The organism is Sphingobacterium sp. LRF_L2, from assembly GCF_965644235.1.
Classification (GTDB): Bacteria; Bacteroidota; Bacteroidia; order Sphingobacteriales; family Sphingobacteriaceae; genus Sphingobacterium.
This window is the reverse complement of the sequence record NZ_CBFFRI010000013.1, coordinates 115,343-159,410: the sequence shown is the minus strand read 5'-3', so window position 1 is coordinate 159,410 and position 44,068 is coordinate 115,343. Positions and strand designations below refer to the sequence as shown.

The 44,068-nt window shown below is 38.9% G+C and carries 40 protein-coding genes (1 of these 40 only partly in view); 20 read left to right on the top strand and 20 right to left on the bottom strand.

Going from position 1 to position 44,068, the window contains the following annotated elements; genetic code table 11:
- Positions 1-427 precede the first annotated feature (427 nt).
- The 7 genes from ACSZOX_RS21945 to ACSZOX_RS21915 all read left to right on the top strand — a co-directional run bounded on the left by ACSZOX_RS21945 (position 428) and on the right by ACSZOX_RS21915 (position 6,382).
- Positions 428-1,276 carry a transketolase gene (locus ACSZOX_RS21945; protein WP_437922359.1) on the top strand — a complete coding sequence of 283 codons (849 nt, stop codon included), beginning with the start codon at positions 428-430 and terminating at the stop codon, positions 1,274-1,276.
- An 82-nt stretch (positions 1,277-1,358) separates the two neighbouring features.
- Positions 1,359-2,312: a transketolase family protein gene (locus tag ACSZOX_RS21940; protein ID WP_437922358.1), complete on the top strand. Its 954-nt coding sequence runs from the start codon at positions 1,359-1,361 to the stop codon at positions 2,310-2,312.
- Between the two features lie 18 nt (positions 2,313-2,330).
- A complete protein-coding gene (locus ACSZOX_RS21935) occupies positions 2,331-2,876 on the top strand; it encodes an RNA polymerase sigma factor (RefSeq protein WP_437922374.1) in 546 nt (181 codons plus the stop codon).
- 34 nt (positions 2,877-2,910) lie between these two features.
- The gene (locus ACSZOX_RS21930) at positions 2,911-3,843 is read left to right on the top strand and encodes a hypothetical protein (protein ID WP_437922357.1); all 933 of its coding nucleotides are present in this window, start codon (positions 2,911-2,913) and stop codon (positions 3,841-3,843) included.
- Entirely contained in the window at positions 3,843-4,283 is a 441-nt protein-coding gene (locus ACSZOX_RS21925) for a hypothetical protein (RefSeq protein ID WP_437922356.1), read from the top strand. The genes ACSZOX_RS21930 and ACSZOX_RS21925 overlap by 1 nt, the downstream gene beginning before the upstream one ends.
- Before the next feature lie 120 nt (positions 4,284-4,403).
- Positions 4,404-5,591 carry an aspartate aminotransferase family protein gene (locus ACSZOX_RS21920; RefSeq protein WP_437922355.1) on the top strand — a complete coding sequence of 396 codons (1,188 nt, stop codon included), beginning with the start codon at positions 4,404-4,406 and terminating at the stop codon, positions 5,589-5,591.
- A gap of 38 nt (positions 5,592-5,629) precedes the next feature.
- Positions 5,630-6,382, top strand: coding sequence for an SGNH/GDSL hydrolase family protein (locus ACSZOX_RS21915; protein ID WP_437922354.1), 753 nt, complete (start codon positions 5,630-5,632; stop codon positions 6,380-6,382).
- 18 nt (positions 6,383-6,400) lie between these two features.
- Here ACSZOX_RS21915 and ACSZOX_RS21910 read toward each other — a convergent pair whose 3' ends face one another.
- On the bottom strand, positions 6,401-7,585 hold the full coding sequence (locus ACSZOX_RS21910; RefSeq protein ID WP_437922353.1) for a class I SAM-dependent rRNA methyltransferase: 1,185 nt from the start codon (positions 7,583-7,585) through the stop codon (positions 6,401-6,403).
- 140 nt (positions 7,586-7,725) lie between these two features.
- Between ACSZOX_RS21910 and ACSZOX_RS21905 the strand changes: the two genes are divergently transcribed.
- Entirely contained in the window at positions 7,726-8,256 is a 531-nt protein-coding gene (locus tag ACSZOX_RS21905) for a YceI family protein (RefSeq protein WP_437922352.1), read from the top strand.
- 66 nt (positions 8,257-8,322) lie between these two features.
- Here the strand turns inward: ACSZOX_RS21905 and thrC are convergent, their stop codons facing one another.
- From thrC to thrA, 3 genes are read right to left on the bottom strand one after another with little or no spacing between them, the layout of a single operon-like run.
- On the bottom strand, positions 8,323-9,630 hold the full coding sequence (gene thrC, locus ACSZOX_RS21900; RefSeq protein WP_437922351.1) for a threonine synthase: 1,308 nt from the start codon (positions 9,628-9,630) through the stop codon (positions 8,323-8,325).
- A gap of 43 nt (positions 9,631-9,673) precedes the next feature.
- Entirely contained in the window at positions 9,674-10,657 is a 984-nt protein-coding gene (locus ACSZOX_RS21895) for a homoserine kinase (protein WP_437922373.1), read from the bottom strand.
- A 10-nt stretch (positions 10,658-10,667) separates the two neighbouring features.
- Positions 10,668-13,115, bottom strand: a complete 2,448-nt coding sequence (gene thrA, locus ACSZOX_RS21890; protein WP_437922350.1) for a bifunctional aspartate kinase/homoserine dehydrogenase I — start codon at positions 13,113-13,115, stop codon at positions 10,668-10,670.
- 459 nt (positions 13,116-13,574) lie between these two features.
- On the opposite strand from thrA, the gene ACSZOX_RS21885 reads away from it, so the two are divergent.
- Together ACSZOX_RS21885 and ACSZOX_RS21880 are read left to right on the top strand one after the other, a co-directional pair.
- Positions 13,575-14,159, top strand: a complete 585-nt coding sequence (locus tag ACSZOX_RS21885) for a C40 family peptidase (protein WP_437922349.1) — start codon at positions 13,575-13,577, stop codon at positions 14,157-14,159.
- A 215-nt stretch (positions 14,160-14,374) separates the two neighbouring features.
- Complete coding sequence (locus tag ACSZOX_RS21880; RefSeq protein ID WP_437922348.1) at positions 14,375-14,890, top strand: phosphoribosyltransferase family protein; 516 nt, start codon at positions 14,375-14,377, stop codon at positions 14,888-14,890.
- A gap of 59 nt (positions 14,891-14,949) precedes the next feature.
- Here ACSZOX_RS21880 and ACSZOX_RS21875 read toward each other — a convergent pair whose 3' ends face one another.
- The 5 genes from ACSZOX_RS21875 to ACSZOX_RS21855 form a co-directional block, all read right to left on the bottom strand.
- Positions 14,950-16,377, bottom strand: coding sequence for a LysM peptidoglycan-binding domain-containing protein (locus ACSZOX_RS21875; RefSeq protein WP_437922347.1), 1,428 nt, complete (start codon positions 16,375-16,377; stop codon positions 14,950-14,952).
- Positions 16,378-16,544: 167 nt separating this feature from the next.
- Positions 16,545-16,748 (bottom strand): twin-arginine translocase TatA/TatE family subunit, encoded by a 204-nt coding sequence (tatA, locus tag ACSZOX_RS21870; RefSeq protein WP_437922346.1) that lies wholly within the window; start codon positions 16,746-16,748, stop codon positions 16,545-16,547.
- 75 nt (positions 16,749-16,823) lie between these two features.
- Positions 16,824-18,095 (bottom strand): murein hydrolase activator EnvC family protein, encoded by a 1,272-nt coding sequence (locus tag ACSZOX_RS21865; protein ID WP_437922345.1) that lies wholly within the window; start codon positions 18,093-18,095, stop codon positions 16,824-16,826.
- A gap of 98 nt (positions 18,096-18,193) precedes the next feature.
- Positions 18,194-18,973 (bottom strand): DUF4292 domain-containing protein, encoded by a 780-nt coding sequence (locus ACSZOX_RS21860; RefSeq protein ID WP_437922344.1) that lies wholly within the window; start codon positions 18,971-18,973, stop codon positions 18,194-18,196.
- Positions 18,963-20,678 carry a tetratricopeptide repeat protein gene (locus tag ACSZOX_RS21855; protein WP_437922343.1) on the bottom strand — a complete coding sequence of 572 codons (1,716 nt, stop codon included), beginning with the start codon at positions 20,676-20,678 and terminating at the stop codon, positions 18,963-18,965. Before ACSZOX_RS21855 ends, ACSZOX_RS21860 begins: the two co-directional genes overlap by 11 nt.
- A gap of 337 nt (positions 20,679-21,015) precedes the next feature.
- On the opposite strand from ACSZOX_RS21855, the gene rplM reads away from it, so the two are divergent.
- The 4 genes from rplM (at position 21,016) to tsf (ending at position 23,693) form a co-directional block, all read left to right on the top strand.
- On the top strand, positions 21,016-21,459 hold the full coding sequence (gene rplM / locus ACSZOX_RS21850) for a 50S ribosomal protein L13 (protein WP_437922342.1): 444 nt from the start codon (positions 21,016-21,018) through the stop codon (positions 21,457-21,459).
- A gap of 11 nt (positions 21,460-21,470) precedes the next feature.
- Entirely contained in the window at positions 21,471-21,857 is a 387-nt protein-coding gene (gene rpsI / locus ACSZOX_RS21845) for a 30S ribosomal protein S9 (RefSeq protein ID WP_437922341.1), read from the top strand.
- A gap of 18 nt (positions 21,858-21,875) precedes the next feature.
- A complete protein-coding gene (rpsB, locus tag ACSZOX_RS21840; protein ID WP_437922340.1) occupies positions 21,876-22,682 on the top strand; it encodes a 30S ribosomal protein S2 in 807 nt (268 codons plus the stop codon).
- Between the two features lie 174 nt (positions 22,683-22,856).
- Positions 22,857-23,693: a translation elongation factor Ts gene (gene tsf, locus ACSZOX_RS21835; protein ID WP_437922339.1), complete on the top strand. Its 837-nt coding sequence runs from the start codon at positions 22,857-22,859 to the stop codon at positions 23,691-23,693.
- A gap of 129 nt (positions 23,694-23,822) precedes the next feature.
- Here the strand turns inward: tsf and ACSZOX_RS21830 are convergent, their stop codons facing one another.
- Positions 23,823-25,649, bottom strand: a complete 1,827-nt coding sequence (locus ACSZOX_RS21830; protein WP_437922338.1) for a YfbK domain-containing protein — start codon at positions 25,647-25,649, stop codon at positions 23,823-23,825.
- 80 nt (positions 25,650-25,729) lie between these two features.
- Between ACSZOX_RS21830 and ACSZOX_RS21825 the strand changes: the two genes are divergently transcribed.
- The 6 genes from ACSZOX_RS21825 to ACSZOX_RS21800 all read left to right on the top strand — a co-directional run bounded on the left by ACSZOX_RS21825 (position 25,730) and on the right by ACSZOX_RS21800 (position 31,392).
- Complete coding sequence (locus tag ACSZOX_RS21825; RefSeq protein ID WP_437922337.1) at positions 25,730-26,299, top strand: RNA polymerase sigma factor; 570 nt, start codon at positions 25,730-25,732, stop codon at positions 26,297-26,299.
- Positions 26,289-27,548, top strand: coding sequence for a carboxypeptidase-like regulatory domain-containing protein (locus tag ACSZOX_RS21820; protein WP_437922336.1), 1,260 nt, complete (start codon positions 26,289-26,291; stop codon positions 27,546-27,548). The genes ACSZOX_RS21825 and ACSZOX_RS21820 overlap by 11 nt, the downstream gene beginning before the upstream one ends.
- Before the next feature lie 62 nt (positions 27,549-27,610).
- A complete protein-coding gene (locus ACSZOX_RS21815; RefSeq protein ID WP_437922335.1) occupies positions 27,611-28,690 on the top strand; it encodes an AI-2E family transporter in 1,080 nt (359 codons plus the stop codon).
- 189 nt (positions 28,691-28,879) lie between these two features.
- Positions 28,880-29,743 carry a bifunctional transcriptional activator/DNA repair enzyme AdaA gene (locus tag ACSZOX_RS21810; RefSeq protein ID WP_437922334.1) on the top strand — a complete coding sequence of 288 codons (864 nt, stop codon included), beginning with the start codon at positions 28,880-28,882 and terminating at the stop codon, positions 29,741-29,743.
- Positions 29,730-30,341, top strand: a complete 612-nt coding sequence (locus ACSZOX_RS21805; protein ID WP_437922333.1) for an alpha-ketoglutarate-dependent dioxygenase AlkB family protein — start codon at positions 29,730-29,732, stop codon at positions 30,339-30,341. Before ACSZOX_RS21810 ends, ACSZOX_RS21805 begins: the two co-directional genes overlap by 14 nt.
- Positions 30,342-30,648: 307 nt before the next feature.
- Complete coding sequence (locus ACSZOX_RS21800; RefSeq protein WP_437922332.1) at positions 30,649-31,392, top strand: SDR family NAD(P)-dependent oxidoreductase; 744 nt, start codon at positions 30,649-30,651, stop codon at positions 31,390-31,392.
- 50 nt (positions 31,393-31,442) lie between these two features.
- Here ACSZOX_RS21800 and ACSZOX_RS21795 read toward each other — a convergent pair whose 3' ends face one another.
- The 10 genes from ACSZOX_RS21795 to ACSZOX_RS21750 form a co-directional block, all read right to left on the bottom strand.
- Positions 31,443-32,747 (bottom strand): bifunctional folylpolyglutamate synthase/dihydrofolate synthase, encoded by a 1,305-nt coding sequence (locus ACSZOX_RS21795; RefSeq protein ID WP_437922331.1) that lies wholly within the window; start codon positions 32,745-32,747, stop codon positions 31,443-31,445.
- Positions 32,748-32,757: 10 nt separating this feature from the next.
- Positions 32,758-33,579 carry an energy transducer TonB gene (locus tag ACSZOX_RS21790; RefSeq protein WP_437922330.1) on the bottom strand — a complete coding sequence of 274 codons (822 nt, stop codon included), beginning with the start codon at positions 33,577-33,579 and terminating at the stop codon, positions 32,758-32,760.
- A gap of 38 nt (positions 33,580-33,617) precedes the next feature.
- Complete coding sequence (locus ACSZOX_RS21785; protein ID WP_437922329.1) at positions 33,618-34,025, bottom strand: ExbD/TolR family protein; 408 nt, start codon at positions 34,023-34,025, stop codon at positions 33,618-33,620.
- Positions 34,026-34,089: 64 nt separating this feature from the next.
- Positions 34,090-34,779, bottom strand: coding sequence for a MotA/TolQ/ExbB proton channel family protein (locus tag ACSZOX_RS21780; RefSeq protein ID WP_437922328.1), 690 nt, complete (start codon positions 34,777-34,779; stop codon positions 34,090-34,092).
- A 43-nt stretch (positions 34,780-34,822) separates the two neighbouring features.
- The gene (locus tag ACSZOX_RS21775; RefSeq protein WP_437922327.1) at positions 34,823-35,902 is read right to left on the bottom strand and encodes a hypothetical protein; all 1,080 of its coding nucleotides are present in this window, start codon (positions 35,900-35,902) and stop codon (positions 34,823-34,825) included.
- Between the two features lie 39 nt (positions 35,903-35,941).
- Positions 35,942-37,672, bottom strand: coding sequence for a hypothetical protein (locus tag ACSZOX_RS21770; protein ID WP_437922326.1), 1,731 nt, complete (start codon positions 37,670-37,672; stop codon positions 35,942-35,944).
- Positions 37,673-37,687: 15 nt separating this feature from the next.
- Positions 37,688-40,714, bottom strand: coding sequence for a tetratricopeptide repeat protein (locus ACSZOX_RS21765; protein WP_437922325.1), 3,027 nt, complete (start codon positions 40,712-40,714; stop codon positions 37,688-37,690).
- A 224-nt stretch (positions 40,715-40,938) separates the two neighbouring features.
- Complete coding sequence (locus tag ACSZOX_RS21760) at positions 40,939-41,880, bottom strand: aspartate carbamoyltransferase catalytic subunit (RefSeq protein WP_437922324.1); 942 nt, start codon at positions 41,878-41,880, stop codon at positions 40,939-40,941.
- 22 nt (positions 41,881-41,902) lie between these two features.
- Positions 41,903-42,448, bottom strand: coding sequence for a bifunctional pyr operon transcriptional regulator/uracil phosphoribosyltransferase PyrR (gene pyrR, locus ACSZOX_RS21755; protein ID WP_437922323.1), 546 nt, complete (start codon positions 42,446-42,448; stop codon positions 41,903-41,905).
- 169 nt (positions 42,449-42,617) lie between these two features.
- A protein-coding gene (locus ACSZOX_RS21750; RefSeq protein ID WP_437922322.1) for a glycosyltransferase family 117 protein crosses the window boundary here: on the bottom strand, positions 42,618-44,068 show its end. The gene runs 1,579 nt beyond the window's last position; the window shows 1,451 of its 3,030 coding nt (coding positions 1,580-3,030); the start codon falls outside the window, past its right edge — the gene reads right to left on this strand; the stop codon is at positions 42,618-42,620.

The following is a 44,068-nucleotide window of genomic DNA, read 5'->3' as shown; positions in this document are numbered from 1 at the left end:
ATACCGGTTGGCATCGCAACAAAGACAACTGTCATCGAACCAATACCGGTTGGCATCGCAACAAAGACAACTGTCATTGTCACTTAAAAACACTTCCTATCATATTCCAGCTCCCAATGGATGCCCCTGTATTCGGCTAACCCATTCAACTGTAATGGCGTGTTTGGTACTTCCCCCCTAGCAGTATGGCCCATATTGGGCACAACATAAAATAGGTGAAAAACGATGTTGTTTTTCACCTATTTCAAACAACTAATACGATTAAGCAGTCTTTAGAACTTTTATCTGCTAAAGAAACCCTCAAAATGGCAGATAAACCAGATGTTAACAATTGTTGTTTTTCGGAATTTAGTCCAGCTTTTTAGGCAGTAGTAGATTAAAAATCATTAACTTTACGCATACAATAATCGAAATTTTATATTTAAAAATGAGTGCAGATATCAACAATCTTGAACAGATCGCTTCTCAAGTAAGACGTGACATTGTTCGCATGGTACATGCTTGTCAATCCGGCCACCCAGGTGGTTCACTTGGATGTACAGACTATTTTGTAGCGTTATACTTCCATGCGATGAAACATGACCCAACATTTAATATGAATGGTGTTGGAGAAGATTTATTTTTCCTTTCAAACGGTCATATCTCCCCTGTTTTTTACAGTACCTTAGCACGTGCCGGTTATTTTCCAGTAAGTGAATTGGGCACTTTTAGAAAAATCGAATCACGTCTTCAAGGACATCCTACAACTCATGAGCACCTTCCAGGTATACGCATTGCTTCAGGTTCTTTAGGACAAGGTTTATCCGTTGCTATTGGTGCGGCTCAAGCAAAAAAATTGAATAAAGATAATAATCTAGTATATGTCTTGATGGGTGACGGTGAGCTTCAAGAGGGGCAAGTTTGGGAAGCTGCATTATATGCACCACATAACAAAGTTGACAATCTTATTGCTGCGATAGATTATAATGGAGCACAAATTGACGGTTCGACAGAACAGGTTTTGTCTTTAGGAAACTTACGCGCAAAATGGGAAGCTTTTGGATGGGAAGTTTTGGACGTAGAAAAAGGAAACGACATGTCTTCTATCGTAGAAGGACTAGAAATTGCCAAATCAAAAACCGGACAAGGTAAACCTGTTATCATATTACTTCATACCGAAATGGGAAATGGGGTTGACTTTATGATGGGATCCCATAAATGGCATGGTGTAGCTCCAAATGATGAGCAATTAGAATTAGCATTAAATCAACTTCCGCGCACTATCGGTGATTATTAATCTATAGATAGTAGAAATTAAATCGTAAAAATTTAATTTCTATGGATTATCTGAAGATTAACATCTAAATAAGAATACAAAAATGAAGAAATATACATATACTGAATCCAAAGATACACGTTCAGGTTTCGGCGCCGGTTTATTAGAGGCTGGAAAACAAAACGAAAATGTTGTTGCACTATGTGCTGACCTTATCGGGTCATTAAAAATGAACGATTTCATCAAAGAATTTCCTGAGCGATTTTTCCAGATAGGAATTGCTGAAGCGAATATGATGGGGATTGCTGCTGGTCTAACTATCGGAGGAAAAATACCTTTTACAGGAACTTTTGCAAACTTTTCTACTGGCCGCGTATACGATCAAATTCGTCAATCTATCGCTTATTCGGATAAAAATGTAAAAATTTGTGCGTCGCATGCTGGTCTTACCTTGGGAGAGGATGGTGCAACACACCAAATTTTAGAAGATATCGGCTTGATGAAAATGTTACCTGGTATGACGGTAATCAATCCTTGTGATTTTAACCAAACAAAAGCAGCTACCATTGCTATTGCAAATTACGAAGGACCTGTCTATCTACGCTTTGGTCGTCCGGTAGTTCCTAACTTCACACCTGCTGATCAAACTTTTGAAATCGGTAAAGCTGTATTGTTAAACGAAGGTACAGATGTCACAATTATTGCAACCGGACACTTAGTGTGGGAAGTTATCCAAGCTGGAGAAGAATTAGAGAAATTAGGAATCAATGCCGAAATCATAAATATTCATACGATAAAACCTTTAGACGAAGAGGCTGTTCTAAAATCTGTTACGAAAACAGGTTGCGTAGTTACGGCAGAAGAACACAACCGCTTAGGGGGTCTTGGTGATAGTGTGGCACAATTGTTGGCTACAAAAATGCCAACACCTCAAGAGTTTGTCGCTGTAAATGATAGTTTCGGCGAATCGGGAACACCAGCGCAGCTAATGGAAAAATATGGATTAAATGCAAGTTCCATTGTTGCGGCAGCTCGTAAGGTAATCGCACGAAAATAAACAATAGGTATGGAACAAATGGAGGACGCTCTAATCATTTCAAAATTTTCAGATGAACGCACACGCGAGGAAGCGTTTGGCTATTTGCTAAAAAAATACCAACAAAAAATATACTGGCACATTCGTCGTATGGTGATTGATCACGATGATGCCGACGATGTAGTGCAGGATGTATTTATCAAAGTGTGGCGGAATCTCGATAAGTTTAGAGAAGACTCTCAATTATATACTTGGTTGTATCGCATTGCGACAAATGAGTGTATTACATTTTTAAACAAGAAAAAACAAAAGCAGAACCTGTCGTTGGATGACGACAGTTCTGCCTACTTGGCTGATACCCTAGCTGAAGGAAGTTACTTTAATGGCGATAAAGCTCAAATGAAACTTCAGCAAGCATTACTAACTTTGCCAGAAAAACAACGCCTCGTGTTTAACATGAAGTATTTTGAAGATTTAAAGTACGACGAAATCTCTGAAATACTAGGAACAAGTGTCGGAGCACTAAAAGCTTCCTACCATTTAGCGGTAAAAAAAATAGAGAACTTTTTTGCGGTGAACGATTAAACCTTTGCGTGCTTAGCAACTCTAAATAGAGACTATGAAGGAAAATAACACATATCATGAGGAATGGGACGATTTAAATCTACCGGAATCTTTTCGTGTGAATCCTTTTTTAGTGCCTAATCAATATTTCGAAGTGCTAGAAAATGAAATATTAGCACAAATACGTCTAGAAAATTCTGTAGTACCGACTACCTCATCTTTTTCTGTTCCTGACAATTATTTTGAGTCCTTAGATCAAAACATAATTGCACAGATACATTTAGAAAACTTGTCTTCCGCAGCTGAGCTTCCTTTTACAGTTCCTGATCAGTATTTTTCCAACTTGACCACGCAACTGAAATCACACATGCAGCTTGACAAACAGATGGGTGATCAAAAGTTTGGAAGTATTCCTCTAGGCTATTTCGAAGATATGACAGAAAAAATTCAGTCTGCTGTAAAAATCGAAACATACGCTTCAAGAGAGGAGGGCCTAGTCGTTCCTTCGGATTATTTTGAAGATATGTCCAGCAGGATCAACGCAAAAATATTTGAAGACAATTTAAAAGAAACGTTGTCTACAGACGGTTTTACAGCGCCTGCACATTATTTTGAGAATCTATCCGATCAAATAAAAGGTAGGATCCTTGCGTCTGATGCGACGATTCAACAACCGAAAACTGAACCTGCAACAATTCGTAGATTGAACCTAAGGACTTGGGTTCGCTATGTCGCTGCAGCTTGTGTAGCTACAGTTCTAGGTACTGTTTCTTATAACGTCGTAACAGAACAAAAAGATACAAATACTACGGCATCTCATTTACAGGAGATACCAGAGCAAGAAATTATCAACTACTTAGCATCTTCCCACAATAGTGATGACATGCTATACATTATGGAGTATATATACGAACCGGAAGAATCTGAGGGTGTAGGCAGTCAGGTTAAGAAAGATGATATTGAAGATTATTTAAATTACATGCTATAATGTTACGTTTTAGACATCTGTTATTCACGGTTTTTGCTGTAACCTTTGGAATATTAAGTGTTGCGGGTCAATCTCGAGATTCTAAAAGATTCGCCGCTATTGAAAATGAAAAAATAGCGTACATAACGAAAGAATTGAACCTTTCACAATCCGAAGCACAACGTTTCTTTCCTATATATAATCAATATAATAGAGAAATGTGGAATATCAAATCAGAAAAAAACAACAGTTCTACATCCGCTCCTTATGGAGGGAACTCATTTAATGGTTCTGCAAAGAGAGATATTTTATCATATGACGCTAAGGAACTAGAGGTTAAAAAAAATTATCGGAAGAAATTTGCTGAAGTTATTGGCAATTCCCGCGCATCTCAATTTTTTGAAATCGAACAAAATTTCAGAGAACTACTATACAAAGAATTACAGCGAAGAAATCAGTAATAGAAGCTAAACAAGCTTCTATTTTTTTTATATAATATTCTTTGCAGAAAAAACTCCCCCTGGCAAATTTTCATTTGCCCTTATATTATCCGTAATTTTGCATTCTGAATTTCATGTAACATGATTAGTAATAGAGAACTATTTCTTAAAAATACCGCCCAAACGTCATCTTCACCACGTTTATTTGAAATTGAAAAGGCTGAAGGAGTATATCTTTACGGGCCGAACGGAGAATCCTATATAGACCTCGTATCAGGTTTTAACGTGAGCAACATCGGCCATCGACATCCAAAAGTAATTGAAGCAATACAGCAGCAACTTGAAAAATATTTACATGTGACTGTATACGGTGAGTTTGTACAAGCACCACAAGTTCAATTCGCTACGGAGTTGCTAGCATTACTCCCCGACTCTTTCCAATCCGTATATTTCACAAACAGCGGGGCTGAGGCTGTTGAAGGGTCGATGAAAATTGCAAAAAAATTCACCGGCCGGAAGGAAATTATAGCCGCAGAAAAAGCATATCATGGAAGTACACAAGGAGCGCTAAGTTTGATAGGAAATGAAGCTTATCGCGATGCTTACGGCCCTTTATTACCCTCCATCCAATTTATACGATTCAACGATATATCATCATTAGAAAATATTACGACAGCAACTGCTGCTGTGGTATTAGAAGCGATTCAAGGCGAAGCTGGTGTACGCGTACCGACCTTAGCTTTTATGAAAGCTTTACGTGAGCGCTGCGATAATACAGGAGCCTTACTCATTTTTGATGAAATTCAAACCGGATTTGGAAGGACTGGAAAACTATTCGCTTTTGAACATTTTGAGATTGTCCCCGACATTCTTATGTTAGCTAAAGGTATAGGAGGAGGAATGCCTTTAGGTGCATTTATTGCGCGAAAGGAAATTATGGATGTCATTAAGGAGAATCCGATGTTAGGTCATATCACCACATTCGGAGGGCATCCTGTGAGCTGTGCTGCCGCCAGGGCATCATTAAAAGTAATACAACAAGAACAACTCTTGGCGTCCGTCGATGGTAAAGTAGCTTTGTTTCGTGAACTTCTTCATACTCCAAAAATAAAAGAAATCCGAGGCTTAGGTTTAATGATGTGCTTACAATTGGATTCTTTCGATCAGGTATATGCTGTAAGCAGCTACTGTGCGGAAAATGGGGTAATGATTGATTGGTATCTGCATTGCGAAACAGCTCTTCGAATAGCTCCTCCATTAACTATTTCTGAAGAAGAGATCAGAATTGCCTGTAAAATTATTAGAGAAGGCATTGAAAAATTCTGTTAAAAAGACTAACTTACGTTAAATATAAGCCTATTTAATACATGGAATCAAGAAGAAAATTTTTAACAAAAAGCCTACTGACCTTGGGTGCTACCGCCGTTGCTTCTAAAGGTATTTTCGCCGCAGAAGCGATGCAGAAACCTGCAGGAAAAATTAGCATCAAACAAAATGATATTATCCTCTTTCAAGGAGATTCTATTACGGATGCGGGACGCAAGAAAGAGAATTTACAAGCAAACGATACAGCAGCCTTTGGGAATGGTTATACTATGATGGCAGCAGGCTGTCTATTAAATAAATATGCAGACAAAAATATCCAAATCTACAATAGAGGAATTAGTGGTAATCGCGTACCTGATCTAATCTCCCGCTGGAATAATGATACATTGGAACTTCGTCCAACAATCTTGAGCATACTGATCGGTGTAAATGATTTTTGGAGAACAAAAGATCGTGGTGCTCAAAATACGCCCGCTCAATACAAAGAACAATATAAACAACTGCTGGAAACGACTTTAAAATCATTACCCAATGTTAAACTAATCATAGGAGAACCCTTTGGTGTTAAGAACGTTAAACACGTAACCGATGATTGGTATCCAGATTTTCTAGGTTACCAGCAAGCAGCAAAAGAGATAGCGAACGAATTTAATGCTATATTTCTCCCCTATCAAAGTATATTCGATAAGGCAGCAAGCCGAGGTGCAGGTAGTTACTGGACGACTGACGGTGTACACACATCCTTAGCCGGTGCTAATTTGATGGCACAGTCATGGCTTGAACTTATTAAGTAAGCAGTGTCAGGGTCGTCATTAGACGACTCTGACCAACAAACCTTTTAGATACTCTCCTTCCGGAAAGGAAGCTCGAACCGGATGATCCTCGGGTTGACTAAATTGTCTAATAAATTGAATTTCACGTCCTGCGTCCAGAGCCGCCCATGAAACTACTTGCTTAAAGGTATCGATATCCATTGCCCCTGAGCAAGAAAAAGTAGCTAATAAACCTCCGCTGGATAACAACATAAGCCCCCGACGATTCAGATCTTTGTAAGCACGTGAAGCTTTTTCTAACGAAGAACGAGAGGGAGCATATTTTGGAGGATCAAGTACGATGAGATCAAATTTTTCCCCCTCTTCCCCCAACTGTCTCAAGTACTTATTCACATCGGATTGAACAGCTCGGCTCTTAACCGCATCAAAACCATTGCTGATTAAATTCCGTTTTAACGTATCAACTGCCAAGGCTGAACTGTCGACAGAAACAACTTCCGAAGCACCTTGTTTAAATGCATTTAATGTAAATCCACCGGAATAACAAAAACAATCCAAGACTCTTTTATCGGCAACATATTGAGCTGTCAACCATCTGTTTTCCCGTTGATCACAATAGAACCCTGACTTTTGTCCTTCTACAATATTAATCTGATAACGAATTCCATTCTCCATGACCTCCACAAATTCAGGAGGAGTTTCTCCGTACAATAATCCATTGCTGTTAGGCAAACCTTCATGTTCCCTAGATTTCAAATCACTGCGTTCGTAGATTCCCCGAGGGGCAAGTAAAGTCACAAGCTCATCCACAACAACAGACTTAACCAACTCAATACCCGAAGAATGAACTTGAATAGAGATAAAATCACCATATTTATCCACAATCAAACCAGGTAAGAAATCGGCTTCTGCAAAAACTAAACGAACAGTATTATTTTCTGCAGTTAATAAATGCTTACGCAGCTCAACAGACCTCCTTATTCGATCACGCCACCACGATTCATCAACAACACGATTGGGATCCCATTCCAATAGGCGCACAGCCACTCTAGATTGTGCATTATATACGCCGAAGGCAATAAACTCATCATCAGCATTAAAAACTTGTACCAGACTCCCATTAAGAGGCGCCCCCTTCACTTTATTTATTGCTCCCGAAAATATCCACGGGTGAAGCTGCCAAGCAGCTTTATCTTTTCCTCGATTAAGAACTATCGTATTCATCTGTACAAAAATAAAGCTTAGTTTCTGTAGTTAATAGTAGAAAAGAAACTTAAATTGCAGATAGAAAAAATGAAATGATAACAAGTGATCCGAATAAGCTAAAAACAACTCCTGCCACAACAAGACTAAAAAAAATATAAATGAAAAAGACAATTAGTATCCTCGTATTAAGCCTTGTATTAATTTTAAGTTCTTTTACCATAAGTTGGTACACCCTTTGGAAAATTCAAGAGAATGACTATGTGATTAAATTTGAGACTTCCAAAGCCAGTGGAACCATAAAAGGACTAGAAGGCAAAATTTTGTTCGACAAACAGCAACTTTCTACAGCAGATATCGATGTGAGCGTCGATGTGAATACTATTGCTACAGGAATTTGGTTAAAGAACAATCATGCAAAAGCAGAAGATTTTTTAAATGCAGAAAAGTTTCCTAAAATCCATTTTAAATCTAAAAGTTTCAAAAAGACAAGCGCAGGATTTGAAGTTGACGGCACTTTACGCATAAAAGATGTGGCTAAACAAGTTCAAATACCCTTCTCTTTCGACGAAAACAGCAACAAGGCTGTCTTTAAAGGAGATTTTGAAATCAACAGAAAAGACTATAACCTAGACAAAAGCGGTATAGGAGAAATTATAAAAATACAAATCAAGCTTCCGGTAAGCCATTAAAAAATAAGGGGCTATATCCAACCGATATAGTCCCTTATTTACACACTATTTTAAAATTAAGCTTTTCTATTTGTTTGCTAACAAGTAAGCTTTAAATGTATCGTAATCCACAGGAAGTTCTGTCGTAAGCTTTGCTCTGTCAGCTAATGCTTCTGCTCCTGCAGGTAACGTTACCTTTTCAAAAATTGAAGGTGAAATGGCATCAGGGAATTTACAAGGATGGGCAGTCGATAGGAAAACAGACGCATAAGTCCCTGCTTGATCTTTCTTATATTGCTCCGCTGCCAGATATGCTATCGCTGTATGAGGACAAGCAACATAACCATACTTAGCAAACAATTCGTCCATTGCAATCTTCGTTTCTTCATCAGTATAAGTATAAGAAGAGATCGTTGCACGTAGTTCCTCAATATTCTGCGCAAATAGATCTTGGATTCGTACCCAATTACTTGGATCACCAACATCCATTGCATTAGCCAATGTCTGAATAGAAGGTCGAGGTTCATACAAGCCATCTTTCAGAAAACGAGGAACGGTATCATTAACATTAGTACCTGCGACAAAATGTTTCACGGGAAGACCTAACTTATATGCTAATAGCCCTGCCCCTATATTTCCGAAATTACCGCTCGGTACGGTAAAGACCACCTCGTCGATACCTTGTGACTTCAGCTGTGCGTAGGCCCAAAAATAATAGAAAGTCTGCGGAATCAACCGAGCTATATTAATCGAATTCGCAGAGGTCAAACGGAGTTCTCCAGCTAAAGAAGGATCATTAAATGCAGTTTTCACAAGCGCTTGACAATCGTCAAATGTTCCATCGATCTCTAAAGCACGGATATTTTGACCATTTGTGGTAAGCTGCTCTTCTTGAACTTTCGATACTTTTCCTTTTGGGTAAAGTATAGTAACCCGTGTTCCTTCAACACCTAAAAATCCTAAAGCAACAGCTCCTCCTGTATCTCCCGATGTCGCTACCAATACATCCAATAAGCTATCGCCCTCTTTGGAGAAATAAGCCATTACCCGACTCATAAAACGAGCACCGAAATCTTTAAACGCATAAGAAGGTCCATGAAATAGCTCTAGCACAGCCAAATCTTTGTCAAGAAACTTAACCGGTGCATCAAAATTAATAGCATCTTTCACCAAAGCTTTCAAGTCATCCGAAGGAATATCTTCTCCGATTAACGCATGCGCAATATGAAAAGCGATGTCCTGTAAAGAGTATTGTTGAATATTACGGATGAATGCAGGATCAAGTGTAGGAATCACTTCAGGCATGTAAAGTCCCTTATCTTCAGGCAAAGAGTTAAATACAGCTTCTTGAAACGAAACACGCAGGTCTTTATTATTAGTACTATATAGTCTCATTTTTATTTTCTGTTTGTCTATTTATAAAAAATTGAAAAATAATTTAGTTCAGTATTTTTGGTCCGTTCACATTAACCGAAGAGACATATTTTAAGCTTTCAATGTCACAATCTGTTAGATGTTGTTGAATTCGGGAAGCCGCACGTTCAGCAGCCTCTTTTCCCCGTGCAATAGCAACTACAGAGGGACCTGATCCAGAAATACCAAAGCTTAGCGCTCCAGCCTCTAAAGCGAGGCGTTTCATTTCATAAAACTCAGGAATTAGAATTGCCCGAGTTGGTTCAATGAGGACATCCTGCATACTTCGACCGATCAATGCATAATCACCTTCATACAAACCAGCGATCAGACCTGCAATATTTCCCCACTGGGTAACAGCATCCTTTAACCATACTTTTTCTTTAATCAGTTGCCTAGCGTCACGGGTAGGCACGTCCACCTGCGGAAAAACCACTCCAGCATAAAGTTCATTCGGAACTGGTAATCGCACAATGTCTAACGGATCATAGCCTCGGATCAACGTAACTCCCCCCATCAATGCAGGAGCAACGTTATCAGCATGACCATGACCGCATGCCAATCGCTCTCCTTCTACACAAAAAGGCATCAGCTCTTCCTTCGAAAGCGGATTTCCTAAAAGACTGTTTATTGCGAAAAGTCCAGCTACTGTGCTAGCAGAACTAGACCCTAACCCACTGCCTATAGGCATATGTTTTGTAAGCTCAATTTCAACGCCCAACTCATCCGCAATTCCGAGATGTTCCAGTAACATCTTCACACAAGCGCTCACCGTATTTTTGTCGGCATCGAGAGGCAATCGACCATCATCGCCATGTATAGCCCGAATACGTACCCCAGGCTCTGCGACCCGATACATCTTCACTTCGTCGCCCGGATAATCTAACGCAAAGCCTAACACATCAAAACCACAGATCATATTCGCTACTGTTGCGGGAGCAAATACGTGCACCTGTTCACGCAGATTACCAAAATCTATCGCATATTCTTTCTTCTCCATTGATTCCATCATATAAGCATTAAGCACCAACATTCACTAAATCTGCAAAAACTCCTGCAGCGGTTACTTCCCCTCCAGCTCCTGGACCCTTCACAACAAGTGGACGATCCTTATACCGTTCTGTCGTAAATGATATAATATTATCACTTCCAGATAGCGAGAAGAAAGGATGCGTTTGGTCTACCATCTCCAAAGCAATAGTTACCTTACCATTTTCCAATTTACCGATATAACGAATTACCTTCCCTTCGTTTTCCGCTTTTTGCTTCAATTCGTTAAAATATAAGTCCGCTTTCAATAACTCGGTGTAAAAATCATCTACTGACGTCGCTTTCAGGCAATTTTCAGGTAGTATAGCCCCTAAATCGACATCCGATGCTTCCAAAGCATAACCTGCATCACGAGCTAAAATTAACATCTTACGCATAAAATCCACACCACCTAAGTCATCGCGAGGATCCGGTTCGGTATAACCGAGCTCCTGCGCTTTTTTAACCGTTTCGTAGAAAGAAGCATCGCCAACAAAATTATTAAAGATGTAAGAAATAGTACCGGATAGTATTGCTTCGATCTTCACAATACGATCACCGCTCATCATCAAATCTTTCAATACCCGTACAATTGGAAGTCCTGCCCCCACATTCGTCTCGTAAAAAAAGTCTACCCCATGCTTACGAGCTGTCTCATGCAAAAGTTTATATTGTGCATAATCTCCGGAATTTGCGATCTTATTACAAGTAACAATGGATATGTTGGCCTTAAATATATCTTCATAATACGTACTAGGAAGTTTACTAGCGGTATTATCCACAAACACACAATTAGGAAGATTCATCGCCTTCATACGGTCAATGAAAGACGACAAGTCAGACAACTCTCCTGCAGCATCCAACAATGTAGACCAATTTTCCAGATCAACACCATTAGCGTCGAAAAGCATCTTGCGGGAATTTGCAATTCCTACGACCTTTATCTCTATATCGTTATTCTCCAAGAGAAAATTATGCTGTTCGTGTATTTGTTTAAACAGCGTCGAACCGATATTACCCGTTCCTAAATTAAAAACATATAACGTCTTTTTTAGCTGTGCAAAGAACGCATCATGAACCGCATTTAATGCTTTTCCTAGGTTTTCTTTGCCTATAATCACCGAAATATTCAATTCTGATGATCCTTGAGCTATCGCCCTAACGTTAATTCCGTTTCTTCCTAAAGCATAAAATAAACGCCCTGACATGCCAGGTGTACGCTTCATATTTTCACCAACTATTGCCAATACCGATAGGTTATCTTCTACCGTTGGCAATTGGAGTTTATTCGCTTCCAATTCTAACTCAAACTCAATTTCAATCAATTTAACGGCCTTCGTCGCATCATCCGGATTAACGGCAAACGTAATACTATGTTCCGACGACGATTGAGTAATCAATACTACGTTGATCTGCTCCCTCGCTAATAGCGTAAACAAACGTCCGCTAAAACCCGATTTACCAATCATACCGCTTCCCGACAAGTTGATAACGGAGATATCCGATATAGAAGATATACCCTTAATTGGAAAAATAGACTTACCACTTTCAAACTGAATAATAGTTCCGGGAAATTCAGGTTCGAACGTATTCCTTATTACAATAGGGATTTTCTTTAAAAAAGCGGGAATCATGGTTGGCGGGTAAATCACTTTCGCACCAAAATAAGATAATTCCATCGCTTCAGTATAGGACAAAACCGGCTGGGAAAATGCTTTCTTCACGATACGTGGATCAGCAGTAAGCATTCCATTCACATCCGTCCATATCTCAATTGTTGATGCTTGAAGAATAGCGCCAAAAATTGCTGCCGTATAATCCGAACCTCCTCTTCCTAATGTCGTCACCCGTCCTTTCTCGTTTGATCCAATAAAACCTGTAACAAACAACAATTTATCAGCATGCGTATGAGCCAACGACTGAATCAATTGCTCTGTTAGCACCTCATTAACATGCGCATGACCAAAGTTAGTATCTGTTTTCACGTAATGCGAAGCGTCTAAATATTCGGCCTCAACAACATATTGTTCCATCACTTTGGATACCATGTAATTGGAAAGGCGTTCTCCAAAAGAGATAATCAAATCTTTACTCTGCGGACTCAATTCTTTCAAAGAACTAACACCTTGGAGAATTTCCTCCAAGTCGTTCAACATCAGCTTTAGCTTTGTAAAAACGGGATTCTGAAATTTAACAGCTATTAATTTTTTCACGACATCAAAATGGCGCTCCTCTAGAAATTTCAGATCATCGTCAAAGGGAACTCTTTCAGCTGCGTTTTCTGCCATTTTTGTAAGCAAATTTGTAACGCCTGACATCGCAGACAAAACAACCAAAGGCTTTTCTCCAGCATCGTGCGATTTTTTTACGATGTCTAGTACAGCACTGATACTTTCTACCGTACCTACCGACGTTCCCCCAAACTTTAATACTTTCATTTTAGCTTATTTTTATATTTTTTAAATAGTGTGTTTCAATAAAAAAAGCCTTCCCGTTGGAGGAAGGCTCTATATGTCGTGTACACTTTCTTATACAATAGAATTACTTCCTCCGCTGAAAATCGCCGGTGGTAATAATAATCGTTGTAATAATTCCGTGTTTACTTCTCATGTTTGAAATTTGGTTTAAATATAAGAGATAATATTTAAAACTATCAAATAAATTTTAAATTTATTACAATTTTGTCAAAAGAGATCCCATAAGAACCTTTTCTAGCGAGAGCTTATATTCCGCAGTTATATGCCATAAGTGGATTTGAGAAATTGTTAAAAATAGTTAAAGTTGTGTTAAATAATCTGAAATATGTTTGGATGCATAGACATAATGTATTAGATTTGCTTCAGTCTGTGTAGAAAATACAAGACAAGAATAAACAAGTTGTATATTAAAGCGAACAAATGAATACAAAGAAACTAGTAGCAGGAATGCTCTTCATAGGCTTATGTCTAGTGTCGCAGGCACAAACAACAAAACCAAAAACAACCTCATCCGATCCCGATAACCTAGCAAAAGAATATTTTTCACAAATAATGGGCGTAGCATCAAATGCGATGGCGAATACCAAGCTCTATCAATTTGTATACGAATGGTTAGGAACGCCCTACAGATTAGGGGGAGATTCAAAAAAGGGAATTGATTGCTCTAAATTTTCGCTTGCTGTCTATGAGAATGTATTCAATACAACCATAGGATATAACAGTCGGAATCAGTATGCGAACGTTAAGCCTATACGCAAAAACGATTTGCAACCTGGCGATTTAGTATTTTTTAAAATCCGTAGCCGAAGCATAACACATGTTGGTGTATTTTTGGGTGATGACAAATTCGCACACGCTTCATCGAGTCGTGGGGTAATGGTAAGTGATTTAAACGACGCTTATTGGAAACGTTATTACTACAACGGAGGAAGACCTTACGAGGAGTCAGGCACTATGACAGCCAATTCGATGACTTCCGAAGATGAAAACAAGAATTTAAACTAGTTTCTATTATTCAAAATAAAAAAAGGGTCTGCATACTATTTGCAGGCCCTTTTTTATAAAACACATCGTACCCTATACTTTTATTATTCTCCATCGATAATAGCGCGCAATCCCGAAGAAAATTATAGACCGCTATTCTTGCTGATTCCATCGAATCATGAGCGTTTTATTAAAAGATTTAGTACTTTTACCTCAAAGAAATCAAAGAAAAGAACATGTCTAATAAGAGAACGCTTATCTTAGATAAAGAGCAAATACGACAAAAATCAATCCGTATTGCTTATCAAATTTTAGAAGATAATTTTGAAGAGGAATCCATTGTATTGGTAGGTATTGCCGATAGAGGCTATATCTTTGCAACGAGATTACAGAAAATTCTACAAAGTATTGCTCCAGATAAAAAATTTGAGTTATTAAAAGTAACCATTTCAAAAACGAAGCGAAGCTTAGAGGCACGTACAGATCACGCGATTGACGTAGCTACCAATAAGGTCATTATCTTGATAGATGATGTACTTAACAGCGGGCGGACACTCGCTTATGGGTTAGGTATGTTTCTAGATATTCCGTTAAAAAAGATGCGCACAGCTGTCCTAATCGATAGATCGCACCATCAATTCCCTTTGTTTAGCGATTACTATGGATTGAAGCTTTCAACAATTTTAAAAGAACATGTTGAAGTTGTATTGGAAGAATTTGACAATGAAGAGGATGCGGCTTGGCTATCTTAGCCGCATCTGATATACCCAAACAAACATGCTATGCTGCAATACAACAAAAGGCACGCTTACTAAGATTTTTTGATTCTCAATTTCTGTCCAATTTTCAAAGCACTTCCTTTTAGATTATTATCAGCTCTAATAGCAGATACAGTACTTCCCTTAAAACGTTCTGCAATATGCGATAATGTATCACCTTTTCTCACAGTATAGGTTACATACGTTATCGTTTTCTTTTTTTCCGTGGAAGATACCTTAGCCAATAGTGTAGATTCCTCTTTCTTCACGAGTAACGTTCGCCCAGCAATTTGGCTTTGAGCAGACAATCCATTCCAAGCTTTCAAATCCTGTACACTGACACCGAATTTACGAGACAAGGAAGTGAGCGTTTCGCCTTTTTTCACGCGGTAAGCCAAGGATGACGCTGTGTTTTCCTGACTTTCAAATTGTCTCAGCTTATCCACAGGAACATTCCCTCCTGTATTCAATGCGATATAAAGTAAACTATCATTCAATTGCACTGTCTCCGGTAAAATTAAACGTCTTGGTCTTTCTACACTAGCGACCACCACGGTACGTTTGAGAGAAGGATTAAACTTCTTTAAGGTTTCTAACGGCAAATTAATGGCCTCAGCCACTGCGTTTAAATTCACATTATTTTCTACCATCACAGGTTTCGCCTTCAACGCAAAATCCGTGCTAGCAGCTTCAATTCCATATTCGTTCGAATGCTTTAACACATAGGTCATCGCAATGAATTTAGGAATATAATTTCGAGTTTCTTGAGGTAGAAATGGAGATAATTGCCAAAAGTCTGGATGATCAATCCCAGAACGTTGAATAGCTCGACGGACAGCGCCCCTTCCACAGTTATACGACGCTAGCGCTAACAACCAATCGTCAAATTCTTCAAAGGCTTCCTGAAAATAACGACCGGCAGCAAAACAAGCTGCATAGGGATCTTTTCGTTCATCAATATCCCCATTCATCGCCAGATCATAAATTTTCGCTGTACCATACATAAATTGCCAAGGACCAACAGCCCCAGAGCGAGAGACCAAATGAGGGTCAAGGGAAGATTCTACCACCGATAAGTATTTAATTTCATCGGGAAGATTACTTGCCCGCAAAATCTCCTCATAGATAGGAAAATAGTATTGAGCTAATCCCTGCAGCTTGCACATATAAGGATGATAGTTCGCAGAGACATATTTATCAATAAAGAACTTGATTTGTTCGTTGAAGGCCAAGGGAACAGTCTTCTGTATTTTACGCATCCTATTAAACACCAAGGAATCCTCAGCAGAATGAAGCGGATCCGAGTAAGAAAGCCGCTTTAATGAATCAATGCCGGAAAAAATGGCTTCACGTTGACTCGTTACAAGTTCCTTTAAATGCAACGGGTATTCCGATTCTATTATAGCCATATCTTGCGCATGTACTTTAAGCTGAGAACAGCACGCGCAAATAATGGCTACCCATAAATGTTTTTTTATCATAAGGTTTTATTTTATGAAAAATTCACTGTCTAGGTATTACGATTTAGATATTGTTAACATTAATTTTTTAAACGTCAGTATTATAATATTAGTATAAAACTTCCTGAAAAATTAAAGAGTTTCATAGTATTCACTATGAAACTCTTTATGTCTTTTTTAAACCCTATTTATTGGTTATTCTGGTTGTTGTTGGTATTATTGTTTTTAGTCTCATTGGGGTCTTCACGTTGCCCATCCTTAAACTCTTTAACACCACGTCCCAGCCCACGCATCAATTCCGGAATCTTCTTACCTCCAAAAAGTAGTAAAACTAAAACCACTATGACGATAATCTCCTGAGTCCCGATAAATAATAATCCCGATGTATACATAGTCTTAAATTCTTAACGTTGCTTTCATTATCAACGTTTTACAAATATATAATTAAATTTTTTAAATCCTTGTAACTATTTTGCTAACCACGAAGATGGATTCATAGCCGTCTGTCCTTGAAAAACACCAAAATTAACGACAGAGTAACCCGCATCAGTATCCTCATCAGCTACACCAATCTGCTGGCCTCTACCAATTTTTTGCCCTTTCCTAACCGACACACTCTTCAGATTGGAATAAGAAGTAAAATACTCCCCGTGTTTAATAACCACAAAACTTCCAATAACCTGCACAACCTCTCCCTCGAACACAGCTTTAACAGAAGCATTTGTTGCTGTTCGTATCGCAATATCAGAGTTATCTATACGGACATTTCGCTCTACAGTTTCAAATCCAAAGTTACGAACGATATTTCCTTGCGAAACAGGCCATGGCAACCGCCCCCTATTAGATTTAAAGTCTGCAGAAAGTTTAGCAGCTTCCGGTGTCGAGCGTAAAATCTCACTATCCGATTTTCTAGGGGTCTTCTTCTCTACTTCTTCAACCGTCTTACCCGTACGCTTCGCTTCCGCCTCAGCAGCTTTACGCCTAGCTTCTTCCGCTCGACGACGCTCTTCCTCAATTTCTCGACGAATAGCAGCCTGAATCATCGCATCTATCCTTTTCTTCTCTTGCTGTTTCTTTGTCAACTGCCCCTTGAAACTTGATTCCTCTCTCTTCAGCTGACTGAGTTCCTTAGCATGCTCAGCTCTATCTTTTGCAATAATAGACCGCTCTTGCTGTTGTTCTTTTAACAATTGATTCTGAGTCTGTCTATCTCTCTCTAATTGTGCAATCTTTAATTCGATTTCCTTTTTAGTTCCCTCTATTTCGGCAGCTTTTATTTTCCGCGCATCATTAAACTGTTGGAGATACTTCACCCGCTTAAAAGCCTGATTGAAATCTTTCGACGCGAATATAAACATCAGCTTATTATATCCATTCTTGTTACGAAAAGCAAAAAGAATCATTTTCTCATAATCCTTTCTCAGCTTCTCCAGTTCAGCTTTCAACTGTTCTACTTTCTTTGTATTTAACTGTATATTACCGTTTATGATACGTAATTCCGCATTAATCGTCCCTATCTTATCCTCACGTAAATCAAGCTGACGACTTAATGCATTAACCTCTTTCTGAGATAATAACTTTTCTTGAGTCTTTGCCCGCAACACTTTCGTCAGCTCCGCAATTTCAACATCTATTTTTTCACGTTGCTTTTTTAATTCCGCACTACTTTGCGCGGAAACAAGCCCTAACCCCAACCCGCACAATAACAAGACACTAACTATTATTCTCTTTAAATCCATGAACTGTTTCTCTCTAAATATCAGTTAAAACAAGCCTACAAAAATAATGATATACATTTTATACGCGTAATTATTTTAGTATTTCATCCAAATATCGATTAATTTATCACCTTATAACGTGCTGAAACAGAAAAGGGCATATCGACAGCCTCATTAAAAGACACCTTATTATAACTTAACTGTGCTTTAATGGCTATATTTTCACCACGAATATCTAACGCCATATTCTGGGGGAAATTATATCCGCTGATTTTCGAGTAGTCTGCATAAAAAGCCTCCAGATTTTGAGTTCCCCCAACCTCCTGCAGCATAAAATTGAATGGTCTATTTTCTTTATTAATACGATATTGATAAGAAAGTTGATCTTTTATACCCACAAGGATAAATTCATCCGTAGCACTTGCCACTTGCACATTATCGGTACGCAATAAATTAGAAGATACATTTGCCAAGAAAAGATCTTGCAATGTACTGAAAGTAACCCCATTATTTGTGTAATGGTAAATATAATCAAACGGTTTCGCCAAATATTCCCCTTGTAGTTTATTCAGAATCTTCACACTATCAGGGGTGATCAAAACGCGGGCAACTTCCACGCCCAAGATTGCCGTGACAGAAAACCAAATCGCTTTATCTCGTTGGACACGTACATTGACTGTAACATCCTGTGTTTGCTTATTCATTTCAATCTTCGTTTTCGCTCTACCCGAAAATGTATGAAAATCTAAATTATTCAACTCGAACGTCTTTATCACGGCAGAATGAGCCGTACTCAATTCATTAGGCTTTTCGGTTGAGGGTAGATTAACCCGTTGCCTTGTTTTACAAGATACGAATACACAAACAACTAAACTTAAAACAATGAATTTATTCCACATAACTCTTTTTTTCAATTTTGGATTTCAACTTCTCCTTATCAACACCTACTCCATCTCCCATCGATAAAGCTTTCTCCCACTGTTTTAATGCCTCTTTCGTATGACCAGATTTGTACAATATATCGCCATAATGTTCAAACAGCACTGCCGAAGGTGATGATCCGCGCAATGCTTTCTCCATCCACTTTAACGATTCCTTATATTTTTCTTGCTTAAAAAGCACCCATGCATACGTATCTTGAAAGGTTGCAGATCCTGGATCCAGCTCATTTGATTGACGTGATAGCTTTTCTGCTAGATCTAATTTCTCGTTTCTTTCTGATAGATAGTAAGCGTAGTTATTCATCGCCGTAACATTTGTACTATCGAGCTTAATAGCCTCCTCATAGGCTACATCGGAGACATCGCTCATTTTCAATTTATGATAAAGATCACCAAGTCCCGCATAAATAAGAGATTGCAGGTACGTATTTTCTTCTGTGCTATTATCTAAAGCTGTTTCTAGCATACGGCGAGCATTGGTAGCATCATCTTTAACCAAATAAGCCAACCCTGTAAAGTAAAGCAACATGGGATTGTTAGGATTTGCTTCCAACGCTTCAAAGCCATGCTTGATAGCTTGATCGGACTCATTCAACGCCATTTCTACATTCATCAACATGCGCCAAGCATCAATATGATTCGGATTGATACCCACTGCTGTCAAGAAAAGAGAGCGGGCTTCCTGAGCTTGACCTTTTCGCCAAAGCACGTCTCCTTTGGCGACATGGCTATCGGCAACCCGAGGATGTTTAAGAACCAACAGGTTGGCTAACTGCTGAATCTGGTCTAGGGTAAATTTTGATTTGCCACTTAGAAGGGTAAACATAACCCGATGTTTATCTACGTAATTGATAGCATTCGATTCAAAAGCCTTCTTCAATGCATCAAATGCCAGTTTATCTTTTTGATTCGCATCATAAGCGTCAGCCAAGTCAAGATAAAGTAAATCGTCCTTTGTATTAAGAATACCGCGATCAAGGACTTGTACAGCAGCTTTTGGTTGGTTTTTATCCAAATAAATATAACCCAAAGTACTATAAACCTGGCGGATTCCGGAGTTTTTAGCGGCCCAAGGCGTTAAAATTTTCTCTGCTTCCGCTTTACGATCCATATCGACCAAGATTTCTGCCTTGATAACGTCTAATGTATCCGAAGCTCCAAATTTAGACGACGCGTCGTCATAACTTAAAAGTGCTGCTTCAGATTGCTTATTGGCATGCATGAGCATAATCTTTTCTCTATACAACGCCGCATTCTTCGGATAAACCGTGATAACGCTATTCAAAACCCCAATTGCTGCATCTAAATTCCCGCTACCTTTAAATAGCTCCATCAAATAATTCGCAAAAAGCAAATTACTTGGTTCCAACTCAAACGCTTTTTGCGCAAGTGGAATGGCAACCTCTAAATTACGAGCCTGCCCAAATAGCAAGGCCTTAGCATAGTAAACTTCCGCCGCATCAGGATACTTAGCAATGACTGCATCCAATGTTTCAACAGCCCCGCTTACATCTCCAGAACGTAGCTTACCTTCTACTAAAGCCAGTTCTTGCTTATAAGGTTTGTCTGGCCCTTGGAATTGCTGAGCATTTAGTCTGACACTTCCTATTAATCCCGCAATCGTTAATACACCTATGCAAGCAATCGTTTTATAAATCTTCATTAATTTTCCTTCTTCGTTTACAACACTTTATTATAAAGATGGCAAAAAAAAGCAAAAGTTTACTTATTTCGTCTTAAAACATGTTAAATCTTCGCCGTTGCCTCAATTTTTGACACAAAAAAAAATTGAGGCAAACAGATATCAAGTTGGCTATCTGCAAATCCTAAACGCATATAATTGGAGCAAACGATAAATTAAAGGATCAATGTTTAATAGACATAGTAGACAAAAATAAATTTCACTTTTATATTTCAGAATAATTATCGTACCTTTGCAGACCTCATTGTAGGGATTACAGGAGGATATAAATATTTATTAATTAATTAAATAAAAGCAAGTGAATACGTTAAGTTACAAAACTGTCTCTTCTAACAAAAACACCGTTAACAAAGAGTGGATTGTTATTGATGCGGAAGGAGAGATTTTGGGGCGCTTGGCAAGTGAGATTGCGAAAGTAATCCGTGGAAAGCACAAGCCTACATTTACCCCACACGTAGACTGTGGAGATAACGTAATTGTTATCAATGCAGACAAAATTAGATTGACAGGAAACAAACTAGGCGACAAAGTTTATGTTCGCTACACAGGCTATCCAGGTGGTCAGCGTTTTGTTTCTCCAAAAGAGTTATTGGCAAAACACCCTGAGCGCATCATCGAGAAAGCTGTTCGTGGTATGCTTCCTAAAAACCGTTTAGGTCGTCAATTATTCAAAAACCTTTATGTTTATGCTGGAACAGAGCACAAGCATGAAGCACAAAGTCCAAAACCAGTTAAATTTTAAGGAGAGCAAACATGTTAACAACTAACACTTCAGGTAGAAGAAAAACTGCTGTTGCCCGCATTTACTTAACTGCTGGTAGCGGAAACATTACCGTAAATGGTAAAGATTATAAAGAATATTTCCCAACATTGCCTTTGCAATACATCATTACTCAGTCTACTGAAGTAGCGGGTGTTGCAGGAAATTTTGATGTGAAAGTTAACGTTCAAGGTGGTGGTGTCAAAGGACAAGCTGAAGCAGTACGTTTAGCAATTGCTAAAGCTTTAGTAGAACTTGACCCAGAAGTAAAACCAGCTTTACGTGCAAAAGGTTTAATGACGCGTGATGACCGTATGGTTGAACGTAAGAAACCAGGACGCCGCAAAGCACGTAGAAGATTCCAATTCAGTAAACGTTAATCAAAGGAGGATCAAAAAATGGCAAGAACAACTTATCAAGAATTATTGGATGCAGGTGTGCACTTTGGTCACCTTACACGTAAATGGGATCCGAAAATGGCTAAATACATTTTCATGGAACGCAACGGTATCCACATCATTGACTTGAACAAAACTCTTACGAAATTAGAAGAGGCTGCTTCAGCAATCAAACAAATCGTAAAGTCAGGTCGTAAAGTACTATTCGTAGCTACTAAAAAACAAGCAAAAGAAATCATCGCTCAACAAGCGAAAGACGTGAACATGCCTTTCGTAACAGAAAGATGGTTAGGTGGTATGCTTACAAACTTTGCAACAGTTCGTAAGTCTATCAAAAAGATGTCTAACATCGATAAAATGCAAAAAGACGGTACTTACGATGTACTATCTAAAAAAGAGAAATTAATGATTCAACGTGAGCGTATCAAGTTAGAAAACCTCTTAGGCGGTATTGCTGATTTGAACCGTTTGCCAGCAGCTTTATTCATCATTGATGTTAAAAAAGAACACATTGCTGTTGCTGAGGCAATCAAATTGAACATTCCTACTTTTGCAATGGTCGATACAAACTCTGACCCTTCAAATATCGATTTCCCTATTCCTGCAAATGATGACGCTACAAAGTCTATCAGTTTAATCGCTGGAATTATCGGAAAAGCTATCCAAGAAGGTTTGGAAGAACGTAAACGCGACAAAGAAGAGGATGCAGAAAAAGAAGCTGCGGCTGCTAAAGCTGCTGTAGATAGCGGTGAAGCTGTTGACGCTAACGCTGGAAAACGCCCTCGTAAAGCGAAAGACGGAGAATAATATTTTATATTAAGCCGGATAAACGAGTGTTAGCCAATTTGAAGCCTAGCTTCAGAGCGTCTACATATGTTTGTCCGGTTTTTTGTTATTTAACAAAAGTTTAATGCCCACGTAGCATGTTAATGTTATACTTGAAGGGCTTTTAGATTGTAAAATTTTTTAAAGAAATAAAACATGTCAGTACAAATTTCTGCATCAGATGTAAACAAATTGCGTCAACAAACTGGCGCTGGTATGATGGATTGTAAAAAAGCATTAGTAGAAGCGAATGGTGATTTCGAAGCAGCTGTTGACTACTTACGTAAAAAAGGTGCTAAAGTAGCAGCTAGCCGTCAAGACCGTGATTCAAACGAAGGTGTAATTATTGCGAAAGCTACAGCAGATGCTAAATCAGGCGTTGTTGTAGAAGTAAACTGTGAAACTGACTTCGTAGCTAAAAATGCTGATTTCATCGCTTTTGCGGAGAAAATCGCAGAGATAGCTTTGTCTAATCAACCGGCTTCTCTTGATGAATTGAAAGCTTTGGAAATCGACGGTAAGAAAATTGCTGACGCTTTGATCGAGCAGACAGGTGTTATCGGTGAAAAAATCGATGTATCTAAATACGAAACTATCTCTGCAGAGAAAGTAGTAGCTTATATCCATGGTAACTACCGTTTAGGCGTATTAGTTGGTCTTTCGGCAGATGCTGAAGGTGCTGAAGATGCGGGTAAAGATGTTGCAATGCAAATTGCGGCAATGAATCCAGTAGCAATCGATAAAGATGGTGTTGATTCTCATACGATCGAGCGTGAGCTTGAAATTGCAAAAGAGCAAATTCGTGCAGAAGGTAAACCAGAAGAAATGGTTGAGAAAATTGCAGCTGGTAAATTGAATAAATTCTACAAAGAATCTACGTTGTTGAACCAAGAATTCGTAAAAGATTCTTCTAAAAACATCGCTCAGTTTTTAGATTCAGTAGCAAAAGGCTTAACTGTAACTGCATTCAAACGCGTACAATTAGGTGCTTAATTTTAAGCAACTATAAATAGAGCGTATTGCTCCTTTAATAAGGTCCATTTCTTTCCGGAGAAATGGACCTTATTTTTTTCAAAGTATCGGCCTATACAATTTGCACTAAAAAGATCATAATTATACCTGCTATTTCTGGGTCTCCATCAAAGCAGATGCATCCTCCGCCATGCGAATAAACTCCATACGGTAGCCTTCCTCGTCAAGCCCCTTGGCCTCCCTGGCTCGAGTTATCAATGAAGAGAAATTCGAAGACTGTCTGAACGGAGAATTTCGCAACAACATACCGAATTCTGCTACGGCAGAAGCGAAACGAAAATCTGCCGATACTTTTTCTAAAGCCACGACATTATTCGAAACAGTCTTTTGTTGCAATTTTGACTTTTCACTCTGCGGCTCTTTATATCGAAATTTAACGGTAGCAATTTCTGTTGTCGTGCTTTCATTGACCGCCTCGTTTGTCTTTTGGTATTTCAATTTATCTACTGTACCGACCATTGCTGAGTTAATGCCTTTTGGAATCAACTCATAAAGAGCTGTCACGGTATGGCCTACCCCCATATCTCCACCGATCTTAGCATCATTATTAAAATCTTCAGCTTCCAAAAGACGGTTTTCATAACCAACCAAACGATATGCTTGCAGGTATGCAGGATTAAATTCAACCTGTATTTTTACATCTTTTGCTACCGTAAATAATGTTGCTCCAAATTCATGAACTATAGCTTTTCTAGCTTCCGAAATATTATCGATATAAGCGTAATTCCCCCTACCCTTATCCGCTAAAATCTCCATTTTACTATCTTTATAATTTCCCATGCCATACCCCAATATCGAAATATTAATACCACTTTCGCGCTCCTGTTCAATCAAACGTTCCATATCCTCATCCGTTGAAGCGCCTACATTAAAATCACCATCAGTAGCCATAATAATCCGGTTGTTGCCGTTCTTTATAAAATTTGTTCGAGCAATTTGGTAAGCCTTCTTAATTCCGGCCGAACCGGCTGTTGAACCAGCGGCCTCTAAATCATCTATAGCTTCCTTGATCTTCATTTTCTGATCACCAGTAGTACTCTCTAACTTCACACCTGCTGCCCCAGCGTAGGTCACAATTGCCACACGGTCCGTTGGACGCAACTGATCCACCAACATCTTTAAAGACGATTTAACTAAAGGTAACTTATTGTCGGTATACATCGATCCTGAAACATCAATTAGAAAAACGAAATTTGAAGCGGCTAAACTTTCCTTTTCTATATCCTTAGCTTTCAAAGATATACGCAACAATTGATGCTCAGGGTTCCACGGCGCACGAGTCAATTCTGTAAAAATCCGTACAGGCTCATCATTTTGAGGACCTTGCAAATCGTATTGAAAATAGTTTATCATCTCCTCTACCCTTACGGCATCTTGAGGAGGCAGAGTTCCCATTTTTAGCATACGGCGGACATTTGAATAAGAAGCGGCATCCACGTCAGCGGCAAAAGTGGAAAGCGGTTCTTTAAGCGGATTTAAGAACTTGTTTTCTTTTACGGCGGCGTAACTCTCCGTATTGTTAACCACAGGATGAATGGTGGACATTCCCCGAATCATCACCGAATTATTTTTCGCTGATCTAACGCGTGGACTGCCAACCCCCGACACCACCACTTCATCCAATTCCAAGACTTCCGCTTCCAGCAATATTGTTAACTTTTCTTGCTTATTGATCTTTACAGACATTGATTGAAAGCCAACCATTCTAATTAACAATTCATCTCCTTTTTCTACATCGATCACAAACTTTCCTTGACCATCCGTATACACGGAGCTAGCCGTTCTTTGATTAGTAACCAATGCCCCCACTACTACTGTCCGATCAGTGCGATAATAGACTGCACCACCAATTTGCCTTCCGAAGGTTGTACCTACACCCAAAAGCAACATACAAAATAACCATACTATCTTTTTCATAACTTTCTATTTTTGAAAACGGATGCACAGAAATATTAATTTCCATAAACAAGAAAAAAAAATTATTTTGCCAGCGAAATATGAAGCTTTCTACACCGTCTAAAACGAATCAAGAAGATAATATACTATTGACGAATTTTCGTTCAACAGGCGATTTAGAGGTGCTTGGTAAACTTTTCGCTAAACATAGCGAAATGGTATATTATGTCTGCTTGCGTTACTTCAAAGAGCAAGAAAAAAGCAAAGACGCCGTGATGCACATATTCGAAGAGTTAGTTTACAAAATAAACAAACAAGATATACTTGATTTCCCAAAATGGCTGTACGTTGTAAGCAAAAACCATTGTCTTATGGCCCTTCGCCGGGAGAAAAGTAATAATATCATTATTGTGGACGACTTTGTGGAATTTTCAAGCAACTTGCATCAAGACGATACTTATCAGGAGAAAGAGGAACGATTATCGCTATTGGAACGTTGTATAGAAAAGCTTCCTGAGAAACAAAAGCGCAGTGTCAACCTCTTTTTCATCAATGAGAAATGTTATAAAGAGGTGTCTGAGATAACGGGATACAGCCTAAATGAGGTAAAAAGCTATATCCAAAACGGAAAACGTAATCTGAAACATTGTATGGATAAAAATGGGAATTAAGCATTTTGACATAACTTATATCCGTAAATATGTTAACGGAGAACTATCTTCAAGTGAGATGTATGAAATTGAACGTGCCGCACACGAAGACGAGATGTTAATGGATCTGATACAGGGGCTAGAAATAGAAAAAGAGAGTAGAGGCACATTTCCTAAACAAGATCTTCAAGAAGCATTACTAAAAAGAACAACTAAAGATAGTCGACGTACAATATCCCTTTTGCAAAAATTTTCTATTGCAGCTTCTATCCTCATTATCTCCGGAATTGTTTGGTTTTTTGCGCAACAATATCTTCCATCTAAAATGGATAATCAACATGCTAATGTAGCCAATGACTCGATACAAAAAGAACATCCCCATACCACAACAGATCTCAACATTGACACATCCACTTCAAAAGAAAAAGATCATGCTGTGGATTCACGATTGGCCACCCTTCCGCCTAATAAAGCAAATGGCGTTAGCAAAAACAATAAATTGCGAAAAAGAGACAGCGAAGCAATACAGCAATCCATACCGAGATTAGACTCAATTGCATCTCAACAGGTCGCATCCACGGAAAAGATAATGCCACCTATTTTCGCAGATAGTGTAGATGGGACAAAAGTAGCGTTCATACCTCAAAAACCCACGGAAAAGAGTTCATCTTCTTCGCCACAAATTAGGATTCGAGGAGTGAGCACGGTGACTAATAAATCCACCAATACAGCTGTAGTTTTCGGAAAAGTTATTGACGATGAGACCAACGAAGCATTACAGAATGTACAATTAAGAGATCGAAAAACAGGTAAAACATTTCATACGGATAGTTCCGGAAATTTTGTCGCTTACTCGGATTCGTCGAAGGTTAATTTAGATATCAGCTACATTGGCTATGAGACACAAAATCTAATTGCCAGTACATCCGAACAAAAGATTAGACTACGTCAAGACAACGCCACATTGGAAGAAGTTGTAGTGGCTGGGTATAAACGTTCCAAACTGCCAAAAGCATCAGAACCTGCTGAAGGTTGGAAAGCTTTCAATCACTATGTCGAAATACAAACAAAAGCCATTACATTAGGAAAAGGAACAGTCACGCTTCTTTTTGACTTGGATGAAAACAATCATCCTTACAACATACGAGTTAAGAAAACGACGAATACCATGTTAAATAACAAGGCAATCGAAATTTTACACAATGGCCCTACATGGAAGAGGGGAAGTAAGTCTTCTGACATCGTTCTTAAAATTGTTTTTGACAATTAATTGAAAAAGCAGATTTCTTTTAGAAGTCCAAATTCTTTATTTTGTTGCTGTTTAACAAACGTATGAAGTATAAGCAAATCAACAACAACTCGATCAATCAAGTGATGCTGATTATCATCATCATCTTAATTAGTATCCTCGTCTTTCAAAATCTCTTATATTATCTACCAGGCTTTCTAGGTGCAATAACCCTTTACATTGTATTTAGAAATTGGTATTTTAATATCACAGAAGTAAGACGATGGAACCGGCATTTAACGAGCATGTTATTCATTGTGCTTTCTATTATTTTCATCGTCCTTCCCATTTGGGCATTAATTGACTATCTGGCACCACAGATTAATCACTTTCTGGAAAATAAAGAAGAACTTATTCAAAAATTCAACACCTTAAAGCTGTACATGCGTGACAAGCCATTTCTGAAAGATATCGATATGTCAGATACGGCGCTATTAGGTGTGATGCAACGACTAACGCGATATGTTCCTAATATTCTCAATTCAGTAGCTGAAGTAGCGATAAACATTATTGTTACGTTCTTCGTGCTGTACTTTATGCAGGTTAATGCAAAGAAGATGGAAGCAACCCTATACCGTGCTATACCATTCAGCAAAGAAAGTAAAAGAGAAATATGGACAGAGGTCAATCTTATGGTACGTTCCAATGCCATTGGTATACCAATTTTAGGATTTTGTCAAGGCGTGGTCGCCATGATTGGATACTGGATTTTTGGCATTGACAATTTTGTACTGTTAGGACTTTTGACGGGTATTTCTTCTATAGTTCCCATTTTAGGCACTATGACCATCTATATACCTCTCTGTGCCATCACCTTAGCCACAGGACAAACAGCCAATGCTATCGGACTTTTTATTTATTGTTTTATCCTTGTTGGAGGAATAGACAATATATTGCGCTTTACTATTCTAAAGACAATCGGCAACGTTCCACCCATGATCACTGTATTTGGCGTTCTTTTGGGTTTAAATATGTTTGGTATGCTTGGACTTATTTTTGGTCCTCTAATCCTCTCTTCTATCGGCGTACTAATTAAAGTCTACAGCCATGAATATGGAAAAGGTATTGTCAGAGATGTAATAGAACATCCCGAAGATGATACCGATGATATAAATAAAAAATGAGTGGTCCGAAAATCCTTTTTACCGTAAAGATGAACTTGGAATTCTACGCGTAAACTCCTATTCTGCCGGAGCAAACCAGGTCCCGATGATGGCGGCTTTTTATCAAACATGAGCGATACACCGTTGGAAGAAGTCGAACCTTAACAAGAATCGGATTTTTTCTTATCAAAAAAGATTAGAAATTTGAATATGGAAAAGTCACAAGAACTGATAAATTACGAACGTATTGCCTCAGCAATTACTTTTGTGCAACAAAATTTTAAGAGTCAACCTTCGCTATCACAAATTGCAGAACATGTCCATCTAAGTCCAGAACACTTCCAACGATTATTTCAAGAATGGGCTGGAACAAGTCCGAAGAAGTTTCTGCAATACACGAGTATTCAATATGCGAAGTCACTCCTCTCGAAAACAGAACAGACCTTATTTCAGGCCACTTTTCAAACAGGATTATCAAGTACCAGTCGTCTACATGATCTTTTTGTAAAAATAGAAGGAATGAGTCCTGCTGAATATAAAAACGGAGGAAGAAACCTAAAGATCTGCTATGCTCATTATTCTACCTTTTTAGGCCAGATCGTGATTGCATCCACCGAAAAAGGCATATGCTATGTCGCCTTCGACAATGAAGAGCAGGGGAGTTTACAAGAACTTATTAAAAAATTTCCAAATGCACTTTTCTCGGAAGAAGAGCGCCAAGAGCACCGCAGTGTCCTCTCCTTTTTTGAAAAAAATTGGTCAAATATCCAAGAAGTTAAATTGCATCTGCGAGGCACAGATTTCCAACTAAAGGTATGGGAAGCATTGTTAAAAATCCCAACAGGTCAATTAAACAGCTACCAACAAATAGCAACGCAAATAGGTCAAGAGAAAGCGTCACGTGCTGTAGGAACTGCCATAGGGAGTAACCCTATTGCTTTTCTTATTCCCTGCCATCGTGTTATTCAAACCTCCGGCCTGCTCGGTGGTTATCGTTGGGGCATGATAAGAAAATCCGTACTGATCGCTCTAGAGAGCGCACAACTAAACAAGGCCGCTGATGAAATTATTTGAAAATGAAGTCGATTCGACGAAGAACTTCCTGCCTTACGATGGGACAGTAAATTACTACGGTCCTCTATTTACGAAAGAACAAGCAGATGAATTAGAGCATCAGTTGTTCAACCAATTGGCCTGGGAAAATGACAAAGCGGTTATCTTTGGAAAACTCATTACTACAAAACGAAAAGTTGCCTGGTATGGCGATAGCGAATACAGATACACCTATTCTGGCATTCTTAAAGAGGCCTTAACGTGGCATCCATTACTTTTGGCTATTAAGCAAAAAGTAGAAGCATATATCGGTGAATCTTTCAATTCGTGCCTCTGCAATTTATATCATAATGGAGCAGAAGGTATGGCTTGGCACAGTGATGGCGAAAAAGATTTAAAAAAGCACGGGGCTATCGCCTCGCTAACATTTGGTGCTGAACGTAAGTTTGGTTTTAAACACAAGGAAACTAAAGAATCTCGTTATTTAGTTCTTGAACATGGAAGTCTTCTCGTTATGAAAGATGAAACACAAGATCATTGGCTACATCGCCTGCCCCCAACAACTAAAATAAACAAACCAAGGGTAAACTTAACCTTTCGACACATTGATAATTACTGATTATCAGCTAAATGTCAAGAGCCGCCGCATTTGTTAATTTACAATCATCTTCCACATTTCCTGATGCTTAATCAAAGTTTAACCTATTTTTTTCCTTAAATTGTCTATACAAAGATCGTATTAAAGTCAGCTAGATATGAACGGTCACTAGTTGCAAAACAAACAACAGGAATGCATAAAAGTAGAAATCCATCGCTAATTAGCATGAATTATTGAAAGCAGATATCGTCATGATATACATAGGGCAGAAAACAGTCAATTAGCTCATGGATATAGATGAAAGTAGACACAAACAAATAATATACATATGAAGAAGCTAGAAAATAAAGTCGCCATCGTTACTGGTGGAGCATCAGGAATAGGAAAAGCAATTGTGGACATTTTTGCTAAAGCCGGTGCAAAGGTAATCGCAGCAGATCTGAATGAAAAACTTGGACACGAGCTTGTTAATAGTCATGGTGAAGGAAATGTGGTATTTATCAAAGCCGATTCCTCTTCTCCTGAGGACAATAAAAAAATTGTCGACGCCGCAATAGAGAATTTTGGAGCTTTGCATATAGCGGTTAACAATGCCGGCGTAGGTGGAGCCTCAGCTACTGTTGGCGACTATCCCATAGATTCTTGGAACAAAGTCATCGATATCAATCTGAACGGTGTTTTTTATGGCATGCATTACCAATTACCTGAAATTGAAAAAGTAGGAGGCTCAATTATAAATATGGCTTCTATTTTAGGTAGCGTCGGCTTCGCGCAATCTTCCGCTTATGTTGCAGCGAAACACGGAGTTGTCGGACTTACAAAATCCGCCGCTTGGGAGTATGGAACAAAAGGAGTTCGAATCAATGCAATTGGTCCTGGTTTTATTGCTACGCCTCTTATAGAAGAGCATTTAGACCAAGAAACGCAAAAATATTTGGCGTCTCAGCACGCGATGCAACGATTGGGAACCCCTGAAGAAGTTGCGGAATTAGCGCTCTGGTTGGCCTCTGATAAATCTAGCTTTGTAACAGGATCTTACTATCCTGTCGATGGCGGATATTTAGCAAAATAAAAAGAATTTGTTGGCACTTTCGGTATATCACAAGTGCCAACAAATTACCTCTATTTATCGCTATATTTTAGTACTTCGGCAACAACAAAAGTGCTACCTCCGACAAAAATAAGATCTCCTTCCTCAAACGCTAACTTGGCAGCCTGCAATCCCTCCCATACGGAAGAAAAAGCACGACCTACTAACCCATATTTTTGAGCCTCATTAAACAAGTCAACGGATGACATCGAACGCGGCATATCCGGACTCGTGAAATAATAGTTTGCATCCGTCGGCAATTGTGGCAACATATGGCTCAAGTCTTTATCTCGCATCGCTCCGATAACGACATGAAGCTTACGATAAGATGTGTGGTTAAGATTATTGACAACCTCTCGAATTCCGTCTTCATTATGTCCTGTATCACAAATAATCCATGGAGACGTAGATAATGTTTGCCACCTACCCCTTAATCCGGTATTTGTCGACACATGGAGCAGACCATTTTGCACGCTGGTGTCATCAATATCCCAGCCCTGTTTCCGAAGTTCGTCAACGGCTGTCAAAACTCCAAGCAGGTTCTTTCGTTGGTAAAGGCCTGTCAATTCCATTGTCCACGTTTTCTTCTGATGTGCGTCTACCACACCGACACAAACTTCTAGGCCATGCGCTGAACGTTTGCTATCGATAATTTCTAGCCTGTCAGAAGCAAAACAGAGTGGAGATTCCATTTCAGCCGCCTTATTTTGAAAAACTTGGGCAACACTGTTGTCACGTTCAGAAACGATAACAGGAATATTTGACTTGATAATACCAGCTTTCTCAAATGCAATTTCCTGAACTGTATCTCCCAGCAAATTCATGTGATCCATTCCAATATTGGTAATCAACGAAAGTTCAGGACGGATAATATTAGTACTATCTAAACGACCTCCCAATCCCACTTCAATAATCGCAATATCAACATGCTCTTTCGCAAAATAGTCAAAAGCAAGCGCAACCGTAACTTCAAAGAAAGAAGGTTTAATTTCCTCAATCAATGGCTGATATTGTTGCACAAAACGAACAACCCGTTCTTCTTCGATCATATGACCATTGATGCGGATACGTTCCCTAAAATCGACGAGATGTGGAGATGTATATAGACCTGTCTTATATCCTGCAGAAGCAAGAATAGACGCTAACATATGAGAGGTAGAGCCTTTGCCATTCGTGCCCCCCACATGTAAAGATTTAAATTTTGTTTGGGGATTACCCAAGTGCGAGCAGAAACGTAGCGTATTATCCACATCCTTTTTTATTGCTGTCGCACCATCACGTGTAAACATGGTCAAACGAGCATAAAGATACTCGATTACCGCATCGTATGTGTTCATTTAAAAAGAACTATCTTAATTTGAAGTTGAAAACAATAACTCCTGTTTGGGAATCCGGTGCGTTAGGAAGTTGATTTAGACGAGCTCCCATAACAGCACGTTCACATTTTTCCAATAATGTACGACTTGAAATTGTCGTTCCTCTAACACCAGCCCTAGCATAAGTAATTATGCCTGATTTATTCACCTTAAACTCTACTGCCACCCGTCCAGCTTGTTGCCCATCATCCTGAATACTAGGACGCACTTCAAACCTTCTATTAGCAATAGTTAACATCATATTGCCATCACCAGAACCACCCTCACCATAATTACTTGCCAAAGGATCTCCTAGCGTACTGCCTTGGTTGCCTGCCGTAGTTCCGGTACCGTCTCCTGTTCCCTGTGCATTATTCTTTTTCCCTTTGTATAGCGCATTTGGGTTCACTGCAGGTTTTGCATCTTTCTTTTCTACCGTAGCAACATCCGCATTCGCTTTCACTGGCTTTTCATTTTTTGGTATTGCAGGTGCATCTTCAACATCCTGCGTAGCGACAACCTTGTCAGCCACCTGTTGAGAAGGTGTAGGAACCGGCGTTGTTGTAGGGTCTATCTTATCGGGTTTCACATTGTTCGCGTTTTCATCCATCGAAGGCTCATCCACACTCATATAATCATCTCCCATACCTTCGGGGGAGGTCCCATAATTAACAATAATCCCTCCCATACCGTATTGAGGGATGTCGCCACCAAATACAATAAAAAAACCTATCAATAAAAGAATTCCCATTACCGCCGTCGATAATCCAAGGGCCTTAGGTAAATTATTTTCCTCCTGTGATTGGTAATACATATTTATTAAATTAAAAACGCTAACTCACTAATCTATCCCTAATCTTTCTTCGGCTCCGTTGCCAAAACTAGTTTCACTTTATTCTTGTTTGCGACATCCATCACCGAAATGACATTTTGAATAGGCACTGAACTATCCGCATAAAGCATAATAGTTAATTCCTCACCATTCACGATCTGGCTCTGGATAAGTGGCTCAAGTTGCTCTAAACTAACGATCTGTTTATCGACATGATAAGCAAGATCGGCCGTAATAGAGACAGTCATTGTTTTTTTCGCGACAGATTGTTCACCAGCACTTGATTTTGGCAATAACAATTTGACTACTTGCGGATTAGACACTGCCGAAGCCAATAAGAAAAAAAGCATAAGGAAAAACATGATATCATTCAATGCTGCCGTATGTACTTCTGCCGTGGGCTTGTGTCGTCTATTTCTTAAATTCATTTTCCAACTAAAAAGTTAAAAGTAAAAACCTTTCAATTCCATAATTTCAAATTGAAGACGTCGTCTAGACGCCTGGTTCGTCCAATAAATCGATAAATTCTACAGAATCAGTTTCCATGCGAAGGATTAAACGCTCCACCATCATGTTAAGAACATGATAACCAATGTAAGCTAAAATACCTACTGTTAAACCACTCGCTGAAGCAATCATTTTTACATACAATCCTCCAGATACAGAACCAATATCAATTCCACCGGCCATTTCAACATCACGAAATATTTGGATAACCCCAAAGATAGTACCCACGAAACCTAGCATCGGAGCAATTCCGGCTACAATTCCCAAAATATTAATATTTTTCTCAAGCTTAGAAACTTCAAGCTTTCCAGCGTTCTCGATAGCTCCTTCTATATCTTTGATAGGTCTTCCTACACGAGCTAATCCCTTTTGCAACATTCTCGCTAAAGCCGAATTACTAGACCGACAGACTGCAATAGCAGCGTCCAAACGTCCCGACATAACATTACTCTTGATCTGAGACAACAGACCTGAATCTGATCTAGACGCTTTTCGTATGGTTATATAGCGTTCAAAAAAGATAACCAAAGCTAAAAATAAAAGGAAAACAATTGGAATCATAATCCAACCACCCTTCATCAACAACTGTATCAGATTTAGATTTTCATCTGTTGCCAACTGTACCGCTTGTTGTTGAACCGCGTTCACAGAATCCACCGTTAAATTCTCTTGCATCAATGACATACTCTTTAAATATATTTTTTATCAGGTTTTTAATTTAATTAATTTTATCAGGCCAAGCATCCTTAATTATGTGCTTTTGTACATATAATATAGCAGAATCTACTTGTTGCTTTGTCTCGTAAGAATCCCAAATAACTTTCTTTCTATTCTTAGCCATATTACTTGGTATAACACGAACCCTAGGATATCCCTTTTTGTGATAAGAATGCGCTTGTTGATAGGCCTGTTCTAATGTTTTATGAGAGCCTATAACAATTTGCCAGGTATGATGTTTAGGAACAAGAGCTTCATGCCCCTCATCAACCGATACTTTATCCTCTTGTATTGCTGTTGAATCCCCCAAGAAATCCTCCATCGACGTATCTTGTCCAGCCAAACTATCGGGAAAGAAGTCATCGACAAGGCTGTCCAATTTTTCCTCAGAAGAATCCACCAAGACCAACGGCTTTAAAGGTTCAACCTGCTTTCTATTGTAATAGTAGATTACAGCAAGAATACCCAAGGCCATTAGCGCAGTCAACAAGTACCATATTGTTTTGCTACGTCCTGTAGATTCAGCCGATGCTCCAATAGTTTCCGAAAATGGTTCGAAAGCCTCCGCTGCTACCGAAGGTGCCACCTCTGTTGTTAACGTAGGTTCTACAGCGGTATTGATTACATTTACTTCCTCTACTTGTTCAGGAACAGGTACTGGAGCAGGTATCTCTTCTTTAGAAGGCACTACCTTTAGACCTTCAACAGGTTCATAATTAAATCCAGAGAGATCCAATGCCTTAAAGACAAAGGCATCCCCGTAACTAACCAAATACCCAAGGTCATCTAACTTTGCTTGGCCATCTTCACGGATTTTTTGCAATAACTCCCTAACTGAAGCTACGACGAGTTTATCCGCTTCCAAACGATCTACAAGTTCTAGCTGAGTAACATATTGAACAAAATCATATCCTCTGTCACTCTTACTATCAAAATCAATATAACTGATAGGAGGAAGATAAACATTACGCTTAGCATCATATGTAGCAGGCGTATGATTACGCTTAAAAGATCCCAATCCAATGACATAGACTTCAGATTGCCTCTTTAAGAGATTATATACGTTTTTACCTAAATTCATCCACTGTTAAATTAACTGCAAAGTTATGATCTTCTATCTTTAAAATGAAAAATTTAAACCACCTAGTATATTAAATCCTAATTTTGGATAATAAAGATAGGTCTGATATTCTGTATTAAAGATATTATTTGCCTTTACAAATAGTCCCAATTGCTGCGTAGCTTTATACTCTGCTCCCGCACTCAAATCGAAAAATGAAGGTACTTGTTGTTTACTATACGGTACAGTAGTGTCTAACTCCCCGCTAGGAGTGTACGAATATGCTTTTGCATAAGAAATTCCATGGAATAGCGCTTCTGCGTCGATGTACAATTTCTCGGAAATATTAAACCTTGCATTAGCAGCCAACCGCATTTTCGGCGTATGCCAAACTTCTTGCTCTTGAGCCGCACTATATTGGTCTATGTTTAATCGTCCTCCCAAGTTCACGATTTTAGACAAACGAACATTAATCTCCCCTTCTAAACCAACGTGCTTGACCGCTTTATCACCATTACCATCGTAAACTACATCAAATCGGAAAGGCGTTTCTTCATTGTTGACGAACAACGGCATTCCCTCCAACTGACGGTAAATAGCCTTAATTTTATAACCAAAGGTAGCGCCAGCATTTCCTTTAATACCACCAAAGAAATTAAGACGCTCCACCATATTTTGAATACCAATCTCCGGCCCTAAAAATGGGTTCTGCCGAGCAAAGTCACGATACGAAGCTTTCTTTACACCGCCATTAACACCACCAAAAATGTGGAAATATTCAGGTGCCAAAGCAAAATCTATTTCTGCAGAAGGGAAAATATTAAAGCTTGTACTATCGCCAAACTCAGGAACAAAATTAGCCCCCAATGTAATGGCATAATTATCCCCTTTAAATCGGATATAAGGATTTATCGTGGCTAATGAATTCTTCGTCCGACCATTGTTCGCTACGTTATTCGTTCCATCTACATTATTAACATCTACACTTAGATTCGCCCCGATATTAAAGGTCTTTACGCGTTTATTAAAAAATGCAGAAAGGGCAACAGACGTTTCTTTAGCGTCAAATTTATCACTAAACGAATACGCATCTAGTTTAGCAGAGTAGCTAAAAGCATCCTCATTGTTGGGATCATAATTACTAGTCAGCTCTCCCGTAAAATAGATATCATTAAATGCCTGCTTCTCTGGAGTAGGGTTTATAGAAGTCACATTATCATTTGCCATCGGTATACCATAAAAATTAGTAGCATAACGATTATAGCCTATTAAACCATCAACAGTAAACTGTTCTAAAATACGACGGCCAAAAACCCCGACCTCTTGACGGGAAAATTTCTGCGCTTCTAAACTACCTTTCTGACTAAGATGCTTTACAAATCCACCAACACGCATATTCTCATATTCGTCATACGAGAAATAGCCTTCACCCAAAATGGTATTAAAATTTCCTAAGCCAAATTTCACATAATTGCTTCGTTGATCCATAGCCTGAGAAAAAGGAGTCTCCTGCACATTCAACTCTTTTAGACCGGTATTAATATCCAACTTCTTATCAGAAATATCGCCATAAGATAATTTCGGCATATAGCTTCGCTTATTCGTCATATCCGGACTTCTGCGGATTTTTACCGCATCAGCAAGAATAGGCTTATAATCACGTACGACATCAAAAGAATCTATCGTTACAGGCTTTTCAGGAGTAGTTTGTGCATAGCCCTCCACTCCTAACCCAAGCAACAACGCCACTATAGCGTAATTCTTAAATACTGTTTTATGCAATTTCATCATTCTTTCCTATTCTTGTTATTTCAGTTTTTCTAAACGAGACTTCGCTTCTTTCAGCACATCATCTTTATCATTATCGTAATTCTCAATCACACTCTCCAAAGTAGACTTTGCCTGGAATTTATCACCTTTTCCTTTGTATGCATCAGCCATAACAATAAATCCTTTCGCAACCCAATAATCATAGGATGAAAATGAGTTCGAAATATCGAAAGCCGATTCGATAGCTTTGTCGTATTGTTTCGCCTTTAATTGCTCTTCAGCAACTCGATATCTGGCTTCCGCACCTGTGACTGTCTTGCTTTTAAGTGCGGCCAAATTAAACTCTTTCAACGCATCAGCAGCCTTGTTGGTAGCCGCATAAGCCTTTCCTGCATAGAGATGTGCTAAAGCAATATCTTCTTCTGAAGATTTCTCATATCCCTTAACAAGTTGGGCATAATTCAGTGTCTCCACATAGTCTTTTATATTGAAGAAGCTAATCAATAAATTATTAATAGCGAATCCATAATTAGACTTATATTCGGAAGTAAGCTCTAGCTTTCTTAACACTTGCACGGCTTCATTATACGCCTTATTACGCAAATGCAGTTTAGCAACGCTGATTAATGTCTGTTCCGTATAAGCACTCGTCCAATCATTCATAATAATATTAAAATCATGGATAGCTTCTTTATCTTTTCCCAACTGGGCATAACTCTCGCCACGGATATAGCGCGCATACTTTTCCTGTATAGGTTTTGGGAACTTATCAAAGTACGCATTGATCGCCTCCACAGCACCTTGATAGTTTCCTCTATCAAACAAGGTTTTCGCTACACCAAATGTATGCGCATCCTGCTCGGCAGTACTCAAGTCTCCGATGTTGGTACTTGTCGCATACCGTATATAACCTGTAGCATCGCCTTTATCTAAATAGATATTCTCTATCGAGCGCATAGCTTGTTTAGCTTCGTCTGTTGTTGCATACTGATCAACTACCCGTTGAAAAGTAGCTAATGCCGCATTATTATCATCCTTATTATATTGGACCAGACCAATGGTCACCAAAGCACGAGGAACATAACTACTACGTGGGTATTGCTCAACCATCGCTTGCAACCCAGAAATAGCCCGGTCATAATCGCCCATCAAAAAATAAGTATAAGGAACCTCAAATGCCACATCATCGGCATAATTTGATTTCGGATATTGCTTTACTACGGCGTCTAATGTCGCTAGTTTGGCATTGTTATCACCTTGCAAGCCCTGTATTATCCCACGCTGGAACAACGCATAATCCTGACTAGGAGCTTTCGCACTGATCAGACGATTATACTGCTCTAAAGCTTTTCCATAATTTTTCATTCCGAAATAGGAATCAGCTAAACGTGCAATAGCATCATTACGTGTATTAATTTCAATACCGTCTTTACCTCCTGTTGCTAGGAAACGCTCAAAATAATTCGCAGCGGTGTTGTAACGATCGTTACGAAAAGCAGCATAGGCCAAAGCGTAATTCGCATAACTGTATACATCCGTTTTACGAGCGGCCGGTAGTTGCAAAAATTTATTAAAATTAGAAACAGATTCACCGTATTTTCGAACCTCATACATCGCTTCAGCTTTCCAATAAGTAGACAACGCATAAATCTCCTCATCGTATCTATTTGCTTCCGAACGCATGAACATAGAGATTGCATTTTCAAAAGCACGTTCATTATAGAATTCTAATCCGCGGTAGTAAGTTACCTTTTGATAAGCCGCATTAGCTTCCCGTCCTCTTTTCCCAAGACTTTCCAAGATATCTACTGCTGCACGGTAATTTTTTGTACTCAACAAAACCTCAGCCAATAGTGTCTTAGCTTCTTCCTGACGTTTATTCGGATAAGTGTCCAGATACTCTTGCGTTGCATCTAAAGCAACTTGATGAAATTCCAGTTCATAAGAGAGTTTCGCATAATTAAACAATCCCTCTTCTTTTAATTGAGGGTCAAAATCTAATTTAGACGCTCTGAAAAAGGCATTACGCGCACTTTGTTTATTACCCGTCTTAAGAAAAGAATCTCCCAACGTCACCATTGCACTTTGATAATAGGCGTCGGGTTCACTGAGCTTCTCCAATTCCTTGATTGCTTTCTCATAATCCCCAAGCTTGTACGCTATATAACCAATTTGATAACTATCTTGGTTATTTTGTGTTTTACCTTGATCTTGCGCCTGAAATTTATCGTAATACTCTTTAGATTTTTGCAGATCTCCCTTAATAAAATAGGTTGCTGCCACAATTCGGAATATTTCCGTTTCGTGCTCTTGCTTCGTGCGCTGTAATACAGGTAAGGCATAACTCAACACATCATCATAACGCTTATCTAAAAAGTAAAGCGCCGTAATATAATAGGGGTAACTATTTTCATACGTTTTGGAGCCTTCCAATCTTTCGAATTCGTTTAATGCAGTTTTATATTCTGCATCCAGATAACAGAGGTAAGCATAATAGTAAATAGAAGCTTCTTGATAAGGGCTTTTCTCGTCTTTTAATTTTTCAAAAAGAGGTTTCGACGCCTTAAAATCGTTGGTCATAAATTGACTATACGCCAATTTAAACCGATATTCTGTATTCTCGGCTCCGGCTAAATTTTTACTGTCTATCTTCTGGAACCATTCTATAGCTTTGGGGTAATCCTTTTTTTGATAATAGGATTTACCGATCTGGAAATAAGCAGCTTTTGAATTGGAGCTCGCTGGATAATCTTTTATGTATTTCAGAAACCGCGATTCCGCGTCCGAATCTCCCAGTTCAAGTGCACAAATGGCCTGATAAAAACGTACATTTTCCTTAATCAAGGTCAACTCTTCTGTATCATCCAATTGAAGCGTTGATTTGGTTCTAATATCCTCTACTCGATCAAATTGCTTAGCAGCTGAGCTGTATTTCCCTCGCTCAAACAACTCCATTCCAGACTTATAAGCATTGTTAATTTGCTGCCATGCGGTTTGTTGTGCAAACGAGACAGACCCCATTAAACTCAATGCCACTCCTACACCATAAATTTTCTTATTCATACTAATGAATTATTCAACAACTAATCTTCGTGTTAAAATCATTGATTGTCCCTCAAAAAAAGACACATCACTTCAGCATACTAAAATATAACTAAAGTTGCAGGTTTTCCTCAAAAGTTCTTAACATCTGTTGGTAACTGACTTTATAACGTAAATTTTACCTAAAAAAATATGCCTAACTAAAAAAAGTCAGGCATAATATTTAATTCGTTACACAATGCCCCTTATCCGCCGCGCTGACCAGCCAATAAATAAAGGACCGCCATCCGAACAGCGACTCCATTTTCTACCTGATCGAGAATAATAGAGTGCTTACTATCGGCAACATCCGATGTAATTTCCACACCTCGGTTTATTGGGCCTGGATGCATAATCGTAATTTCCTTATCCAGAGAATCGAGAATCTCCTTATTTAAACCATATAGCATCGAATACTCTCTTAGAGACGGAAAGTATGCGATATCTTGACGTTCCAATTGAATACGAAGCATATTCGCAACATCACACCAATTCAATGCTTTGCGCAAATCATGTTCAATCTTTACACCTAATGAAGCAATATACTTAGGAATTAAAGTCGTTGGACCACAAACCATCACCTCCGCCCCTTGTTTTTGCAAACATAGGATATTGGAAAGTGCAACTCTTGAATGCAAAACATCACCAATGATCGCTACTTTACGTCCGGCCATATCACCATACCGCTCCCGGATAGAGAAGGAATCCAGCAATGCCTGCGTAGGATGTTCATGTGCACCATCGCCAGCGTTAACAATCTGTGCATTGACATGCTTACTTAAAAACACTCCTGCTCCAGCATACGGATGCCGCATAACAATCATATCGACCTTCATGGCCAAAATGTTGTTAACTGTATCAATAAGCGTCTCTCCTTTACTAACGGATGAGGAAGAAGCTGCAAAATTAATGGTATCTGCAGAAAGTCTTTTCTCAGCAAGCTCAAAAGACAACCTTGTGCGCGTTGAATTTTCAAAGAAAACGTTCGCAATAGTAATGTCTCGAAGAGAAGGAACCTTTTTTATCGGTCTATTCAATACTTCCTTAAAATTTGCAGCTGTATCTAAAATTAACTGAATATCATTTTCATTTAAGTCTTTTATACCCAGAAGGTGTTTCGTGCTTAACTGCTCGGTTGTTGTTGACATGTTATTAAGGTTTTCTATCGCTTTATTTAGTTTCTGTAACAAGCACAATACTATCATCGGTATCGATTTCCTTCCAACTCACAATAACTTTCTGTGAATCGATTGAATCGACTTGAATTCCGATATAATCCGGCTGGATAGGAATTTGTCTAGAAAAACGTCTATCTACCAGAACCAGCAGTTCCATTTTTCCAGGTCTACCGAATGCCTGTATTGCATCCATCGCCGATCGAATAGTACGTCCGGTCCATAGCACATCATCTATCAGTATGACATTTCTATTTTCAACAATAAAGTCGATAACCGTACTATTTGCGGCTAAGGGACTGGAGCCCTTCATGCGGAAGTCATCTCTGTAGAAGGTAATATCAAGGGTACCAAGCTGCACATTGTCACCTGTCATATCAAAAATTTCTTTCTGAATACGCTTTGCTAAATATGTACCTCTGGGTTGAATTCCGATTAAAACGGCATTGGAAAAATCGCCATGATTCTCAATCAATTGTTGACAAAGTCGTTTGATTGTTATCTGAAATTTGGCTCCTTCTAATAAAATCGATTGTTTCATTATGGGAATATTTGAGCAAACTTACGTTATTTTTTCGAAACATAGTATATGTTTTAGCGAACAATTCTCAACAAAACCATGGGTAACAAAGCATACAGCGCTCAGTTAAAACGAAATAAGCATAAAACAATAATAAAAAAAGGCAATCTGTGAAGATTGCCTTTTTTTATTATTGTTCAGCCTGTTCAAAATAATGTCGATAAGTATTAAACAACTCGTCTACCTGTTTCTTCATTTCAGGCTGATCAATTTGATCTAACAACTGTTTATACCTTTGTATCGAGGCCAATCCGAACCGCATATTCCGATATTCTAAATTTGACTTAGTTTCAGCTATGGTTTCATAATAGGACATATTCTCTCGGATAAAATCCAGGTTCCGTTTGGTAATCTCATTTGCTTTAGCGACTTCACCAACTTTATACATCACCTCTAAAAGAGGAACATAACTCATCACTTCAGACATCAAATAAGCACGCTTAGGCATATTATCGTAAGCATTTATCACCAATTTTTTAGCCTTGTCTATTTCCCCTGCCGCTACTAACTGCTGTGCAGTCTGTCCGTAGATAGTGCCGACATACATACTAATATACCGATAAGAATCTGGATCAACATACGATGCCTTACCAATATTACCCCAAGAGAACTTATTCATAATATTATCATAAGTCTGGTCAACATTTTCCACTGCACTTTGTTCGCCTTCTTTCAATCCAAAATCCACAGGCATCAAGCGATAAGCAAACCCTTCGCTTACTAAGTAACGATCTAATCCCATATAGTTTTCTTCTGGGGTAGTAATCGTGAAATAGATTGGTCTTTTCCAATTGTTATTTGCCAAAATCGCTAACATCGACAATTCTGCACGGCTGACGTAATTAAGGCTATAGGTCCATCGCATCGTATCTACAACGGCTGCATCCCATTCTTTAGGCACTACTTTGTTTGCCAACACAGCTTGTTTATCAACAGCAAGTTCCATCTTTTTCGTTGGCAAGAGATTCACATATTCACCACTTTGCAGTTGTGCTTTATTTTGCGGATTGTCTGACAACATTACCTTCACAAGGTCCTGAACAGGCACATAACCTGGTATTTTATAATCCTGATAATAGATTACATCGCGCACCCCATCTTTAATCAACTCAGGGTCAATCTGAATCGGCAACGCATCCGCATCATTTACCTTATCCATCATTTGCTTCATGTACCAATCCGCACTCAACAAACTCAAATTCACGACACGAACATCCGTTCTGAAACCCTCTACCTCCTGTACATACCACAGCGGATAAGTATCGTTATCCCCGTAACTAAACAGAATGGCATTAGGCGCACAAGATTCAAGATAGTTCCGAGCCATATCACGAGCCAGTGTTTTTTCGGATCGATTATGATCGTCATAATTCTGTGCGATGAGGATGACAGGACCAGCCAAAACACCTATAGCTGCCGCTGTATACCCGGCTACTTTAGCATTTGTTTTCTTACTCAGAAAATCCGCAATCGCTAATACGCCAAGCCCTATCCAAATACTAAACGCATAAAAAGAACCTGCATAAGCGTAATCCCGTTCGCGGGGTTGAAGAGGCGTCTGATTCAAATAAAGAACAATCG

Bases quoted from the DNA above. Each gene is read 5' to 3' on its own strand.
- ACSZOX_RS21775 (WP_437922327.1), bottom strand. From the start codon at position 35,902: ATGAATTTAGGTAAAAACGTATATAATCTCTTAAAGAGGCAATCTGAA.
- ACSZOX_RS21790 (WP_437922330.1), bottom strand. From the start codon at position 33,579: ATGTATTACCAATCACAGGAGGAAAATAATTTACCTAAGGCCCTTGGA.
- ACSZOX_RS21855 (WP_437922343.1), bottom strand. From the start codon at position 20,678: ATGAAGATTTATAAAACGATTGCTTGCATAGGTGTATTAACGATTGCG.
- tatA (WP_437922346.1), bottom strand. From the start codon at position 16,748: ATGTATACATCGGGATTATTATTTATCGGGACTCAGGAGATTATCGTC.
- ACSZOX_RS21925 (WP_437922356.1), top strand. From the start codon at position 3,843: ATGTTACGTTTTAGACATCTGTTATTCACGGTTTTTGCTGTAACCTTT.
- ACSZOX_RS21935 (WP_437922374.1), top strand. From the start codon at position 2,331: ATGGAGGACGCTCTAATCATTTCAAAATTTTCAGATGAACGCACACGC.
- ACSZOX_RS21930 (WP_437922357.1), top strand. From the start codon at position 2,911: ATGAAGGAAAATAACACATATCATGAGGAATGGGACGATTTAAATCTA.
- ACSZOX_RS21875 (WP_437922347.1), bottom strand. From the start codon at position 16,377: ATGATAAAAAAACATTTATGGGTAGCCATTATTTGCGCGTGCTGTTCT.
- ACSZOX_RS21815 (WP_437922335.1), top strand. From the start codon at position 27,611: ATGAAGTATAAGCAAATCAACAACAACTCGATCAATCAAGTGATGCTG.
- ACSZOX_RS21765 (WP_437922325.1), bottom strand. From the start codon at position 40,714: ATGAATAAGAAAATTTATGGTGTAGGAGTGGCATTGAGTTTAATGGGG.
- ACSZOX_RS21880 (WP_437922348.1), top strand. From the start codon at position 14,375: ATGTCTAATAAGAGAACGCTTATCTTAGATAAAGAGCAAATACGACAA.
- ACSZOX_RS21860 (WP_437922344.1), bottom strand. From the start codon at position 18,973: ATGTGGAATAAATTCATTGTTTTAAGTTTAGTTGTTTGTGTATTCGTA.
- ACSZOX_RS21820 (WP_437922336.1), top strand. From the start codon at position 26,289: ATGGGAATTAAGCATTTTGACATAACTTATATCCGTAAATATGTTAAC.
- ACSZOX_RS21805 (WP_437922333.1), top strand. From the start codon at position 29,730: ATGAAATTATTTGAAAATGAAGTCGATTCGACGAAGAACTTCCTGCCT.
- ACSZOX_RS21885 (WP_437922349.1), top strand. From the start codon at position 13,575: ATGAATACAAAGAAACTAGTAGCAGGAATGCTCTTCATAGGCTTATGT.
- ACSZOX_RS21780 (WP_437922328.1), bottom strand. From the start codon at position 34,779: ATGCAAGAGAATTTAACGGTGGATTCTGTGAACGCGGTTCAACAACAA.
- ACSZOX_RS21865 (WP_437922345.1), bottom strand. From the start codon at position 18,095: ATGGATTTAAAGAGAATAATAGTTAGTGTCTTGTTATTGTGCGGGTTG.
- ACSZOX_RS21945 (WP_437922359.1), top strand. From the start codon at position 428: ATGAGTGCAGATATCAACAATCTTGAACAGATCGCTTCTCAAGTAAGA.
- ACSZOX_RS21770 (WP_437922326.1), bottom strand. From the start codon at position 37,672: ATGATGAAATTGCATAAAACAGTATTTAAGAATTACGCTATAGTGGCG.
- pyrR (WP_437922323.1), bottom strand. From the start codon at position 42,448: ATGAAACAATCGATTTTATTAGAAGGAGCCAAATTTCAGATAACAATC.
- thrC (WP_437922351.1), bottom strand. From the start codon at position 9,630: ATGAGACTATATAGTACTAATAATAAAGACCTGCGTGTTTCGTTTCAA.
- ACSZOX_RS21830 (WP_437922338.1), bottom strand. From the start codon at position 25,649: ATGAAAAAGATAGTATGGTTATTTTGTATGTTGCTTTTGGGTGTAGGT.
- ACSZOX_RS21800 (WP_437922332.1), top strand. From the start codon at position 30,649: ATGAAGAAGCTAGAAAATAAAGTCGCCATCGTTACTGGTGGAGCATCA.
- ACSZOX_RS21910 (WP_437922353.1), bottom strand. From the start codon at position 7,585: ATGAATACGATAGTTCTTAATCGAGGAAAAGATAAAGCTGCTTGGCAG.
- ACSZOX_RS21905 (WP_437922352.1), top strand. From the start codon at position 7,726: ATGAAAAAGACAATTAGTATCCTCGTATTAAGCCTTGTATTAATTTTA.
- ACSZOX_RS21810 (WP_437922334.1), top strand. From the start codon at position 28,880: ATGGAAAAGTCACAAGAACTGATAAATTACGAACGTATTGCCTCAGCA.
- thrA (WP_437922350.1), bottom strand. From the start codon at position 13,115: ATGAAAGTATTAAAGTTTGGGGGAACGTCGGTAGGTACGGTAGAAAGT.
- ACSZOX_RS21760 (WP_437922324.1), bottom strand. From the start codon at position 41,880: ATGTCAACAACAACCGAGCAGTTAAGCACGAAACACCTTCTGGGTATA.
- ACSZOX_RS21795 (WP_437922331.1), bottom strand. From the start codon at position 32,747: ATGAACACATACGATGCGGTAATCGAGTATCTTTATGCTCGTTTGACC.
- ACSZOX_RS21915 (WP_437922354.1), top strand. From the start codon at position 5,630: ATGGAATCAAGAAGAAAATTTTTAACAAAAAGCCTACTGACCTTGGGT.
- ACSZOX_RS21920 (WP_437922355.1), top strand. From the start codon at position 4,404: ATGATTAGTAATAGAGAACTATTTCTTAAAAATACCGCCCAAACGTCA.
- ACSZOX_RS21940 (WP_437922358.1), top strand. From the start codon at position 1,359: ATGAAGAAATATACATATACTGAATCCAAAGATACACGTTCAGGTTTC.
- rpsB (WP_437922340.1), top strand. From the start codon at position 21,876: ATGGCAAGAACAACTTATCAAGAATTATTGGATGCAGGTGTGCACTTT.
- tsf (WP_437922339.1), top strand. From the start codon at position 22,857: ATGTCAGTACAAATTTCTGCATCAGATGTAAACAAATTGCGTCAACAA.
- ACSZOX_RS21785 (WP_437922329.1), bottom strand. From the start codon at position 34,025: ATGAATTTAAGAAATAGACGACACAAGCCCACGGCAGAAGTACATACG.
- rpsI (WP_437922341.1), top strand. From the start codon at position 21,471: ATGTTAACAACTAACACTTCAGGTAGAAGAAAAACTGCTGTTGCCCGC.
- ACSZOX_RS21825 (WP_437922337.1), top strand. From the start codon at position 25,730: ATGAAGCTTTCTACACCGTCTAAAACGAATCAAGAAGATAATATACTA.
- ACSZOX_RS21895 (WP_437922373.1), bottom strand. From the start codon at position 10,657: ATGGAATCAATGGAGAAGAAAGAATATGCGATAGATTTTGGTAATCTG.